This window comes from Burkholderia mycopellens (genome assembly GCF_964265025.1).
Classification (GTDB): domain Bacteria; phylum Pseudomonadota; class Gammaproteobacteria; order Burkholderiales; family Burkholderiaceae; genus Burkholderia.
The window spans coordinates 3,376,394-3,432,401 of sequence record NZ_OZ183803.1 but is presented as its reverse complement, the minus strand read 5'-3'; the positions used below and the strand labels follow the sequence as shown (position 1 = coordinate 3,432,401).

At 65.2% G+C, this 56,008-nt stretch carries 56 protein-coding genes and 1 pseudogene (2 of these 57 cut by a window edge); 32 read left to right on the top strand and 25 right to left on the bottom strand.

The genetic code is table 11. The features are described 5' to 3' along the window. Positions 1-476: the final stretch of a tetratricopeptide repeat protein gene (locus tag ACPTTC_RS33755; RefSeq protein WP_423395648.1), read on the top strand. Its footprint begins 1,459 nt before the window's first position; 476 of the gene's 1,935 nt are visible here — the last part of the coding sequence; its start codon lies beyond the left edge, outside the window; it ends in the stop codon at positions 474-476. Positions 477-1,073: 597 nt separating this feature from the next. On the opposite strand, the gene ACPTTC_RS33750 is transcribed toward ACPTTC_RS33755, so the two are convergent. Continuing rightward, positions 1,074-1,676, bottom strand: coding sequence for a hypothetical protein (locus tag ACPTTC_RS33750; protein WP_423395647.1), 603 nt, complete (start codon positions 1,674-1,676; stop codon positions 1,074-1,076). A 39-nt stretch (positions 1,677-1,715) separates the two neighbouring features. On the opposite strand from ACPTTC_RS33750, the gene ACPTTC_RS33745 reads away from it, so the two are divergent. The 11 genes from ACPTTC_RS33745 (at position 1,716) to ACPTTC_RS33695 (ending at position 11,247) form a co-directional block, all read left to right on the top strand. Beyond that, positions 1,716-2,231, top strand: coding sequence for a hypothetical protein (locus tag ACPTTC_RS33745; protein WP_423395646.1), 516 nt, complete (start codon positions 1,716-1,718; stop codon positions 2,229-2,231). 31 nt (positions 2,232-2,262) lie between these two features. Further along, positions 2,263-2,760, top strand: coding sequence for an Lrp/AsnC family transcriptional regulator (locus tag ACPTTC_RS33740; RefSeq protein WP_175671319.1), 498 nt, complete (start codon positions 2,263-2,265; stop codon positions 2,758-2,760). Between the two features lie 151 nt (positions 2,761-2,911). Then, on the top strand, positions 2,912-3,991 hold the full coding sequence (locus tag ACPTTC_RS33735; RefSeq protein ID WP_175671320.1) for a homoserine dehydrogenase: 1,080 nt from the start codon (positions 2,912-2,914) through the stop codon (positions 3,989-3,991). After that, the gene (locus ACPTTC_RS33730) at positions 3,988-5,418 is read left to right on the top strand and encodes an aldehyde dehydrogenase family protein (protein WP_423395645.1); all 1,431 of its coding nucleotides are present in this window, start codon (positions 3,988-3,990) and stop codon (positions 5,416-5,418) included. Before ACPTTC_RS33735 ends, ACPTTC_RS33730 begins: the two co-directional genes overlap by 4 nt. 80 nt (positions 5,419-5,498) lie before the next feature. Continuing rightward, entirely contained in the window at positions 5,499-6,296 is a 798-nt protein-coding gene (locus ACPTTC_RS33725) for an ABC transporter ATP-binding protein (protein ID WP_175671322.1), read from the top strand. A 31-nt stretch (positions 6,297-6,327) separates the two neighbouring features. Continuing rightward, the gene (locus ACPTTC_RS33720) at positions 6,328-7,107 is read left to right on the top strand and encodes a transporter substrate-binding domain-containing protein (RefSeq protein ID WP_423395644.1); all 780 of its coding nucleotides are present in this window, start codon (positions 6,328-6,330) and stop codon (positions 7,105-7,107) included. Positions 7,108-7,178: 71 nt separating this feature from the next. Continuing rightward, on the top strand, positions 7,179-7,856 hold the full coding sequence (locus ACPTTC_RS33715) for an ABC transporter permease (protein ID WP_423395643.1): 678 nt from the start codon (positions 7,179-7,181) through the stop codon (positions 7,854-7,856). 13 nt (positions 7,857-7,869) lie between these two features. Further along, positions 7,870-8,565: an ABC transporter permease gene (locus tag ACPTTC_RS33710; protein ID WP_226200318.1), complete on the top strand. Its 696-nt coding sequence runs from the start codon at positions 7,870-7,872 to the stop codon at positions 8,563-8,565. A 44-nt stretch (positions 8,566-8,609) separates the two neighbouring features. Further along, complete coding sequence (locus ACPTTC_RS33705; RefSeq protein ID WP_423395642.1) at positions 8,610-9,779, top strand: trans-sulfuration enzyme family protein; 1,170 nt, start codon at positions 8,610-8,612, stop codon at positions 9,777-9,779. A gap of 104 nt (positions 9,780-9,883) precedes the next feature. Then, a complete protein-coding gene (locus ACPTTC_RS33700) occupies positions 9,884-10,813 on the top strand; it encodes a homocysteine S-methyltransferase family protein (RefSeq protein WP_423395641.1) in 930 nt (309 codons plus the stop codon). Beyond that, positions 10,810-11,247: an Lrp/AsnC family transcriptional regulator gene (locus ACPTTC_RS33695; RefSeq protein WP_423395640.1), complete on the top strand. Its 438-nt coding sequence runs from the start codon at positions 10,810-10,812 to the stop codon at positions 11,245-11,247. Before ACPTTC_RS33700 ends, ACPTTC_RS33695 begins: the two co-directional genes overlap by 4 nt. 1,047 nt (positions 11,248-12,294) lie before the next feature. Here ACPTTC_RS33695 and ACPTTC_RS33690 read toward each other — a convergent pair. Continuing rightward, a complete protein-coding gene (locus ACPTTC_RS33690; RefSeq protein ID WP_423395639.1) occupies positions 12,295-12,495 on the bottom strand; it encodes a hypothetical protein in 201 nt (66 codons plus the stop codon). On the opposite strand from ACPTTC_RS33690, the gene ACPTTC_RS33685 reads away from it, so the two are divergent. The 4 genes and pseudogenes from ACPTTC_RS33685 to ACPTTC_RS33670 all read left to right on the top strand — a co-directional run bounded on the left by ACPTTC_RS33685 (position 12,494) and on the right by ACPTTC_RS33670 (position 19,635). Continuing rightward, positions 12,494-13,495, top strand: coding sequence for an FHA domain-containing protein (locus tag ACPTTC_RS33685; protein ID WP_423395638.1), 1,002 nt, complete (start codon positions 12,494-12,496; stop codon positions 13,493-13,495). The genes ACPTTC_RS33690 and ACPTTC_RS33685 overlap by 2 nt on opposite strands. Further along, positions 13,492-16,353: pseudogene (locus tag ACPTTC_RS33680) on the top strand (TOMM system kinase/cyclase fusion protein); the annotation flags it as partial. The gene ACPTTC_RS33685 and the pseudogene ACPTTC_RS33680, both read left to right, overlap by 4 nt. A 128-nt stretch (positions 16,354-16,481) precedes the next feature. Continuing rightward, positions 16,482-17,936: an aldehyde dehydrogenase family protein gene (locus tag ACPTTC_RS33675; RefSeq protein ID WP_423395637.1), complete on the top strand. Its 1,455-nt coding sequence runs from the start codon at positions 16,482-16,484 to the stop codon at positions 17,934-17,936. An 85-nt stretch (positions 17,937-18,021) separates the two neighbouring features. Continuing rightward, positions 18,022-19,635 carry a GMC family oxidoreductase gene (locus ACPTTC_RS33670; protein ID WP_423395636.1) on the top strand — a complete coding sequence of 538 codons (1,614 nt, stop codon included), beginning with the start codon at positions 18,022-18,024 and terminating at the stop codon, positions 19,633-19,635. A 67-nt stretch (positions 19,636-19,702) separates the two neighbouring features. Here ACPTTC_RS33670 and ACPTTC_RS33665 read toward each other — a convergent pair whose 3' ends face one another. After that, positions 19,703-20,590: a SphA family protein gene (locus ACPTTC_RS33665; RefSeq protein ID WP_423395635.1), complete on the bottom strand. Its 888-nt coding sequence runs from the start codon at positions 20,588-20,590 to the stop codon at positions 19,703-19,705. Positions 20,591-21,010: 420 nt separating this feature from the next. Between ACPTTC_RS33665 and ACPTTC_RS33660 the strand changes: the two genes are divergently transcribed. Then, positions 21,011-21,991 (top strand): helix-turn-helix domain-containing protein, encoded by a 981-nt coding sequence (locus tag ACPTTC_RS33660; protein WP_423395634.1) that lies wholly within the window; start codon positions 21,011-21,013, stop codon positions 21,989-21,991. A 149-nt stretch (positions 21,992-22,140) separates the two neighbouring features. Here the strand turns inward: ACPTTC_RS33660 and ACPTTC_RS33655 are convergent, their stop codons facing one another. The 5 genes from ACPTTC_RS33655 to ACPTTC_RS33635 form a co-directional block, all read right to left on the bottom strand. Then, the gene (locus ACPTTC_RS33655) at positions 22,141-23,232 is read right to left on the bottom strand and encodes a porin (RefSeq protein ID WP_423395633.1); all 1,092 of its coding nucleotides are present in this window, start codon (positions 23,230-23,232) and stop codon (positions 22,141-22,143) included. Positions 23,233-23,417: 185 nt separating this feature from the next. Further along, entirely contained in the window at positions 23,418-24,140 is a 723-nt protein-coding gene (locus ACPTTC_RS33650; RefSeq protein ID WP_423395632.1) for an SDR family NAD(P)-dependent oxidoreductase, read from the bottom strand. Then, positions 24,118-25,239 (bottom strand): 2,3-butanediol dehydrogenase, encoded by a 1,122-nt coding sequence (locus tag ACPTTC_RS33645; protein WP_423395631.1) that lies wholly within the window; start codon positions 25,237-25,239, stop codon positions 24,118-24,120. Before ACPTTC_RS33645 ends, ACPTTC_RS33650 begins: the two co-directional genes overlap by 23 nt. Position 25,240: 1 nt before the next feature. Beyond that, entirely contained in the window at positions 25,241-26,545 is a 1,305-nt protein-coding gene (locus ACPTTC_RS33640; RefSeq protein ID WP_423395630.1) for an MFS transporter, read from the bottom strand. 18 nt (positions 26,546-26,563) lie between these two features. Beyond that, positions 26,564-27,097: a 2,4'-dihydroxyacetophenone dioxygenase family protein gene (locus ACPTTC_RS33635; RefSeq protein WP_423395629.1), complete on the bottom strand. Its 534-nt coding sequence runs from the start codon at positions 27,095-27,097 to the stop codon at positions 26,564-26,566. A gap of 178 nt (positions 27,098-27,275) precedes the next feature. Here ACPTTC_RS33635 and ACPTTC_RS33630 point away from each other — a divergent pair, with 178 nt between their 5' ends. Then, a complete protein-coding gene (locus ACPTTC_RS33630; RefSeq protein ID WP_423395628.1) occupies positions 27,276-28,256 on the top strand; it encodes a helix-turn-helix domain-containing protein in 981 nt (326 codons plus the stop codon). 92 nt (positions 28,257-28,348) lie between these two features. Here ACPTTC_RS33630 and ACPTTC_RS33625 read toward each other — a convergent pair whose 3' ends face one another. The 5 genes from ACPTTC_RS33625 to ACPTTC_RS33605 all read right to left on the bottom strand — a co-directional run bounded on the left by ACPTTC_RS33625 (position 28,349) and on the right by ACPTTC_RS33605 (position 34,204). Next, positions 28,349-29,914 (bottom strand): GMC family oxidoreductase, encoded by a 1,566-nt coding sequence (locus tag ACPTTC_RS33625; protein WP_423395627.1) that lies wholly within the window; start codon positions 29,912-29,914, stop codon positions 28,349-28,351. Between the two features lie 156 nt (positions 29,915-30,070). Beyond that, a complete protein-coding gene (locus ACPTTC_RS33620; protein WP_423395626.1) occupies positions 30,071-31,045 on the bottom strand; it encodes a helix-turn-helix domain-containing protein in 975 nt (324 codons plus the stop codon). 203 nt (positions 31,046-31,248) lie between these two features. Further along, complete coding sequence (locus ACPTTC_RS33615; RefSeq protein WP_423395625.1) at positions 31,249-32,037, bottom strand: hypothetical protein; 789 nt, start codon at positions 32,035-32,037, stop codon at positions 31,249-31,251. 221 nt (positions 32,038-32,258) lie between these two features. Next, positions 32,259-33,206 (bottom strand): aldo/keto reductase, encoded by a 948-nt coding sequence (locus ACPTTC_RS33610; protein WP_423395624.1) that lies wholly within the window; start codon positions 33,204-33,206, stop codon positions 32,259-32,261. A 377-nt stretch (positions 33,207-33,583) separates the two neighbouring features. After that, positions 33,584-34,204, bottom strand: a complete 621-nt coding sequence (locus tag ACPTTC_RS33605; protein ID WP_423395623.1) for a LysE/ArgO family amino acid transporter — start codon at positions 34,202-34,204, stop codon at positions 33,584-33,586. A gap of 110 nt (positions 34,205-34,314) precedes the next feature. Here ACPTTC_RS33605 and ACPTTC_RS33600 point away from each other — a divergent pair, with 110 nt between their 5' ends. Beyond that, on the top strand, positions 34,315-35,208 hold the full coding sequence (locus ACPTTC_RS33600; RefSeq protein ID WP_175956994.1) for a LysR family transcriptional regulator ArgP: 894 nt from the start codon (positions 34,315-34,317) through the stop codon (positions 35,206-35,208). 53 nt (positions 35,209-35,261) lie between these two features. On the opposite strand, the gene fnr is transcribed toward ACPTTC_RS33600, so the two are convergent. The 3 genes from fnr to ACPTTC_RS33585 form a co-directional block, all read right to left on the bottom strand. Continuing rightward, positions 35,262-36,008 (bottom strand): fumarate/nitrate reduction transcriptional regulator Fnr, encoded by a 747-nt coding sequence (fnr, locus tag ACPTTC_RS33595; protein ID WP_175956992.1) that lies wholly within the window; start codon positions 36,006-36,008, stop codon positions 35,262-35,264. Between the two features lie 103 nt (positions 36,009-36,111). Then, positions 36,112-36,579 carry a universal stress protein gene (locus ACPTTC_RS33590; protein ID WP_175956991.1) on the bottom strand — a complete coding sequence of 156 codons (468 nt, stop codon included), beginning with the start codon at positions 36,577-36,579 and terminating at the stop codon, positions 36,112-36,114. A gap of 591 nt (positions 36,580-37,170) precedes the next feature. Then, positions 37,171-37,581, bottom strand: coding sequence for a DUF3005 domain-containing protein (locus ACPTTC_RS33585; protein ID WP_175965315.1), 411 nt, complete (start codon positions 37,579-37,581; stop codon positions 37,171-37,173). Between the two features lie 277 nt (positions 37,582-37,858). Here ACPTTC_RS33585 and ACPTTC_RS33580 point away from each other — a divergent pair, with 277 nt between their 5' ends. Further along, positions 37,859-38,092: a hypothetical protein gene (locus ACPTTC_RS33580; RefSeq protein WP_175965316.1), complete on the top strand. Its 234-nt coding sequence runs from the start codon at positions 37,859-37,861 to the stop codon at positions 38,090-38,092. Positions 38,093-38,229: 137 nt separating this feature from the next. Beyond that, the gene (gene epsC, locus ACPTTC_RS33575; RefSeq protein ID WP_175965317.1) at positions 38,230-39,150 is read left to right on the top strand and encodes a serine O-acetyltransferase EpsC; all 921 of its coding nucleotides are present in this window, start codon (positions 38,230-38,232) and stop codon (positions 39,148-39,150) included. 44 nt (positions 39,151-39,194) lie between these two features. On the opposite strand, the gene ACPTTC_RS33570 is transcribed toward epsC, so the two are convergent. The 3 genes from ACPTTC_RS33570 to ACPTTC_RS33560 form a co-directional block, all read right to left on the bottom strand. Next, on the bottom strand, positions 39,195-39,998 hold the full coding sequence (locus tag ACPTTC_RS33570) for an SDR family oxidoreductase (RefSeq protein WP_226200280.1): 804 nt from the start codon (positions 39,996-39,998) through the stop codon (positions 39,195-39,197). Further along, positions 39,998-40,630 carry a GTP cyclohydrolase I FolE gene (gene folE / locus ACPTTC_RS33565; RefSeq protein WP_175965319.1) on the bottom strand — a complete coding sequence of 211 codons (633 nt, stop codon included), beginning with the start codon at positions 40,628-40,630 and terminating at the stop codon, positions 39,998-40,000. Before folE ends, ACPTTC_RS33570 begins: the two co-directional genes overlap by 1 nt. A gap of 89 nt (positions 40,631-40,719) precedes the next feature. Continuing rightward, positions 40,720-41,646: a LysR family transcriptional regulator gene (locus ACPTTC_RS33560; RefSeq protein WP_069250399.1), complete on the bottom strand. Its 927-nt coding sequence runs from the start codon at positions 41,644-41,646 to the stop codon at positions 40,720-40,722. A 116-nt stretch (positions 41,647-41,762) separates the two neighbouring features. On the opposite strand from ACPTTC_RS33560, the gene pobA reads away from it, so the two are divergent. The 7 genes from pobA (at position 41,763) to ACPTTC_RS33525 (ending at position 48,712) form a co-directional block, all read left to right on the top strand. Then, on the top strand, positions 41,763-42,995 hold the full coding sequence (gene pobA / locus ACPTTC_RS33555; RefSeq protein ID WP_423395622.1) for a 4-hydroxybenzoate 3-monooxygenase: 1,233 nt from the start codon (positions 41,763-41,765) through the stop codon (positions 42,993-42,995). Between the two features lie 141 nt (positions 42,996-43,136). After that, positions 43,137-43,850 (top strand): 3-oxoacid CoA-transferase subunit A, encoded by a 714-nt coding sequence (locus ACPTTC_RS33550; RefSeq protein WP_085038225.1) that lies wholly within the window; start codon positions 43,137-43,139, stop codon positions 43,848-43,850. An 11-nt stretch (positions 43,851-43,861) separates the two neighbouring features. Continuing rightward, positions 43,862-44,518, top strand: coding sequence for a CoA transferase subunit B (locus tag ACPTTC_RS33545; protein ID WP_423395621.1), 657 nt, complete (start codon positions 43,862-43,864; stop codon positions 44,516-44,518). A gap of 88 nt (positions 44,519-44,606) precedes the next feature. Then, complete coding sequence (locus tag ACPTTC_RS33540; RefSeq protein WP_423395620.1) at positions 44,607-45,980, top strand: 3-carboxy-cis,cis-muconate cycloisomerase; 1,374 nt, start codon at positions 44,607-44,609, stop codon at positions 45,978-45,980. Beyond that, a complete protein-coding gene (gene pcaD / locus ACPTTC_RS33535) occupies positions 45,980-46,765 on the top strand; it encodes a 3-oxoadipate enol-lactonase (protein ID WP_423395619.1) in 786 nt (261 codons plus the stop codon). The genes ACPTTC_RS33540 and pcaD overlap by 1 nt, the downstream gene beginning before the upstream one ends. A gap of 10 nt (positions 46,766-46,775) precedes the next feature. Continuing rightward, positions 46,776-47,162, top strand: a complete 387-nt coding sequence (gene pcaC, locus ACPTTC_RS33530) for a 4-carboxymuconolactone decarboxylase (RefSeq protein WP_034206288.1) — start codon at positions 46,776-46,778, stop codon at positions 47,160-47,162. 191 nt (positions 47,163-47,353) lie between these two features. Beyond that, positions 47,354-48,712, top strand: a complete 1,359-nt coding sequence (locus tag ACPTTC_RS33525; protein ID WP_423395618.1) for an MFS transporter — start codon at positions 47,354-47,356, stop codon at positions 48,710-48,712. Positions 48,713-48,772: 60 nt separating this feature from the next. Here the strand turns inward: ACPTTC_RS33525 and ACPTTC_RS33520 are convergent, their stop codons facing one another. From ACPTTC_RS33520 to ACPTTC_RS33500, 5 genes are all read right to left on the bottom strand, one after another. Next, on the bottom strand, positions 48,773-49,021 hold the full coding sequence (locus tag ACPTTC_RS33520) for a hypothetical protein (RefSeq protein ID WP_175965326.1): 249 nt from the start codon (positions 49,019-49,021) through the stop codon (positions 48,773-48,775). A 110-nt stretch (positions 49,022-49,131) separates the two neighbouring features. Beyond that, positions 49,132-49,746 carry a LysE family translocator gene (locus tag ACPTTC_RS33515; RefSeq protein WP_175965327.1) on the bottom strand — a complete coding sequence of 205 codons (615 nt, stop codon included), beginning with the start codon at positions 49,744-49,746 and terminating at the stop codon, positions 49,132-49,134. A 674-nt stretch (positions 49,747-50,420) separates the two neighbouring features. Beyond that, entirely contained in the window at positions 50,421-52,163 is a 1,743-nt protein-coding gene (locus tag ACPTTC_RS33510) for a DUF2326 domain-containing protein (RefSeq protein ID WP_423395617.1), read from the bottom strand. A gap of 58 nt (positions 52,164-52,221) precedes the next feature. Next, positions 52,222-52,515 (bottom strand): hypothetical protein, encoded by a 294-nt coding sequence (locus ACPTTC_RS33505; protein WP_423395616.1) that lies wholly within the window; start codon positions 52,513-52,515, stop codon positions 52,222-52,224. Next, on the bottom strand, positions 52,496-53,398 hold the full coding sequence (locus tag ACPTTC_RS33500) for a hypothetical protein (protein ID WP_423395615.1): 903 nt from the start codon (positions 53,396-53,398) through the stop codon (positions 52,496-52,498). Before ACPTTC_RS33500 ends, ACPTTC_RS33505 begins: the two co-directional genes overlap by 20 nt. Before the next feature lie 101 nt (positions 53,399-53,499). Here ACPTTC_RS33500 and ACPTTC_RS33495 point away from each other — a divergent pair, with 101 nt between their 5' ends. After that, positions 53,500-53,826 carry a helix-turn-helix domain-containing protein gene (locus ACPTTC_RS33495; protein ID WP_423395614.1) on the top strand — a complete coding sequence of 109 codons (327 nt, stop codon included), beginning with the start codon at positions 53,500-53,502 and terminating at the stop codon, positions 53,824-53,826. 165 nt (positions 53,827-53,991) lie between these two features. After that, complete coding sequence (locus tag ACPTTC_RS33490; protein WP_423395613.1) at positions 53,992-54,273, top strand: hypothetical protein; 282 nt, start codon at positions 53,992-53,994, stop codon at positions 54,271-54,273. A gap of 104 nt (positions 54,274-54,377) precedes the next feature. Here ACPTTC_RS33490 and ACPTTC_RS33485 read toward each other — a convergent pair whose 3' ends face one another. Then, entirely contained in the window at positions 54,378-54,770 is a 393-nt protein-coding gene (locus ACPTTC_RS33485) for a hypothetical protein (protein ID WP_423395612.1), read from the bottom strand. A 115-nt stretch (positions 54,771-54,885) separates the two neighbouring features. Between ACPTTC_RS33485 and ACPTTC_RS33480 the strand changes: the two genes are divergently transcribed. Both ACPTTC_RS33480 and ACPTTC_RS33475 read left to right on the top strand, forming a co-directional pair. After that, complete coding sequence (locus tag ACPTTC_RS33480) at positions 54,886-55,179, top strand: helix-turn-helix domain-containing protein (protein WP_423395611.1); 294 nt, start codon at positions 54,886-54,888, stop codon at positions 55,177-55,179. 501 nt (positions 55,180-55,680) lie between these two features. Next, on the top strand, positions 55,681-56,008 hold the 5' portion of the coding sequence (locus ACPTTC_RS33475) for a helix-turn-helix domain-containing protein (protein WP_423395610.1). Its footprint extends 29 nt past the window's final position; the window shows 328 of its 357 coding nt (coding positions 1-328); its start codon is at positions 55,681-55,683; its stop codon lies off the right edge, out of view.

Sequence of the window (56,008 nt, the reverse complement as noted above, 5' to 3'; positions counted from 1 at the left end):
TCGACCGCCATATCGCTCACGTCATCGCGGATGGCGCCGCATTACCGTGGGATCGCCTAGGCCATTGGGCACAGGAGAACGGGGACTGGGTGGAGGCTGAACGCTGTTTTCGCAAGGCCTACGATCTCGAAGGCGGCCACTATGGCTATTGCCTTGGAACGGCGCTGAACTTTTTAGACCGCTTTGACGAAAGTGTACCGATCCTCTTGGAGCAGGCTAAAGCGCTCCAGCCAGACGCAATGAGTTGGTTTCAGGTCGGCGTGGCATACGCGCATCTTGGGCAGGCCGAACAGGCGATCGACGCCTTCCATCGGGCGGTCACCCTAGATCCTGAATATGCTGCGGCAATGTTCGAGCTCGGCGGAGTGCACTGGAACAGCGGCGACTATGCAAAGGCGAAGCAGGTTTGGTCAGTGGCCAGTGAGCGCTTTCCTGACCACGAGCTCGTCTCTCAAGTGAAAGCACTTTTGCAGTGAGCAAACTCTATCGCTCGCGAACAACTGGCGAAAAGCGACGTTTTTGATAACAGGATTCACAGCAGGATTTGGCGTTATGTAACGGAACACCGTGCCCCGGCGTGCGGACCGGTGTCAAAGCATCTGCATAGCGGTCGCTACATCGGATCGGCGTCGGGAACGCTCATCCCGGCAAGCGCGGGAGCAATACCCGCCGCCACTGTCACTGAGAAGTGGTCAAGGACTGTTGGGATCCGTCAATGTTGCTACCAGGTTATGTGGACGCCCCGGATTGCAAGCGGGTTTTGCAGTTGATCTACAGGTCAAGGCAGCACGCTTATATCCGGTCTGTTGATGCAGGCTGGTCGACCTGCTGGCCCATATGGAATCCGCGGACGAGGGTCTCAGCTAACATGCGAACTCGAGTCCATGGCTCTTATCAGAATTGCCTCGTCCCGGTCCACCTGAATAGCGCACGTGAATTCGCTCTCGGCCCACGCATCCCGAGCAAGCGGAGCATCGAAAGCACGTATGCGGTCTAGACGCAGACGTTTTGAGCCGCGGCGGCATTGCTTTTGCGGGTCTCAATCTACGTCTAAGCCTTTGATTCTTCATCGGTTATTGGGTGCTCTCGCGTCGGAGGTCATCTTTTCTGCGAATTTTGTAGGGAAGGGTCACCTTTTCTGCCACTCCGTCGCGAGGAAATTCGCAGAAAAGGTGACTAAGCCGTTGATTCGTATGGACCGGAGAGGTCGCGTTTTTTGCGAACCTACAATGCAGGGTCTCAATGGCCGATATCGGCGACCGGTGCGGCCTGTCCCCCTTCATGATTGCGGGCTCCCTCGACGTGTTGCCTTGCACCCCGGATGCCGTCATCGTCACGCCCACGCCTGTAACCGGACCTGCCGGGATTGCGACGGATGAAAATCGTCCGGTCAGCGGCGTTTTTCGACGCTTTGCGTCGAAATGGCCGGTTCTTGAGATTTTTTTGGTCGCACCGAGGCGATATGATTTCTTCAGCCCCAATATCGTCGGCCAATCCATGAAGCGCGCCAGCATCGCGGCGACGCGGCCCCGCAAGCACGAGAGAGTTGTATGCCGGACACGCCAATCGTCATCGTTGAACACGCCCACAGGCGAACTGCTCAAGTCCGGGCCGGCGACGTCCCCGCCGCCTTGCAGGATGGTCCCAAGTGGGTGTGCAGGATCGTCCCGGATCACGCACGGAGCTCCTGCGAAGGGCGTCGATCCGCTGCAAGCGTGGCTGAAACGCTCGGCCGACTGAAGCCTGCGAGCGTCGTGTTGACGGACCCTGTCCCGAGCGCCGGCGGCTGGCTGGCGCGCTCTTCGACCGATGGGGCCGGTCGGCACCGCGCCTATGCGCATCTCAGTGCGAACCGGATCCTCGAGATGGTCGGAATGCCGGGTGTCGGCCCGTGGCTCGACGAGCACGACACCTGGTGGCCCGGCGCGTACGAGTTGCCGCTGCTCGAACAGTTGTCCGCGAACGAGTCGCCTCTACGCGACTTGCTTGGTGCGACTGCACCCGCCCATTTGCTGATGAGCCTGACCGAAGTCGACGGCACCGCACTCGTGACCGAATCGGACGATGGCATCGAGCGTCCGTTCCGTATTCCTGCGGGTGTGGATACGATCCATTTCGCACCCTTATGCATCTTCGGTCCGGTCGCGCAGTGGCGCGAAACGCTCGTCACCGCGTTCGACCGTGTCCGGCATCTGGTCGGGCTCAGATCTGCCCGACCTTTCTATCTTTGACGCAAGTACCCGTTTTCCGGCAGGCCACGCCATGACCGACGCACTCGACTCCTTCGACCGCAAGATCCTGAATATCGTCCAGCGCGATTGCACCGCGACCGCGGACGCCATTGCCGAACGGATCGGTCTGTCCACGTCGGCCGTGCAGAAGCGGCTGAAGCGCATGCGCACCGAAAAGATCATTTCGGCGGAAATCGCCGTTGTCGATCGCGCGGCGGTCGGCAGGCCGATGACGTTCATTGCGGCGATCGAGATCGAACGCGAAAACTACGAGACGGTCGCCAGGTTCCGCGAGTGGTCGAAGGCGCACGACGAAATCCAGCAGATCTACTACGTGACCGGCTCCGTCGACCTGATCGCGATCATCACGGCACACGACGTCGAGGCGTACGACCGGTTGTCCGCGCGGATCATGCAGAGCAACCCGATGATTCGCCGGATCAACACGAACGTCGTGCTGAGCGCGGTGAAGGTCGGGCTGTTCGTGCCGGTCGACAAGGACGGCGACGACGAACCGACGCTCACCTGACGGAGTTGTTTCGCTCGGGAACTGGCGATTCGCCCGTCCCGCATGACAAACCGTAACGGGTGACTGCCTGAATCGGGCGAATCGACTAATTTGAAAATCGATTCGCATCACTAACCTGTGTCATGTGGTCAATGAACAGGAGATGATCAAGATGGAACTCAAACTGGCACTGGTCGGTTTCGGCGGAGTCAATCAGGGACTGGTCGAACTGCTCAAAAGGAAGCGCGCGATGCTGGCTGCGGCGGGACTCGACGTATCGGTGACGATGGTTGCCGACCTGCGGTTCGGGATCGCGACGAATCCTCGCGGCATCGCACTGGACGTGCTCGACGAAACCGCTCGGCGGGGCGTCGATGCCGAAGCGCTGCGCCGCGATCCCGGCACGCTGGTGTCGCCGGACGTCGGTCTCGCTGCGGTGCTGAAGGCCATCGCGTCGGACCACGTGGATGTCGTCGTCGAGGCGACCTTCACCGATCCGAACACCGGTGAGCCTGCGCTGTCGCATTGCCGTACCGCGCTCGAATGCGGCAAGCACGTGATTACGACCAACAAGGGGCCGATCGCGCTCGCGCAGCCGGCACTGGCGCGGATCGCCGCGCAATCGGGGGCTTGCGTGATGTACGAGGGCACGGTGATGAGCGGCACGCCGGTGCTGCGGCAGCTCGCGACGTCGCTGCGCGGCTGCGACATCAACGGCTTCGCCGGCATCCTGAACGGCACGTCGAATTACGTGCTCGGCGAGGTCGAGGCCGGCGCGAGCTTCGATGCGGCGATCCGGGATGCGCAGCAGCGCGGCTATGCGGAGGCGAACCCGGCGGCCGACGTCAACGGTTCGGACGTACAACTGAAAGTCGTCATTCTGGCGAACGCGCTGTGGAATGCCGGCCTCAAGCGTGGCGACGTGACGTGCCGCGGCATCGTCGAGCTGACCGAGCACGACGTACGCGCAGCGGCGGCGGAGCGCATGTCCTGGCGCCTGATTGGTTCTGCCGTCCGGCATCCGGACGGCACCGTGACCGCGAGCGTCGAACCGCGCAAACTGCCGGCCGGCCATCCGCTGCTTGCCGCGAACGGTGTGACGAACGCGATCACGTTCGACACCGACGTGCTCGGCGGGGTGACGATCAGCGGGCCCGGTGCGGGGCGCGAGGAAACGGCGTTTGCGATCCTCTCCGACCTGATCGAACTCGCGGACAGGATCGGCGCAACTGCGCACGAGGTGGCCGCATGAGCGCGCGCGATGCGGTGATGACCGACTGCACGGGAGCCGGCGTAGCCGATGTCCGGTCGCCGTATGACGGCTCGATCGTCGGCCAGGTTCGGCTGTCGCGTGCCGACGCGGCGCCGGCCTTCGTCGAGCGCGCGCTCGACGGCGCGCGTGCGGCCGCAACCATGCCGCGCAGCCAGCGGGCCGACATCCTGTTTCGTGCCGCTGCGAGCGTGGAGGCACAAGCGGAGACATTTGCACGCAGGATCGCGCTCGAAGCGGGCAAGCCGCTGCGGCAGGCACGCAAGGAGGTCGCGCGCTGCGTGAACACGCTGCGCCTGTCGGGCGAGGAAGCGAAACGACTCAGCGGCGAGACGATCCCGTTCGACGGCTATCCCGGCTCCGAGGATCGCAGCGGCTACTACACGCTGGAACCGCTGGGCGTGATTCTCGCGATCACGCCTTTCAACGACCCGCTGAACCTCGTTGCACACAAGCTCGGACCGGCGATCGGGACCGGCAACGCGGTAATCCTGAAGCCCTCGTTGCTCGCGCCGCTGTCCGCACAGGCGCTCGTCGAGGTGCTTTGGGAAGCCGGTGCGCCGCGCGACGCGCTGCAGATCGTGCACGGCGGCGCGGATATCGCATCCGCTCTGGTGCGCGACCGGCGGATCCGAATGGTGACCTTCACGGGCGGCCCGCAGACCGGCGAAGCCATCACGCGCGATGCGGGACTCAAGAAGGTCGCGATGGACCTGGGCGGAAATGCACCCGTGATCGTCATGGCCGACTGCGACCTGAAGGATGCCGCCGAATCCTGCGTGTCGGGTGCGTTCTGGGCGGCGGGCCAGAACTGCATCGGCACGCAGCGGATCTTCGTGGCCGAGGCCGCGTACGAGCCGTTCGTCCGGTATTTCGTCGAACTGACCGGCAGGATGGTCGTCGGCGATCCACTGGACGACGCAACCGACATGGGGCCGATGATCGGGGAGGAACAGGCGATGCGCATCGAACGCTGGGTCGACGAAGCCGTGTCGTGCGGTGCGACGGTGCTGACCGGCCATCGGCGGCGCGGGGCGCTGTATGAACCGACGGTGCTCGCGGATGTGCCGCACGACGCGCGTGTCTGGACCGACGAGGTGTTCGCGCCAGTCGTGACGATCGAGAAATTCGCCGACCTGCACCACGCGTTCGACGCGGCCAACGCGTCGGAGAGCTGCCTGCATGCAGGCGTGTTCACCAGCCGCCTGGAGGTGGCGCTCGACGCGGCCGAGCGCCTGCAGGCGGGCGGCGTGATGATTAACGATTCGTCCGATTACCGCTTCGACGGCATGCCGTTCGGTGGTTTCAAGCATGGGTCGCTGGGCCGCGAAGGCGTTCGGTTCGCGATGACGGAAATGACGCAGCCGAAGGTGGTCTGCTTCAGGCGCAACCGGCGGCTGTCGAGCTGATGCGCAAGCGCCGGCGCCTGGCGGGCCGGCGCCGCGCGAACCGGAGCGGTGTGAGCAACGTATCGAAGAAGGAGTCGAGGATGCCAGCAGCAATTCCTGCATGCAAGCCGGCGGCGGACGCGCTGGTGGTCGAGGATATTCACAAGTCGTTCGGCGGTGTCGAGGTGCTGAAGGGCATCTCGCTGACCGCGAGGAATCATGAGGTCGTGTCGATCCTCGGCAGTAGCGGGTCGGGCAAGAGTACGTTCCTCAGGTGCATCAACTTGCTGGAAATGCCCGATCGGGGCCGGATTTGCGTGAACGGCGAAACGCTTGCGTTGAAGCAGGCGGGCCGCGACGGCACGCTCGTCGCGGCCGACGCGCAGCAGGTGATGCGCGTGCGCCGCAAGCTCGCGATGGTGTTCCAGCAGTTCAACCTCTGGGCGCACATGACCGTGCTGCAGAACGTGATGTTCGTGCCGGTGCGCGTGCTTGGCGTGCCCAAGCGAGACGCTCGCGACAAGGCGATCGCGATGCTCGAACGGGTCGGGCTCGCCGGCAAGTGCGAACACTATCCGAACCAGTTGTCGGGCGGCCAGCAGCAGCGCGTCGCGATTGCACGTGCGCTCGCGACCGATCCCGACGTGATGCTGTTCGACGAGCCGACGTCCGCGCTCGATCCCGAGCTCGTCGGCGAAGTGTTGAAAGTGATGCGCTCGCTGGCCGACGAGGGACGCACGATGCTCGTCGTCACGCACGAGATGGGGTTTGCACGCGAAGTCGCGAACCGCGTCGTGTTCGTCCACCAGGGACGAATCGAGGAAGACGGCAGTCCCGATGAGGTGTTCGCGAGCCAGAAATCGCCGCGTTTCCAGAAGTTTCTGTCCAGCATCATCTGATGCGGATTCAATGTCAACCGGAGGGGAAACCATGAAGAAGCTGCTTCAGTCGCTGTGCGTGGGCGCGGTATTGCTCGGATCTCTCGCGCATGCCGAGCAGGTCGTGCGGATCGGCACACTCGCCGATTACGCGCCGTTCGAATACAAGGATGCATCCGGCAAGCTGCAGGGCATGGAGATCGACATCGGCAAGAAGATGTGCGACACGATGAAGGTCAAGTGCCAGTGGGTGACGATGGATTTCGACGCGCTGATTCCGGCACTCAAGGCGAAGCAGATCGATGCGGTGCTCGCGCAAATGTCGAAGACGCCGGAGCGTGAGCAGTCGGTGGACTTCACGCGCATTTTCACGACGGCACCCGTGCAGCTCGTCGCGAAGCAGGGTTCGGGCATCACGGACAGCCCCGCCACGCTGCGCGGCAAGACGATCGGCGTTCAGACGGCATCGACGCACGAATCCTATCTGCGCCGCCGCCTGCCGGCGAGCAAGTCGGGGATCGACGTGAAGGTCTATCAGACGCTCGACGAGGCATGGCTCGATCTCGAGGCCGGACGCGTCGATGCGGTGCTCGCCGACAACACGGTCGCGTACGACTGGCTGACGAAGGCCGGCAGGAAGGAAGGTTTCGACTTCGTCGGCAAGCCGATCGCCGATGCGGAGATCTTCGGCGACGGTACGGCGATCGCGGTACGCAAGGGTGACGCGCCGTTGAAGGCGCTGTTCGACAAGGGCATCGCGCAGGTGCAGGCGGATGGCACGTTCGCCGCAGCCAACAAGCGCTATTTCCCGTTCACCATCGCGCCGCAATAACCGCGCATCGGGACTGCGCGGCCGCCGGACGGCGGCCGGCGCGATCCGGGCTCACAAGGAGCGATATCACGATGGACATCTTGGTGAACTACGGCGCGCAGATCGCGGCTGGCGCGCTGGTCACGCTGGAGCTCGCGGTCAGCGCGCTATGCGTCGGCATGCTGCTCGGCATCGCCGGCGCATCGGCAAAACTGTCGAGCCTGGGCTGGCTCAGGCATGCGACCTATGCGCTGACCAATTTCCTGCGTGGCATTCCAGAGTTCCTGATCCTGCTGATCTGCTACTTCGGGCTGTCGCGTCTGCTCAACGCGCAATTCGATGGCGCCGTGGTGATCAGCCCGTTCTCCGCCGGCGTGATCGCGCTCGCCGTGGTGTTCGGCGCCTATTCGTCGGAGATGTTCCGCGGCGCATTCATCGCGGTGCCGCCCGGGCAGATCGAGGCCGCGCGCGCGTACGGGATGACACGCCTGCAGACGCTGTGGTACGTGCGTCTGCCGCAGACGTGGCGCATCTGCCTGCCGAGCCTGAACAACATGTGGCAGAACTTGCTGAAGGACACGTCCCTGGTATCCATCGTCGGGCTCGAGGACATGTTGCGCAAGGCCAACATCGCCGCGCAGTTCACCAAGCAGCCATTCGTCTTCTACGTGACGGTCGGAATCGTCTATTTCGGCTTTCTCGCCGCATCCAACCCCGTGTTCGCTTGGCTCGAGCGCATCGCGGGCCGCGGTTACGCAAAACCCATCTGAGGAACGCCAGGCGATGAACGACTTTCTCTCCCTCATCGTGCAGTCCGGCCCCGACGTCGCGCGCGGCATATGGATCACGCTCGAGCTGCTGGTGCTGTCATGCACGCTTGCGTTCGTGCTCGCGGTGCCGCTGGCTGTCGCGCGCACGTCGGCGTGCCGGTGGCTGTCGACACCGAGCCGCCTGTTCATGTCGGTGTTTCGCGGCACGCCGCTGCTGGTGCAGATTTTCGTGCTGTATTACGGGCTCGCGCAGTTCTCGGTCGTGCGTGCGTCGCCTCTGTGGCTGCTGGTCGGCGGATCGTTCTCGTGTGCATTGTGCGCGCTGACGCTCAATCTCGCGGCCTACATGGCGGAGGACATCCGGGGCGGGATCGCCGGCGTCCCCGCCGGCGAGAAGGAGGCCGCGCTCGCGTTCGGGATGAGCCGCTTCATGCTCACCTGGTTCGTGATCGTGCCGCGCGCGATCGGCATCGTCGCACCGACGCTCGGCAACGAGATCGTGCTGCAGCTGAAGTCGACCGCGCTGGCCAGCACGATCACCGTGCTCGACCTGACCGGTGTCGCGCGGCGCATCTCCATCGAAACCTATACGACCGACGCGCTGATGCTGGCCGGCATCGTGTACGTCGGTATCACGGCGGTGCTTTCGACCGTGCTCAAACGCGTCGAGGGCCTGCTGAATCGCCATCTGGGCAGCGCGCGTGCCTGACGGGCGCCGCATGAACGCGACACAACGAACGATCCGAGGACGACATGGGATACAAGCTTGAAACGCTGGCTCTCGCTGCGGACCGCGACGTGACCGACGAGAAGTCGGTCGCGCCGGCGATCCACTATTCGGCGGTGTTCAAGGCAGCCGGAAGCGAGGAATTCGCGGAGATGTCGAGCGTGCCCCAGCATCCGCGCAACTACACGCGCTACGGCAATCCGGTTCACGAGCGCGTGAAGGCGATCATGGCGGAGCTCGAGGGCACCGAGACCGCGCTCGTCACGGCATCCGGAATGGGCGCGATCGCGACCGCGATCCTCAGTGTCGTGAAGGCCGGCGATCACGTCGTGGGCCAGACGCGTCATTACATGAGCACGACGAAGTTGCTCGACGACATGCTGCGCCGGTTCGGCGTCGAGGTGACGTTCGTCGACCAGGCCGACGTGGCCGCGTTCGATCGCGCGATCCGGCCGAACACACGGCTGATCGTGCTCGAGTCGCCGGTCAATCCGCTGCTGCTCGTGACCGACATCGCGGCGGTGACTGAAATCGCGAGAGCCCGCGGCATCCTGACGCTCGCGGACAACACGTTCGCGTCGCCGGTCAACCAGCAGCCGCACCGGCTAGGTGTCGACATCGTCGTGCACAGCGCGACCAAGTATCTCGGCGGCCATCACGACCTGACCGGCGGCGTGATCTGCACGAGCCGCGTGCTCGCCGAGCAGATCTGGCATACGCACATCACGCTCGGCTCGGTGCTGTCGCCGATGGACGCGTGGTTGCTGCTGCGCGGGCTGCGCACGCTGCCGATGCGCGTCGAGCGGATCAACGCGAACGCCCAGGCGCTCGCCGAATTCCTCGAGGCGCACGCGAAGATCGAGCGCGTGTTCTATCCGGGCCTGCGCAGCCATCCGCAGCATGGGCTCGCATGCCGGCAGATGCGCGGCTTCGGCGGCGTGGTCGCGTTCGGCGTGCGGGGAAGCTACGGCGAAGCGCAGCGCTTTGTCGAGGCGCTGCGCTTGCCGCTGAATGCAGGCAATCTCGGCGGCGTCGATTCGCTCGCGATCCATACGGCATCCATGTGGGCCGGCACGATGTCGGCGGAGCAAATGCGCGCTGCCGACATCCCGCTCAATTTCATCCGCTATTCAGTTGGCATCGAGCACATCGACGATCTGAAAAGCGATATCGAGCAAGCATTGGAGCAGATCTGAAACGGGCCGGCGCGCACGCTCGATCGACGTCTCGCGTGCGTCGCGCGGGCCCTTGAATCGATTCGGGCACGAGATGCGCGGATTGCAACCACGGAGCACGGACTATGCATGACATCACAGTACTCGACGGCGGCATGGGGCGCGAACTGGCGCGGATCGGGGCGCCGTTCAGACAGCCGGAATGGTCGGCGCTCGCGCTGATGGAAGCGCCGCATTACGTCAGTCTCGCGCACGACGCGTTCGTCGCGGCGGGCGCCGACGTGATCACCGCGAACAGCTATGCGGTCGTGCCGTTCCATATCGGCGAGGAGCGGTTCCGTCGCGACGGTGTCGCGCTCGCGGCGCTTGCCGGGCAGCTCGCGCGGCAAGCGGCGGACCGCGCGGGGCGGCCCGTGCGCGTCGCGGGATCGCTTCCGCCGACGGGCGGTTCCTACCGCCCCGACCTGTTCGACGCGGCGCGCGCGGATGCGATCCTGGCGACGCTCGTCGATGGGCTCGATCCCTATGTCGACCTGTGGCTGGCCGAGACGCAGAGCCTGACCGACGAAATCGGCGCGGTCCGGCGTGCGCTGGGCGGGAATCCGAAGCCGCTGTGGGTCTCGTTTACGCTGCGCGACGACGTCGACGCACGCGCCACACCGGTACTGCGGTCGGGGCAGTCGCTCGACGAAGCGATCGAAGCGGCCGTGTCCGCGCACGCGAGCGCGCTGCTGTTCAACTGCAGCCAGCCGGAAGCGATGGGGGCGGCGATCGACGCGGTGCATCGCACGCTCGCGCGCACGGGCACGTCGCTCGCGATCGGCGCCTATGCGAACGCGTTTGCGCCGCAGCGTGCCGATGCGCGTGCGAACGAGGAACTCGACAGCTTGCGCGGCGACATCGATCCGCCCGGTTACGCAAAATGGGCGCGGCAATGGCTCGCGCTGGGCGCGCGGATCGTCGGCGGCTGTTGCGGAATCGGCCCCGACCACATCGCGGCGGTGCGCGACGCGGTGGACGCCCGCGGCGCCGCGCATCCAGGGTCCGGCCAATGAAGATCGACGGCCTCGACCGGAAGATCATCGACGCATTGTGTGCCGATGCGCGGATCCCGCTTGCAGTGCTGGCCGACAGGATCGGTTTGTCCAGGCAGGCGGTCCGCAACCGGATCGACCGGCTCGAAGCGCTGAACGTCATCGCCGGGTACACGGTGCGTCTCGCATTGCCCGACGATATCGTGCCGGTGCGCGCCGTGATGCTCGTCTACCGCAAGGACCGGATGCGCGGTGCGGACGTGCTTGCCGCACTCGAACGGATCGCCGAGGTTCGCGATTGCGCGGTCCTCAGCGGCGAGGTCGATCTGCTCGTACAGATAGAGGCCGCCACACACGAGCGCATCAGCGATATCTGGGCGACGATCAGTGCGATGGACGGCGTGCAGAACATGACGACCAGCTTCGTGCTCGATTCGGTTGTCCGCAAGCGTTGACCAAACCGGCGCGATGGGGAGAGGGCGGGCGGGGCTGGATGGTGCGGTGCCTTCCACAGGTTGCCGATCAGCCGGAACTCGCCGATTCCGATCGAGACTCATTCTGATTCAGGGTCGCTTCCGGCCAAATCCTGTCATTCGCCTGTACTTTGACTGGGGCATTTGAATGTCGGCTCCACCCAGGTATCGGCTTCTCGCCTTATCGTGCCGACAATCAAAAAGAAAGGGGCACTTCAGCGACACGCGAAGATGAGCCGGCGAGGTGAAGCGGGCTTCTGAATAGGTGGGGCGGAGACCATACTGCGGAAGGACGTCCAGACCAGTCAGCCCTTCCCCTGTTTTTTGTCGCTGAACGCTGCTTCACCGCAACCCGTCTGCCACCGATCCCTGAAAGACGTGTCCGGATGATCTCGCCCTATTAGCAGTGGCAAGGTAACCGTACCGAGTACGGAGTTCTTTTAAGCAGGGTATGTTCACATTCACGAGAAATTTGCAGGTTGCGATACGGAATCATGAGATTTCCGACAGAGGAAATTCTCAAGAACGTGCCTGACTTGTTGATTTGTATAGGGGGCGGTTCGCTGAGGCCCTGCAACGTGCGGCGGAGATGGGCGTCGATTTCTCCCACCGAGTTCGTTGGCGAGCCGGTCGCGACGACCGGACGGTCGGCGCCTTGCCGACGTCTGCAGCCTTTGCCAGCCATTGGCCGCGACGCCCCTGAACTTCGCAGTAATTCATGTAATGCAATCTGCTAAAACACCGGCGACCATTATTTAAATCGATTGAACTATTTAATTTATTTTCTTTTGATCAAACAAAATTTCCGTGCCGGCAAAGGTATTTAAATTCACCCCGTCATCCAATGGGTTGTTTCTGCTTGATGCAGGCCTATCAAGGCTCGCGGGGCAGTGAAGATTTTCGACCCTTTATATTTCGAATTGAAGCGTTGCCGAAAATGTAAAGCATTGCAATATCAAAGCGGAATTTGAGTATTTCGATTGCGATGCATGATTTTGTTTGGCAGGATTTTCATCAGGTTGCTCGAATTTAAAACAACAAAGCAGCCGGCCATTCAATCAGCCGAAATAACGCGCGCCGGATGAGCAACGATTCGAAAAGAAGCTGACGAAAAAACTGGTAACGAGGCGGCGAACGGTCGACATCGTTCGCGATCATTGAATCAATCGCTTTCCCGGGCGTCGATGCGTCACTCGAGCGATCCGGGCGAATCCGATACGGGGCAGCCATGGCGATACTCAAGAACGATTCTTCCGGGGAAGCGTGCCTGCTCCGCGCGTATCACGTGTTCGGCCGCGATACCGCGCGCTGCGATACGGTCATCCGCGACGCGTCGGTGTCCCGTGTCCACGCCCATATTCGCTGGGTCGGCGGGCTATGGGAGCTCCACGATCACAGCAGCAACGGCACGTCGGTATCGGGCGTGACGCTGCGCGACGGCGAGCACGCGGTGCTGCAGCGAGGCGACGTCATCCGGTTCGGCAGGGCCGGTGTCGCTCCCTGGCGCGTCGATGCGCTCGACGATCCGGCCGATACGCTGTGGCCGGTGCGGGGCGCCGCGCATCCGATCGTGCTCACGCCGCGCCAGATCCTGGCGGCCCACGCCGCGCAGCCGGTCACGATCGTCCGGACGCCGGCCGGCGAATGGCTGTGCGACGACACGTTGCCGCCGCGCGCGCTCCATGACGGCGACGAAGTGTCGACGGGCGACTTCACGTGGCGCGTGGGGCTCGTGCGCCACGGCTCGACGATGACGCTGCGCGCGCCGGCCGATCCGGCCGCGCCGGCCCGATTGCTCGAATTCTTCGTCAGCCGGGACGAAGAGCACGCGCGTGCGCTGCTGCATGTTCGCGGCGGCGTGGTCGACCTCGGCGAGCGGGCGCATCACTACAGCCTCGTCACGCTCGCCCGCGCACGTTCGGCCGACATGCAGGCCGGCTACGACGCCGCCACGCAAGGCTGGATCGAACTCGACCGGCTGGCGCGCATGCTTGGTATCGATACGTCCCATCTCAACGTGCAGATTCATCGCGCCCGGAGCCAGTTCGCGGCGCTACCGGGGCTGGATGCGAGTCAGCTTGTCGAGCGGCGGCGCGGCAGTGTCCGCTTCGGCGATTTCCCGTTCCGCGTCATGCGCGGCGAGCGCCTTGAATGCCAGTCGGTGCCGGGCGTCGAGCCGCGCATCGGCATGCATCGTCCGGCGCCGGCTCCGGTCGTCCACTGCTCGTGAACGCGGAACGACAGTCCGGGTTGCCGACGGCGACACGCGCACCCGTCGTCCCACGCGCGCGTGAATCGCAGCAGCCAGCCGGGCCTTTCGCGACGTTGGCCGGCAAGCGGCATTACCGGCTCGGTGCGTTGCTCGGCGAAGGTGGCAGCGGTGTGGTGTTCCGCGCGACATGCGACGAGACGGGGCAAGACGTCGCGATCAAGCTGATGCGGGACGATGTCGCGCGGACGGCAGCCGAGCGCGCGCGCCAGCGCATGCGCTTTCGGCGCGAGACAGGCCTGTGCGAGGCGCTGCGGCACCCGAACATCGTGGCGCTGCTGGACCAGGGGGAAGCACCCGACGGGCGCCTGTTCGCCGTGTTCGAACGCGTGCAGGGCCGGACCCTGCGCGACCGGCTGGCGATGGAGGGGCCGCTGTCGGCCGTCGACACCGGACGGCTGATGACGGAGGTGCTCGATGCGCTCGCGGCGGCGCATCGCCGCGGCATCGTACACCGGGATCTGAAGCCGCAGAACATCGTGATCGCGATGGCCGACGACGGGCCGCACGCGAAGCTTCTCGATTTCGGGATCGGTGCGCTGATGCCCGGCGCGACAGATATCGCGCCTCAGGCCGCGACGCTCGCGGTCGAGGTGCTCGGCTCGCCGTCATATTGCGCGCCCGAGCAATTGCGCAACGAACCGCCGACGCCCGGAAGCGACCTGTATGCGTGGGGCCTGGTCGTGCTCGAATGCCTGACGGGCGAAGTCGTGATGCAGGGCGCAAGCGTCGCCGAGATTCTTTATCAGCAGCTCAGCCCGGTGGATATCGCGCTTCCGCCGTCGATCGCATCGCATCCGCTCGGCTCGGTGCTGCGGCAGGCGTTGAGCAAGAATCCGGCGCAGCGTGCCGCCTCGGCCAACGAACTCGTGGCGCCGTTTCGCGCGCTCAATTTCGCCGCGCTGGTCGGCCCGTTCGATGCCGGCCGCGCAAGCCGGCGCACGCGGCCGCACCCGTTCACGCCGCGCAGCGAGGCGGCCGCGACGGCTGGCGAATACCGGCAGGTCACCACGCTGTGCTGTTGCGTGACGATCGCCGGAGACGGCCGGCAACGCCACGCGGGAGCCGATCACGGCGCCCTGCTCGACCGCTGCGAGGCGCAATGGCTGACGAAGTGCGCGGATATCGCCGTCGGCTATGGCGCGCAGGTCGACGCGCGGCTCGGCGACACGCTGCTGTTCCATTTCGGCCTGCAAGGCGATATCGACCGGCCCGCGCGCCGCGCGGCGCGTGCGGCGCTCGACATGGTGCGGGTGGCCGGGCGCGCGCGGCTGCCGGTGCCGGCCGATCTCCACGATGCCGTCGGCGGCACAGGCTGGCACGTCGAAGTGGCGGCTGCGATTCACGTCGGGCAGGTGCTCGCGCATGCGTCGCAGATGGCGGGCGGATCGACGCCGGCCGCCGCGTCGCGGCTGTTGCGGCTTGCCGGGCCCGGGCAGATCCTGATCAGCGACGATGCGCGGCTCGCGCTCGAACCGCATGCCGACTTCCGGCCGACCGTGTTGCGGCTGGCGCGGGCGGGCCTCGCGCCGCAGCCGGTGCATGAGCTGCTCGGCGAGTGTCGGGCCGATACGCCGTTCGATTCGCTCGACGACGGCGTGAGGGCGCCGATGATCGGCCGCACGCGCGAACTCGATGCGCTGCTGCGCGCGTGGCAGGCGACGCTCGCTCGCCATCGTCGTGCGATGCGTGGCGTGCCGCGGCTCGTCGTCGGCGAGGCAGGAATCGGCAAGTCGCGCCTCGTGCACGCGCTGTGCGAGGCCGTGCGCGCACAGGGCCACGCGTTCGCGCATTGCGGGTGCCTGCCCGAGCGGGAGAATCATGCGCTGTTTCCGATCCTGCGGTTCATCGGCGCGCATTGGCAACTCGACGCCGACAGCCCGCCCGGCACCACGCGCGCGGCGATCGACGCGATGCTCGCCCTGCTCGAATGCGATCGGGTGGCGGCCCGTGTCGCGCTCGCGACCTGGCTGGGGCTGCCCTGCGATGCGAGGGAGGCGCGGTGGTCGAGCGCATGCGAACCGCACGCGTTGTTCGACGTCCTCGAGCAATTGATCGTGTCGCTCGGCAACGGCGCGCCGGTGTTGCTCGTCGTCGAGGATGTGCAGTGGATCGACCGCTCGACCGAGGCGTTTCTTGCGTACCTGCAGCGCTCGCCGCGCGCGGCGGCGCTCTGCGTCGTGCTCACGTCGCGACCCGCCAGGCTCGCGCGCTGGCGCGGCGCGACCGAACGCCTGATACTGCGCCGCTTGCCGCGCGACGATGCGCGGCGCCTGATGTCGGCGTACCTGGGCCAGGGCGCGCTCGATCCGGCCTGGCTCGACCCGCTCGTCGAGCGTACGGCGGGCATTCCGCTGTTCATCGAGGCCGTCGCGCGCGAGCTGGCGACGAGCGATGCGGACGGCCCGCTCGCGGGGCTGCGAACGACCGATCCGTGCCCGCTTCCGCTCAGTCTCGGCGGGATACTCGGGCGCGCGTTCGACCGGATCGACGACGCGCGCGACACCGCGCAGCTCGCCGCGACGATCGGGCTCGAGGTCGATGCGCACCTGCTGGCCGCGGCATCGCCGCATGATCGCGCGACGCTCGACGCGCACCTGCAACTGCTGCTTGAAGAGCGGATCATGTTTGCGCGGCATCGGCGCGATCGCGTGTTCTATTCGTTCCGCCACGCGTTGATTCGCGACGCGGCGTACGAATCGATGCCACCGGCCGTGCGGCGCGCCAACCATGCGCGAGTCAGCCGCGTGCTGGCCGCGCAAGCCGATCGTGGCGACGCCACACCCGCATTCGGCGTCGACGGGCACTTCGTGCGCGCGTGCATGTGAATCCGGCATTCGGTGCACGGATGTCCCAGCGTCGCCAGAACCCGCGCTCTACAGTGGGCCAGACAGGCCGATCCGGCTTTCAGCGCCGGATCGGCCCTCAATAGTTTGGAGACAACCACATGACAGCCGAGTACACCCTTCAACACCGTATCGCAGGCGAGGCGTGCGATGCCGCGCAGGGCGAATGGTTCGAGAAATTCGAACCCTGCACCGGACACCTGCTTGCGCGCGTGGCGGCCGGCACCGGCGCCGACGTCGACCGGGCCGTGCGTGCGGCCAGCGCGCAATTCGACGGCGGGCACTGGAGCCGGTTGCCCGGCGCGGCACGGGCGAAGCTGCTGCATCGGCTGGCCGACCTGCTCGAGCAGGACGCGGAACGCTTCGTCGAACTGCTGGCGCGCGAACAGGGTCGCCCCGTCATGGAAGTGCGCATGATGGACCTGCCGATGTCGATCGACACGCTGCGCTACTTCGCCGGGTGGGCGGACAAGCTCGAAGGCCGCCAGATTCCGACCGGCGGCTTCATGGGGCGTCCGACCGTCAACTACACGGTGCGCGAAGCGGTCGGCGTCGCCGGCCTGATCGTGCCGTGGAATGCGCCGCTGATGATCGCGTGCTGGAAGCTGGCGCCCGCGCTCGCGGCCGGCTGCACGGTCGTGCTTAAGCCGTCGGAGGACGCGCCGCTCGCGGTCGGCGCGCTGGCGGACCTGGCGGCGCAGGCGGGCTTTCCGCCGGGTGTCGTGAATCTCGTGCACGGCATCGGCGCGGCGGTCGGGGCCGCGCTGGTCAATCACCCGGGCGTCGACAAGATCAGTTTCACCGGCAGCACCGAGGTCGGCCGCACGATCGCGCGCGAAGCCGGCGCACAGTTCAAGCGGCTGACGCTGGAACTCGGCGGCAAGGCGCCGCAAATCATCTTCGACGACGCGAATCTCGAGCAGGCGATCGCCGGCGTTGCGATGGGGCTGTTCGTCAACCAGGGGCAAACGTGCGCGGCCGGCACGCGCGTGCTGGTGCAGCGCCGTCACTACGACGACGTCGTCGGCGCGCTCGCGCATGCGGCACGGTCGGTCAGGGTCGGCATGCCGTTCGACCCGGCGACGCAGATGGGCGCACTGATCAGCGCCCGCCACGCCGATCGTGTGAAGACGCATATCGCCGCGGCGCTTCGCGACGGCGCGACGATGGTCGCGGGCGACGAGCCGGTGCCGTCGCAAGGCTTCTTCGTGCGGCCGACGGTATTTGCGAACGTTGACCCGGCGATGCGCATCGCGCGTGACGAAGTGTTCGGGCCGGTCGGCACGATCATTCCGTTCGAGACGGAAGACGAGGCCGTCGCGCTGGCGAACGACACCGTCTACGCGTTGTCCGCGTCGCTGTGGACCCGCGATCTCGCGACCGCGCATCGCACTGCCGCCCGTCTGCGGGTTGGCGCAGTGGCGGTGAACGCGTGGAGCCCGCTCGACGCGCGGTTGCCGTGGGGCGGCTTCAAGGAGAGCGGCGTCGGGCGCGACCTGTCGCAAAGCGGGCTCGATGCGTACCTGGAGGAGAAGGTCGTCACGATCGCGATGTAGCCGCGCACGTGCCGGCACGGAGACACCACGACAACAAGATCGCGGGCGTTGCGTTGCGCGCCCGCCCATTCCTATCGACAGACACATGACTACTCAAGACCTGACCTTCGATTACGTCGTCATCGGCGCGGGTTCCGCCGGATGCGTCGTGGCCGCGCGGCTGATCCAGCAGAATGCCGGTTCGGTGCTGTTGCTGGAGGCCGGCACACGCGACGACAATCCGTTTCACCGGATTCCGGGCGGCGTGATGCAGGTGTTCCAGAAGAAATCGTGGCCTTACATGACCGAACCGCAGCCGAACGCGAACGGCCGCAGCATGATCATCGCGCAGGGCAAGGTGCTGGGCGGCGGCAGTTCGGTCAACGGGATGATCTACATCCGCGGGCAGCGCGAGGACTACGACGACTGGGCGACGCAGTGGGGGTGCACGGACTGGCGCTACGACGACGTGCTGCCGTATTTCATGAAGGCGGAAGCGAACGAGAGCCTCGGGCCCGCATATCACGGCCAGACGGGCCCGCTGCCGGTCAGCGAGAACCGCTATCGCCATCCGCTGACGGCTGCGTTCATCCGGGCCGGGCAGGAGATGGGGCTGCGCTACGTCAACGATTTCAACGGCGAAGTGCAGCAGGGCATCGGCTATTACCAGACGACGACGCGCAACGGCGAACGCGCAAGCACTGCGCAAACCTATCTGGCGTCGGTGCGCAACGACGCGAAGCTGAAGGTGGTGACCGGCGCGCTCGTGCACCGGATCCGGGCCGATGCGGGGCGTGCGGTCGCGGTCGAATTCAGCGAGGGCGGCAATGCGCCCGTGTCGGTGCGCGTGCGCAACGAGGTCGTCGTGAGCGCGGGAGCGATCGGGAGTCCGAAGGTACTGATGCTGTCCGGCATCGGGCCGGCGGAGCATCTTGCGGCGCTCGGGATCGACACGGTTGCAGCGTTGCCGGTCGGCAGGAACTTTCACGATCATCTGCACATGTCGGTGCAGGCGTCGATTCGCACGCCGGCGAGCCTCTACGGCGAGAATACGGGGCTCCGGGCGATGCGCCATTTCCTGCAATGGAAGTGCTTCCGGAGCGGGCTGCTGACCAGCAACATCCTCGAAGGCGGCGCATTCATCGACACGATGGGCACCGGGCGGCCGGACGTTCAGTTCCATTTTCTGCCGCTGCTCGACAACTTCGACAATACGCCGGGAGAGAAGCCGCCGGCGAGCGAGCACGGCATGTCGGTCAAGGTCGGCCATCTGCAACCGAAATCGCGCGGCCAGGTGGGGTTGCGCAGCAAGGATCCGTCGGACCGTCCGAGGATCGATGCGAATTTCCTGAGCGACCCGGCCGACCTCGACGGCCAGATCCGGGCCGTTCAGGCCGGGCTCAGGATCCTGTCGGCGAAGGCGCTGCAGGCGCACGTGAAAGAAATCGTCGCGCCGGCCCGGATCGATCCGGACGACCTGACGGCGATCGAGGCGTTCGTGCGGCAGGACATCAAGACCGTCTATCACCCGGCCGGCACCTGCCGGATGGGCGCGGACCCGCGGACGTCGGTGGTGGACCAGAAGACGTTGCGCGTGCACGGCTTCTCCAATCTGCGCGTGATCGATTGCTCGATCTGCCCGCAGGTGCCGAGCGGCAATACCAATGCGCCGGCGATCATGATCGGCGAACGCGGCGCCGATCTGCTGCACGGTCGATGAAACGGGCGGCGCAGGGATGACCTGCGCCGCCTTCGCGTCGGGCGATGCCGACGCGATTGCGTTCGAATCAGAGCGGAAACACGGCCTTGAGCCAGAATGCCGCGCCTTCCGGGCGGTTTCGTACGTCGGTTTCCATCTGGTATTTGGCGGTCACGAACCAGCCTTTCCCGCTGTCGTACTTGATCGACGGGCCGATCGCGAACGCACGGCCACGATTGCCGGCGATGGTTTGCCCGGCCTGCGAGTCGTCCGTCATCTGCCGGTAGACATAGCCGCCCGCGCCGACCGTCAGCCCGTTGCCGAAACCCCAACCCGCCGAATAGTCGACGATGAATTCCTGGCCGGACCGATAGTCCGTCGCATGGTTGCGCTGATTGAAGGTCCACATCAGCTTCGCATCGAATACCGGCCCGGTGCGGCCGCCGTACGAGATGCCCGCGATCGGCTGGATCGCCCAGTAGTTCCGGCCGATGTTGGCCAGGTCGCTCTTGTCGTACTGGCCGGTCGGTGCGAAGAAATCGACGGCGAGCAGCGTGTGGAGCGTCGGCGTGACGTGCCAGCCGAGCGCCGGCCCGAACGTCATGTCGCCGACGCCGGTCTTCCGTTGCGACTGCTCGCCCGCGTGCACGTCGAGCATGACGAGCGGAAGCAGCGCATGCATCGCCAGCGATGCGCCGGCAAACGTGTAAGGCGTCACCCACACGATCCGCGGCGTCACCGAATAGGCGGTGATGTCGAAGTCCGGCGGCGCAACGTTGCGGCCGTCGTTGTCGCGCAGTTCGCCGGCGTGGTAGCGCTCCGCATAGATCAGCGCATAGAGCCCCGGCGGCGGCAGTGCGCAGCAGAGGTAGCCTTCCGCCCCGGTCGGGTAGACGGAGCCGCCGCCTTCGGTGGCGTGAGCGCCGTGCGCGATGACGAGCGCGGACAGCATCACGGAAAGGGATCGTCGTTTCATCGGTTGTCTCCTCCTGCGGCGCGTGAGCGGCCGCCGATTGTCTTTGGGCGGCGTGCGTGACCGCATGGGCCACGCACGTGAAACCCGGCCGGACGCCGTTTTCCGCCCGTCAGCAGGGTGCCGCGCCCGTTTTTCGCTCGCATGTGTTTGCGTGCAGAGCCGTCAGGAGTGCGGTGCATCTAGGGGAAATCTTTACTGCGTCAGGTAGCGTTCCGGCCGCGCATGGGAGTTGTGCGAATATTCTTTTGCGTCGTCGCGCCGTACGCTCTGACTCGATCCCCTCTCATCGATGCCGGCCGGGCGCGTGTTGCCGCACACGGCGGAAGTCGGGCGAGTCGATCGTCGCGTCCGCTGCCTGTGTATGCAGGCGGCCAGGCAATGGACGTCCTTGAAGGCCGGATATTTCTGGAGGCGAACGTCATGATCGATTCGGGATCTCACCTGCCCCGGCAGGCGGGCGGCATCGCGTGCTGGTCGGAGCAGATCCGGCATCGGTTCTTTCCGCTGGAGTTGAACGCCGGCGCATCCGGCGAATTCGACGCGAACGTCGACGTGTTCGACCATGCGCGCTGCCGCGTGGCGCGCATTGCGGCGAGCGCGCACAGCGCCTCCATCGGGCGCGATGCGTGCAAGACGCTGAAGCACCGCTACGTCAAGGTGATCTGGCAACTGAGCGGCGTGGCGAGACTCGAGCAGGGGGCGTGTGAAGTGATCGTGCCGCCTGGGCATTTCACGCTGTACGAGGCGAGCAGCCCGTACTGGATTCAAAGCGACGCACACGGTGAGTTCGTCACGATGCTGTGCGAGGTGGCCGATCATGACGCGCTGCTGGCGTTGGCCCGGCACGCGATCGGCCGCACGATGCCGACGGCGGGCGGCGCGGCCGTGGCGCTCGCCAGCCTGCAGGCGATGATCGCCGAGGGCCGGCGCATGAATCCGCGCAGCCGCTTCGGCGTGCTGGAGCTGGTGGCGACGCTGCTCGCCGAGACCATCGATTTCACGGACGGCACGGCGCCCGCGTCGCGGCGCAAGATCCGCGAGGCGTTGTTGCGGGACGCGCTGCAGTACATCCATCGGCATCTGGACGACGGTGAACTGTCGCCCGATCGCATCGCCGCGGCATTGAAGGTATGCCGCCGCACGCTCTACCAGGCGTTCGAATCGATCGGCGAGCGGCCGCAGGCGATGATCCAGCGCCTGCGGCTCGAGAAGTGCCACGAAGTGCTGTCGCAGACCGGTGCCGACGGGGCGAGCATCACGCGTCTCGCGCTGCAGTCGGGGTTTTCCGATCCAGCGTATTTCGCGCGCCTGTTTCGCCGGCGCTTCGGGGTTACGCCGTCGCAGTGTCGGGATGCCGCGATGCAGGACGGGGGCGGGACGGAATCGTCGCGTTCGTCATGATTGCGCGAACGCGCGCCGCTCCGAAGAGCGGGCGGCACGCGTGCGACGTCGAAGGCGGCGGGCCGGGCCGAAGCTAAGTCCGCGCCTGCTCCCGCGCCGCCGGGCGATCCGGACGCGGGATCGCCGACACGATTCACCCGCGGTGGAACCTAGAACCGCGTGCTGAACCCGATTCGCGCGATCGACTGCAACGCGCCGCTCGACGCGCCGTTCGCGTCCATCACGCCGTTGATCTGCGCGCTGCTGCCGTGGCTCGCGCGCTGATGCACACCTGCGACGTACACCATCGTGCGTTTCGACAGCCAGTACTGGACGGCGGCCAGGAACTGGTGCGCATGCGCGTCGTCGAGCGTGTCGTTGCCTTTCATGTACGTGTAGCTCGCGCCGATCACCCACGCCGGCGACGGCCGCCACGCGGCGCCGGCCTCCGCCGACCACGCGCCCGCACCGTTCTGCGCGTTGTGCACGGTCGTGAAGAGCGCCTTCGCGGTGACCGTGCCGAGCGTATAGTGCACGCCCGTGCCCCAGTTGCGCACGCTGGTCGGCGGCAGCCCGTCCGACGCGCCGTACTTCTGGTTCGTATAGGCCGCGCCCGCGCCGAACGGCCCGTTGTCGTAGCTCGCGCCGACGCTGACCGTGTTGTTCGCACCGATCGACCCCGCGACGTTCCCGAAGCCGTACAGCGCGCCGAACGTCAGGCCCGACAGCGACGGGCTCGTGTACTTGACCGAATTCGCGACGCGATTGCTGCCCGCGACGCGATCCCAGTCGAATGCGCCGGTCGGATTGTTCGGCAGCGCGAGCTTGTCGAACGGGCCGTTGCGAAAGCCGTACAGGCCGACGAGATCCTGCGCGATCTCGTTGCCGCTCGCGGCCAGCGCGTCGACCATGAACTCGTACTGGTTGCCGAGCGTCAGCGTGCCGTACCGGTCGTTCTGCAGGCCGACATAGGCGGTGCGCGCGAACAGCCCGCCGCCGATGATCGAACCGTTGCCGAGCGAATACTGGTTGACGAGCCTGAAGATCGCGCGCGTGCCCGCGCCGAGATCTTCCTTGCCTTCGAAACCGAGCAGGTTCGGAAAGAAGATGTTGTCGTCGAATTTCGCGGCGCCGTGGCCGCCCTGATTGCTGACGTAGCTGATGCCGGCATCCATCAGCCCGAACATCGTCACGCTGCTCTGCGCGAACGACGCGGCGGGCATGGCGCATGCCGCGAGCGCCAGAAGGGTCTTTTTCGTCATCTCCAATGTGCTCCTCACATGTTTCCGATCGGATCGGATATTTTTGATTGGACTACTGATTGATATGAACAAAGTGGAATCGGGTGATTCCCGATTCAATGACTACCTGAGGGAACAGGTGCGTGACGGGCATCGGCAGAAATCGCGCGCGTGCCGATGCCCGCCGATACCCGTCGGGCAGCGCGCTAGACCGTCGAATACCCGCCATCGACCGGCACGACCGCGCCGGTTACGAACGATGCGCCGGGCGAGCACAGGAACAGGATCACGTCCGCGACTTCGTCGGCGGTGCCCCAGCGCCCGAGCGGCGTGCGTTCGAGGATGCGCCGCGACGCCTGCGTGTCGGCCATCAGGTCGCTGCTGAGCGGCGTGTCGATCCAGCCGGGCGCGACCGCGTTCACGCGAATGCCGCGATCGGCCCACGCCTGCGCGAGCGAGCGCGTGAGCTGCGCGATGCCGCCCTTGCTCGCGCTGTACGCGGGCCGGTCCTTGCTACCGAAGTACGTATACATCGACGCGACGTTGACGATGCTGCCGCCGTGCGCCGAGAGCGCCGGCAACGCGGCGTCGGATGCGCGCATCACCGAGGTCAGGTTCACGTTCAGCACGAGCTCGAACTGGTCCATCCGGTATTCGTCCGCGTGTCGGCTGATGCCGACGCCGTTGACGAGCACGTCGAGCCGCGGCAGGGCCGCGATCGTGCGCGTCAGTGCATCGCTGTCGGTCACGTCGAGTTCCACGCACCGGATGCCCGCATGCACGGGCGCATGCGGGCCGGCCGCGTCGAGCCCGAGCGCGACGACCGACGCGCCGGCTTGCGCGAACCGCATCGCCGTGCCCGCACCGATGCCCGACGTGCCGCCCGTCACGACGACGGACTGGCCTTCAAACGCCCACTGACGATTCATGCTCGACGCTCCCGATGGTGTGTGCGCGACGGGCCGGCCGTTGCGCGGGTGAAACGAGGATCTTGATCTGCGCGCGGTCGGCGAGCAGTGCATCGAAGCCGTCGGCGACGGCATCTTCGAGCGACACCGTGCGCGTGACGATCGACGTGAGATCGAGCGCGCCCGACGCGACGATGCGCAGCAGGTCTTCGTACGCATGCCGGTAGCCGACGCTCGCCGTGAAGGTCAGCTCGTCGTTGACTGCGCGGAAGGCGTCGAAGCCGGCATGCGGCATCAGGCCGACCATCACGACGCGGCCGCCCTTGCGCAGCGCCTGCATTGCCGATTCGAACGTGACGGGCAGCCCGGCCGCTTCGAAACTGGCGTCGACGCCAAGCCCGCCCGTGGCCGAGCGGATCGCGTCCTGCAGCGCGGGCGCACCGAGTGCGCGCGCGTCGAACGTATGCGTCGCGCCGAAGCGCGTGGCCGCCGCGAGCCGTTCGGGCGACACGTCGACGGCGACGATCGTCGTCGCGCCCTGCAGCTTCGCGAGCATGATCAGCAGCAGGCCGATCGGCCCGAGCCCGAACACCGCGCAGGTCTCGCCGAGCCGCAGTTCGGCGCGCCGCAGCGCATGCAGCGCAACGGCGGCCGGCTCCATCACCGCGGCCTGTTCGAGGCTCACGCCGTCGGGCAGCCGATGCAGCATGTAGGCCGGCACGACCGCGAAGTCGGCCATGCCGCCGTCGCCCATCAGCCCGGCGAAACCCATCGACACGCACAGGTTGTACGACCCCGAGCGGCAATACGCGCACTGGCTGCAGCGATACTCGGGCTCGACCGCGACGCGATCGCCCGCGCGCAGCGCCGTCACGCCGTCGCCGACTTCGACGACGGTGCCGCAGAACTCGTGGCCGAGCGTCAGCGGCGCGGTGCGGCGCGACAGCGGATGCGGCGTGTCGACCGGGATCGCGTGCGGGCCGTCCGCGTATTCGTGCAGGTCGCTGCCGCAGATGCCGCAATACGCGACCGCGATGCGCACCTCGCCAGGTCCGACGCGCGGCGGGTCGATTTCCACGAGACGGACGTCGCGCGGGCCATGCCATTGAAGTGCCCGCATGTCAGCGTCCTCCGAGGTTTTGCGTATCGAGACGGCTCGCGGCGGCGCCGGCGAGCGCGCGCTTGCGCAGCACGGCGGGCGCGGTTTCGACGAGGCCGAACGACAGCACGCACGCGAGGATCGCGCCGGCGGCCGACGTCCACATCGCGAACGGCAGGCCGTACTTGTCGGCCGCGAAGCCGGCGACGGTCGGTGCAACGAAGCCGCCGATCAGCTCGCCCGCCCCCATGATCAGGCCGAGCGCGCTGGCGATCGCGCGCGGCGGCACCGTTTCGGCCGGGATCGTCGCCATGAACAGCGTGAAGCAGCCGAGGCCCGTGTACGTGGCGAACACGAGCGCGCCGAGCGCCCGGAGCGAGCCGGCATGGATCATCACGATCGGGCACACGGCCGCGACCAGCGCGAACGCGATCATCGTCGGCTTGCGGCCGATCCGGTCGGAGATCGCCGGCACCGCGAAGCCCCAGAACACCCACGCGGCGCCGAGGCAGGTCATGACGACGCCCATGCCGGACGGCGACAGGTGGCGGCTTTCCACGAGGAACACCGGCGCGAACGAGATGATCACGATGAACCACGTGAGGAAGCAGCAGCTGATCAGCATGCAGAGCAGGATGTTGCGTTCCTTCAGCAACGCCCAGCGGCTGACTGCCGCGCCGCTCGCGGCCGGCCCGCTGGCGGTATCGGCCTGCGCGTGCCGCACGCCGCCGGGCGGCGTTTCGCGCACCCAGCGCCAGATGCAGAACGCGATCAGGAAGCCCGGCACGCACGACACGTAGAACGCTTCGCGCCAGCCGTACGCGGTCGCGATGCCGATGACCACCGGCGGGCCGATCATCGCGCCGAGCAGGCCGGCGGCGGAGCCTTGCAGCAGGCCCATGTTCAGCCCGCGGCGGCTCGGCGTCGAGCTCTCGACCATCAGCGATTGCGACAGCGGCAGCACGGGGCCTTCGGCGATGCCCATCAGCGCGCGGAACGCGATCAGGCTCGCGAAGCCGCCGACCAGCCCCGACAGCGCGGAACACACGGAAAAGCCGAGCACGGCCGCGATCAGCAGCGGCTTGCGCGTGCCCCGCGCATCGGACCACGCGCCCGTCGCGGCACCGGACAATGCCCACGTGAGCGCGAGCGCGGACGACACCATGCCGAGCTGCGTGTTCGTCAGGTGCAGCTCGGCCGACATGAACGGGAACAGGAACGACAGCGCGAGGCGGTCGAAGAACACGAAGCCGAACGTCATGAACAGGATCAGCAGCAGCCTGTTCTCATACGTCCAGGCGGACCTGGAGGAGGAAGCGGATGTCATGGTGAGCCTCGCCGCGCGTCAGCGGAACAGCTTCTCGATCGCTTGCGCGCCGAGGCCGACCTTCTCGTAGTGCGCCTTGCACATCGCGATGTACGAATGCACGTCGAAGTAGCCGTCGGGGTTGCCTGCTTCGTCGAGCCAGATCAGCGGGCCCTTGACGATGAAGAACGCGCGCATCGGCTCCGGGTGATCGAACGCGACGAGCGTGTGGCCTTCGCCCGGCGTCTCGTACACGAAATCGCCGCGCGTCGCGGTCCATTCGTGTTCCAGATAACCCCACTTGCCCGACAGCGTGTAAGCGAACACCTCGTGCGGGTGATAGTGCCGGTTCACGAGCCCGGCTTCCCTGGCCATCAGGATGTCGCACCATTTGTTCTGCGACGGTGAAATCCACAGCGGCCGCGACGAAACCGTTTCGGTGAACGGAACGTAATAGCGCTCGTCGTCGGTGGCCGCGTTCGCGATGTACGCTTCGGGCAGCGCATCGGGCTTGAACGGATTGGCAATCGGCGCAATGTTTTGCCAGAATTCGGCTACGGCTTTGTCGACCACGGTGTGTCTCCTGGTGTATGAGTTGTCGTGGGCTCGACTTTAGCCAGCCGGTGCGCGCCGCTCTTGACTGGGCTGGACGAATTGCTTGACCGCGCCGGACATGGCATCGCACCTGAATCCAGACGAACCATCCCCCAATTCGTGCTGCGCCGCACGACAGGCGCCAGCAGGAGGCGACGTGACGAATTCGACCGTTTTTTCCCGCACGCGAGGCTCGACGGCCGACGTGCCGGCGCGCGACAGGATGGCGTACTGGGACGCATTCAATGCGGCGACGCTGGTCGGGCTGCGTTGTTCGTCGCTGTCGCCGGCCGGGCTCGAGGTCGAGAAGACCGACATCGCGCTGCCGGGCCTCGGCATCGCGGACATCCGCGGCCAGGATCACGTGATCGAGCGCAGCCCCGCGCTGGTGCGCCAGTTGCCGAAGGAGTCGCTGTTTGCGTGCCAGATCCTGAGCGGGCGCGCGTATTTCATTCAGCGCGACTGCTGCCTGCTCGCGGACGCCGGCGATGTCGTCGTCTACGACACGCGCGTGCCCTATCTGTTCGGATTCCTGACGCCGATGCGGCAGCTGCTGATCGATATTCCGATGACGACCTTCGACGACCGGCTCGATGCGGAACTGGCGGCGCTGCCGCTGCGGATCGCGCCGAAGCCTGGCGCGGGCGCGATGCTCGGCGCGACGTTGCGCGCGAGCGTCGAGCGCTTCATGAAGGATCCGGTCGAGCGTGACGCCGCACGGTTCGCCGAGCACACGCGCACGCTGATCGCGGAACTCATCGATGCAGAGGTGAACGGTGCGGGCGCGTCGCGTGCGTCGCTGTCGTATCTGCTGACCGCGAAGCAGTACATCGCGACGCATCTCGGCGACCCGGAACTCGGGCCGCAAGCCGTCGCCGACGCGGTCGGGCTGTCGCTGCGGCATCTGAGCCGGATCTTTGCGGCCGAAGGCGAGTCGATCACGCAGCACATCTGGTCGGAGCGGCTGTCGCATGCGTATCGCGAGCTGACCGATGCGCGGCTGCGCAAGACGAGCGTCGGCGAAATCGCGTTCCGCTGGGGCTTCTCGAGCCAGGCGCATTTCAGTCGTGCGATTCGCGAGCGCTACGGTGCGTCGCCGATGGCGCTGCGCGAGGCGGCGCGCGTGACCGGGCGCTGATTGCGGTAGCGGAGGTGGCGGCGCGTGTCTCACGCGCCGTGCTTCGGTTCAGTGCAGTGAACGGCGGCGCACGCGTGCCGCGCCGCGTTTCGTCACTCCGCCAGCATGAACGCCGCGCAGCGCTCCGCGATCATGATCGTCGGCGCGTTCGTGTTGCCGGACACGATGCGCGGCATCACCGACGCATCGCAGATCCGCAAACCGTCGACGCCCTGCACCGCGAGGCGCGGCGTGACGACCGCATGCTCGTCGTGGCCCATGCGACAGGTGCCGGCCGGGTGATAGACGGTTTTCGCGCGGCGCCGCACGTAGTCGGCGAGTGCCGTGTCGGTCAGCGTCTCGGCTTCGCGCACGATGCGTGCGAGCGACGGCGCGCGGATGATCTGCCGCGCGAGCGCGACGCCGCGCACGAGGCCGTCGACATCGGCCGGATCGGACAGCGCGCCGCTGTCGAACAGGATCGGCGCGGCCGGATCGTTGCCGCGCAATCGAACGGAGCCGCGCGAGCGTGGCCGGAGCAGGCACGGGTTGATCGACAGGCCGTGGCCGGGCAGCGGCTCGCGGTCGACGTCGCCGACGAGCGTCGGCAGCACGTGAAGCTGGATGTCCGGGCGGCCGCTGCCGCTGGTATCGACGAACGCGCCGGATTCGACGACGTTCGACGTCAGCAGGCCGGTGCGGTACAGCATCCACTGCAGCCCGTGCCGCAATGCCTTCAGCCCGCGATCCTCGCCCAGCAGGCTCACCGGCGCGTGGCTGCGGCCGTAGATCGAGACTTCGAGGTGATCCTGGTAGTTCGCGCCGACGTCGCGGCTGTCGTGCAGCACGTCGATGCCGTGCGCGTGCAGGTGCGCGCCGGGCCCGATGCCCGACAGCATCAGCAGCTTCGGCGTGCTCAGCGCGCCCGCCGCGAGCACGACGTCGGCGTGCGCGGCGGCCGAACCCGTCGCGCCGTTTTCCGTCCGCCAGTCGACGCCGGTCGCCCGCCGGCCGTCGAACCGGATGCGCGTGACGCGGCACCCGGTCAGCACGCGCAGGTTCGGGTGGCCGATCGCGTCGGCGAGATAGGTGGCCGCGGTACTGCCGCGCTGCCCGTCGAAGATCGTCGTGTGGTAGAAGCCGACGCCCTGTTGCGCGGCGCCGTTGAAATCGTCGTTGTACGCGATGCCGGTTTCCTGCGCGGCCTTCACGAACGCGAGGCTCAGCGGGTGCCGGAAGCGCGTGTCGCCGACCCTCAGCGGCCCGTCGGTGCCGTGAAACGGCTCGGAGAGCCGCAGGTGCGATTCGGCGCGCTTGAACACCGGCAGCACGTCGTCCCAGCCCCAGCCCGTGCAGCCGAGCGCGGCCCAGTCGTCGTAGTCGTCGCGCGTGCCGCGCACGTACAGCATCGCATTGACCGAACTGCCGCCGCCGAGCGTGCGGCCCTGCGGCACGTAGGTCCTGCGTCCTGCCGCACCGGCTTGCGGCTCGCTTTCGAACGTGACCGTGCGCCGCGTGCCGAGCACGCGGATGAACGTCGCCGGAATCCGGATGAACAGGCTGTCGTCTTTCGGGCCGTCCTCGAGCAGCAGCACGCGCCTGCCGGCCTTCACCAGCCGGTGCGCAACCGTGCAGCCGGCCGAACCGCCGCCGACGACGATATGGTCGTACGTCTCCATCCCGCATCTTCTCCTTGCTGTCGGGCGGCGAAACGAGTGCCGCCGCGCAGGAAGCCAGCTTAGCGACCGCTATGCGGCCCCATTTGACCGGGACGGACGCCGTGCTTGCCTCGCAGGGACACGGCGGCGGGTGGTGAGTGGCGGGCGGTGGACGAACTAGCGTGCGTCGGCCGGCGCCGGTGCGCGGGTATCGCTCGGCGTCTCGCCGAAGCGCGCGCGATAGCTGCGGCTGAAGTGCGCGCTGTTGTTGAAGCCCCAGCGGAACGCGATCTCGCTGACCGTCAGGTGCTTCAGCGACCGGTCGCGCAGGTCGGCGCGACAGCGTTCGAGCCGCCGCGCCAGGATGTAACGCGTGAGCGGCATCCCTTCGATTTCGAAGATGCGCGCGAGCTGGCGCGGCGACAGGTGGATCGCGCGGCTCACCGACCGGCTGTCGAGATCGTCGTCGGCGAGATGGCTGTCGATGAACGCCTTTGCGCGCGACAGCGTGTGGACGGTCGACTTGGTCGGCGACGCGTCGCCGTCGCGCAACCGCAGCATCGACTGCACGAGATCGAGGATCGCGGCGGCGCGCCGTTCGCGCGCATCGGGCGTGGCTTCCTGCGGCGCGGCGAGCAGCGCATAGACCTGCCGCACGGCCCACGACGCGATGCCGTCGTCACGGTCGATCTTGACGAGGCTGCGGTAGCGCCACGGGCCGACGCGCGCCTCGAACACGTCGCGCGGCACGTCGAGCACGGTCATCGCCATGTCGGCGGGAAAGCCGTGACCGTACGGCATCGACGTGTCGTACAGGACGAGGTCGCCGGGCCCGTGCTGCATGCAGTCGACGTCCTGGAACGTATAGCCTTGCCCTGCGTGCATCAGGCAGATGAACACGGCGTCGCGCCGGTCCGCATGGATGTTGTGCGGGGTGCGCACGACCGCGTGCCGGTTCGCGACGATGTCGCAGGCGCCGAACAGCCCGAGATCGCGCCTGCGCAGCGACGCGTCGATGCCTTCGGACGACTTGCCGCTGCATTCGATCCGCACGAGCGTGCGAGCGACATGGTCGACCCAGAAGTCGACGCGTTCGTGGCCGCGTACGGCGCGCGTCGAGATCGTGGCGATCTCCGTGCTGGTGTCCGGCATGACGTTCTCCCAATGACCGCTCGAGCGGCGCAGTCTCGGGCAGGTCGAATGGCGCGGTCAATCGGTGAAAGACCCGGGACAGGCCTGTGACGCGCTTGCAGCGGGGTGTTGCGGGGGCAGGCGCGATCGATGTCCGGCCGAGTCAAAGGAAGCGGCCGCGTGAGTCAAGACACGTGTGCGATTTCGGGTTAGGTCATGCCGGCTTACTTCGATGCAGTCGATTGCAGACCGAGCGACACGTCCTGCTCGTAACCCATCTTGCCGCCGCGGAATTCGACGCTGACGTAGCCGGCCCGCCGCGCGTCGGCGACGTTCGCATAGATCGACGTCATCACCATGCCCGCGTCGCAGTCGAGCGGGATCGTGCGGTCGATGCGGCCCGTCGCGATGTTCACGGCGCGCAGCGACTGCATCGCAATGCCGCACTGGTCCGACAGCGCATAGACGCCGACCAGCATGTGCGTCTTCGTGCGATACCACATCGGGATATCGACGGTGCCGTCGAGCTGGAGGTGGTCCTGATCGTTGTCGTTCAGTCTCCCGACTTCGTGCAGCGTGATCGGGAATGCCTTGCGACCGTCGTCCCAGGTGCCGGTTGCCGTTTGACCGGCGACGTTCAGCGCGATCGGGCAGGGCTTCGGCCGCGATGGCGATGCGGCGGGCACGACTGGCGATTCGGCACTCGATGCGGGCGGCGATGCTTCGCACAGTGTCATGCGCCCATCGGGCTCGCGGCGGCCCCGCAACGGGATCGGCTTGCGATGCGCGTCGTAGTAGTAGCTGCCGTCGACGCGCCAGCGGCCCGCGTCGTTGCGGTCGATGGCGTCGTAGGTCTGCAGCGATACGTGGACGGGCGCATTGCCGATCGTGCCGGTGTAGTTGACGACTTCGTACCAGCCTGCGCAAGACGTGGCCGGCGCGCACGCGCACAGCACGGCGAGCATGGCGGCGAACGGGGAGACGTAGCGGGCGCGACGGGTGTGGCGGGGCATGGGCGGTCTTTGTGCGTGGCGTTGGTTCGGGCATCACGGGTATCGACCCGGCCGCGTCGCGTTGCGCGGCCGCTCGCCGGGATGCACGCCATTGTATTCATCCGCCAGTCCCGGATCGCCTGCATCCGCGAATGCGGCGACACGGGAATGCTCATGACACGGGCCGGTCGCGGAACCGCGCAGACTGCGCGATCCGGTCGACCGACCCGCTACCGACGACTTCAGGCCGCGCTGGCTTCGTCGATCTGCCGAATGTCGTCCTGATCGAGCGTGACGCGGATCGCTTCGCCGAGCGATGCCAGCTGCGCCAGCGACGTCGCGCTCGCGATCGGCGCGGTGATAGTCGGCCGCGCGATCTGCCATGCGAGCGCGATCGCGGCCGGCTGCGTGCCGTGCTTCGCCGCCACCGCATCGAGCGCCGCGAGGATGCGCAGCCCGCGTTCATTGAGATACCCGGCGACGCGATCGCCGCGCACGCTCTTCTTCAGGTCGGCCTCGCTGCGGTACTTGCCCGACAGGAAGCCGCTTGCGAGCGCGTAGTAATTGACGACACCGAGCTTCAGGTCGCGCACGACCGGTTCGAGATCGCGTTCGTAGTCGGCACGATCGAACAGGTTGTATTCGGGCTGGATGACCTGGTACGCGGGCAGGCCGTCGCGCGTGCTGATGTCGGCCGCTTCGCGCAGGCGTGCGCCGCTGTAGTTCGATGCGCCGATGATTCGCACCTTGCCCGCGTCGATCAGCGTTTGATAGGCGCCGAGCGTCTCTTCGAGCGGGGCCGTATCGGCGAGATCGCTGTGCGAGAAATACAGGTCGATGTAGTCGGTCTGCAGACGGCGCAGCGAATCGTCGGCGGCTTTCAGGATGTTGTCCCGGGTCAGCCCCGCGCGCGCGGCCAGCAGGCCGACCTTGGTCGAGATCACGACCTGCTCGCGCTTGCCGGAACGCTTGAGCCACTTGCCGATGATCGTTTCCGATTCGCCGCCGCTGTTGCCGGGGGCCCAGGCCGAATAGACGTCGGCCGTGTCGATGAAGTTGATGCCGGTGTCGGCGAGCGCGTCGAGCAACGCAAACGACGTGTGCTCGTCGACGGTCCAGCCGAAGACGTTGCCGCCGAACGCGAGCGGCGAAACCTGGATGTTCGACGTGCCGAGAGTGCGTAGTGCCATGTTCTGCTCCGATATCTGCTGAGTGACGGAATTGAACTGCGGGATGGGCCGGGACGAGCGCGGCGAGACGACGGGTACATGGTGCGGTCACGCCGATGTCGCGGGACGCCGGACATTCTCGCCGATCGCTGCGATTCGTGCAGGCGGCGCGCGGTCGCGATGGCGGACGGCTTGACGCAGATGACGGACGCCTCGTCCGTTGCGTGAGCGCTTCGCGCGGCTGCGTTCGATCGGGAACCGATTTTTGTCGAGGCTGGCGCGACGGGGCACGGAACGGCGTGTGGGCGGAAGTGGGCGGGAAGGTGGATGCGCCGGTGTTGCGCCGGAACGGGCGGGACGACGGGCGGCAGGCAACCGCCCGTGTATGGGCGAGCCGGTCAGCGCAACTGCACGGCGGCGAGAAACAGCACCATGCTGCCGATCGCGCCGTCCAGCACGCGCCACGCCATCGCCTTGCGGAACCACGGCGCCAGCAGTCGCGCCCCGTAGCCGAGCCCGAGGAACCACACGATGCTGACCGACATCGCGCCGATCGCGAACGCGAGCCGCGCGCCTTCCGGCTCGCGTGCGCCGGCCGTGCCGATCAGCAGGAAGGTGTCGAGATACACATGCGGGTTGAGCCACGTGAACGCGAGCGTCATCAGCACGATCGCGAGGCCGCTCTGCGGCGGCGGCGCGATTGCGTCGCCGCGCACGTCGAGCGTTTCGTGGCCCGGCTTGAACGCGCGGCGCAGCGCGTTGATGCCGAACCACGCGAGATACGCGAGGCCGACGTACAGCACCGCGTGGACGAAGGTCGGATAGCGTTCGACGAGCGCGGATGCGCCGCCGACGCCCGCGCCGATCAGGATCATGTCGGACAGCGCGCACAGCAACACGATCTTGCCGACGTGCGAGCGCATGATGCCTTGCCGCAGCACGAAGGCGTTCTGCGCGCCGATGGTGACGATGAGCGATCCGCAGAGTGCGGCGCCGTGGGAAAAAGCGAGCCAGTTCATGTTGGGTGACAGCAGTGGAAGCAGTAGACGGATGAATCGGGTAGCGCTAGTCTGCGGTCAGCATGAAAATAAGAGAAGCTAAATCACCTAATGCAGATTAAGGAAATCTAATGCTCGACTACGCGTTGCTCGATGCCCTCGCGGCCGTGATCCGGCACGGTTCGTTCGAGCGGGCGGCCAAGGAGCTGAACGTCACGCCGTCGGCCGTGTCGCAGCGCGTGAAACTGCTGGAGGAGCGGGTCGGCAGCGTGCTCGTCAAGCGCGGGCAGCCGTGCGTCGCGACGACGTCGGGTGCATTGCTGTGCCGGCATACCGAACGCGTGCAGCTGCTCGAGGCCGAGCTGGGTGGCAGGATGCCGGCGCTGCCGGGCCAGATCGCGAGCGCGTGGCCGACGTTGCGCGTGGCCGTCAACGACGACAGCGTCGCGACGTGGTTCATCGACGCGGTCGGGCCGTTCTGCACGGAACGCGAGACGTTGCTCGACCTCGTGATCGACGACCAGGATTACACGGCCTCGCGCATTCGCGACGGCAGCGTGCAGGGCGCCGTGACCGCGCAGGCCGAGCCGATCCAGGGGTGCCGGTCGGAGCGGCTCGGGCGCATCCGCTATCGCGCGGTGTGCGCGCCGGCGTTTTACGAACGCTACTTCGGCGCGGGCATCACGCGCGATGCGCTGCGCCGTGCGCCGTGCGTGATGTTCAATCCGAAGGACGGGCTGCAGGCGCGTTTCATCCGGCGCGTGACGCGCGCGGATCTCGATCCGCCGCAGCACTGGATACCGCACGTCGCAGGCTACCTGCGTGCATGCGAAACGGGATTGGGATGGGGGATGTGCCCGGACCGGATGGTCGACCGCCAGCTGGCGGCGGGTGAGCTGGTCGACATGTCGCGCGGGCGAACGATCGACATCGACCTTTACTGGCAGAGCTGGCGTTTGTCGATCGGCTGGCTCGACGATTTCAGCGCGGCGCTGAAGGCGCGCGCCGCGCTGTTTCTCGATTGATCGATCGCGTGACGCAGGCGGCGCGCGCGAGGTGCGCGCCGTGCGGCATCACATCAGACGTGATGCAAACCGTCGAAATCGACGATCTGGACGTGGCGGCCCTGCATTTCGATCAGGCCGCGCTTCTGGAATTTCGACAGCGTGCGGCTGACCGTTTCGAGCGTCATGCCGAGGTAGCTGCCGATGTCTTCGCGCGTCATCCGCAGGTTGAATTCCGACGGCGAGTAACCGCGCTTCAGGTAGCGTGACGACACGTCGAGCAGGAACGCGGCGACGCGCTCTTCGGCATTCAGCGAACCGAGCAGCATCGTTTGCGACGTTTCGCGCACGATCTGTTCGCTCATCAGCTTGTGCATGCGCAACTGCATCGAACCGGCTTCGGAGCACAGTGCCTTGAGCGCGCTGTACGGAATTACGCAGACGGAGCTGTCTTCCAGCGCGACCGCCGTGCGCGGATGCGTGTCGTCGCAGATGCCGTCGAGGCCGAGCGCTTCGCCGGCGAGATGCAGCCCGGTGACCTGCTCGCGGCCGTCGTGGCGCGTCGCGACGGTTTTCAGCGAACCCGAGCGTACCGCGTACAGGTTGTCGAATGCGTCGCCTTCACGGAACAGCGCTTCGCCGCGCTTGACGGGGCGTGCCGCGCAGATGACCGACTCGAGACGACTGAGCGCTTCGGGCGCCAGGCCCTGCGGCATGCACAGGTGCCGCATTGCGCACGACGAGCAGTGCGCGGCCTGGCGAGGAGCCCAGCTGCCGGCATGAGGCGTGGCGGCGGGACGTGTGGCGACGGGCGTCAGCATGATCGTTTACTCCGGCGTTGAATCGACTGAATCATTGTCCCACCGCAACTTGCCGCTGTCGGGTGACAAAACGTCGCGACCGGCCGCGCGTGCCGGATGCGGCTCATGCGGCCGGTGTGTCGACGTTGGCGGCCGCCGGAATCAGCAGCACGGGCAGGCTCGCGTGGCGCACGCATTGCTCGGCGATGCTGCCGAGCACGAGACGGCGGAACCCGCGGCGGCCGTGCGTGCCGAGCACGAGCAGATCGGCATCGAACGCTTTTGCGCCGTCGAGGATCAGCGACGACACGTCGTTGAGTGACGTCGCTTCGCTCAGCTTCGTCTCGCCCTTCACGCCCGCTGCCTGCATCAGCGCAGTGAAATCCTTCGCGAGTGCGTTGCCCTGCTCGACGAGCTGGTCGCGCAGCACGGACGGATCGTAGCCGGGTACGTTGTAGTAGATCGCGGCGTTCTCGACGACGTAGAACGGTTGCAGCTCGGCGCCGTGCGATTTCGCGAGCGCCAACGCGGCATCGAACGCGTGGCGGGACGTGTCGCTGCCGTCGACGGCAACCAGAATACGCTTGTACATAGTGTCTCCGAGTGGCGGGTTGAAACGTAGTCGGCCGGATGGCCGATCGGGCTGGGCAATGCGCAATGCTGCGAGGCAGAGTAAACCAATGGCCGGGACTTTGCAGTGCGGCGCCGATCGTGCCGTGCGACAGCGCCGCTTCCGTTTCTGCGGCGTACTGACATGCACGTGGCGCATGATGCGCCGCGCGCCGCGTGTCGTAGGGGGCGCTGTCGTCTGCATCGTCGGCGGGATGGCCTGCGTGCGCATCGATGTCGCGTGTGGCAAACGCACACGCATACGCACACGCATCGCCGCGCACGCCGATCGCATCGACACGACGCGACACGACGGTCACGCGGAGGCCCCGGCTGCATCGCCATTCAATCGCAATCACAGCGATTCGACATGACCTCGATCAATGCAAGTGCGTCGATGCGATTCACGGCATGCATGACACCGCCAGTGTCGCCGCGCGGAATCGTTCGCTTTTGCATCGCGCAGTGACTGGCACGTGGTCGGCGCGCAGCAATGGCGTACGTCGATCCCCAGCCATCGGCTGTCGGCCGATACCGGTTCGCAAACGAACGATCGATTCAAACGCCGCGCCGGCTATCTCGGCACGGCCGTCAGCTCGAAAACGCGCTCCGGCCGCCGCTGGTGGCCGGGCCAGTACGCGCTGCCGTACATCCGGTGGACGGGGCCGAACAGCGCGTCGCTCATGGGCGGCGGCGCGTCGAAGCCTTTCTCGATCACCATGTAGCCGGCACGCAGCGCGAACGCCGGATGATTGCCGCCGGGGCGGCTGTCGAAACCGGCGAAGCCGTCGCCAGCTTCCGGCATCGCATTGACGAGCGACGCGTTGCTGCGCGTGATCTGGTCGGGCGAAATCGGCCCGCCGCCGGCGAGGCGTGCCGCCTCGCGGTTCTTGCCGTCGGTGTCGACCGTGCTGTCGTGCGTGTCGTCGTTGTCGAGCTCGATGCTGCGGGGATGCGAACGTTCGGTTTGACCGGATGATTCCATCGCGGCTCTCCTCGCGGCGAAGCGTTCCGGATCGAAGCAAATCCCGTTCCGGGCGTGACGGGAAAAGGCGCGCGGGCGATCGCCGCGGTCGCGCGACGCGCACTGATTTGTCGTGATTTATTTCAGCTAGAAGACGCGTTTTCTACAGAGTATGATTCTTTTCCTGCGAAGCGGCGACAGGGGATTCGGCCGCGCCGCCTCTGCCCGCGCCGGGGCGCCGCAGCACCCTTAAGACGGGTAGTGAACAACAAGGCAAGGGACTAGAGGTGGCGGATTCATGCAAGCGACTACTGCCTTCACGCACCGCGGTTATCTGTTGAATTGCGCGCCCGCGCGCGCCAGCGACGGTTCGTTCAAACCCTACGTCGTGATCTCCCGATCGAGCGACGGGGAACTCGTTGCGAACCGCTTTTTTCCGATCGAGCTCCAGTTCAACGACGAAGGCGACGCAATCGCGCACGCGCGCGATTGGGCCGTGCGTTGGATCGACGCGAGCAGCGTCACGATCTGACGCCGCCGCGATTCGGCGCAATCGGCCGTCCGGCCGATTGCCGGCGTGCCGCTCCCGGACAAAAAACGCGGTAATCTTGCGGAACCCGTCACTTTATTAGCGGCCGTGCGACCGAGCGCGGCCGCCTGCATTGGCATATGTCGACATCACCCGCCCGTCAGTGGGGCCTTGAAGAAATCGTGGCCGGCTTGCGCGAGTCGCGCGAGGAACTCCATCGCACGCGCCATCCGCGCGGCATCCGCGAACTGCCGTCGCGCGATGCGATCTGCAAGATTGTGACCGGCCTGCGCGCGTCGATGTTTCCGACGCACTACGGCGCACCGGATCTGACCGACGAAAGCGTCGACTTCTACGTCGGCCACACGCTCGAAAGCACGCTGCGCATTCTGTCCGAACAGATCCGCCGTGCGCTGCCGTTCCTGCCCGAGCATGCCGATACGCCGTTCGCCGAGCTCGACGAACGCGCGTTCGAGATCGCGCGCGAATTCGGCCGGCAGTTGCCGGCGGTCCGCGCGCTGCTCGTCAGCGATATCCAGGCCGCGTATGCCGGCGATCCGGCCGCGCAGCACATCACCGAGATCCTGCTGTGCTACCCCGGCGTGCTGGCGATGATGCATCACCGGCTCGCGCACGCGCTGCACCAGCTTGGCGTGCCGCTGCTGGCGCGGTTCATCAATGAAATCGCCCACTCGGCCACCGGCATCGACATCCACCCGGGCGCGCAGATCGGCCCGAGTTTCTTCATCGACCACGGTACGGGCGTCGTGATCGGCGAGACGGCGATTATCGGCGAGCGCGTGCGCGTGTACCAGGCCGTCACGCTGGGCGCGAAGAGCTTCCCGGCCGATGGCGAAGGGGCATTGGTCAAGGGCAATGCGCGGCACCCGATCGTCGAGGACGACGTGGTGATCTACGCGGGCGCGACGATTCTCGGTCGCGTGACGATCGGGCGCGGCTCGGTGATCGGCGGTAACGTGTGGCTCACGCACAGCGTGCCGCCCGGCACGAGTGTCGCGCAGGGCAAGGTTCGCGAAGGCGGGAGCGGCGAGAAGCCGTAACGCGGGGCGCGCGGCCGTCGGCGGCCGGCCGCCGCGCGCGTCGGTCAGTGCTTGCCGTCGGGCGCGCGGTGCTTGTACAGCACATCCTGGTCGACGCGGATCAGGTTCTGCCCCGCATCGACGACGAAATCCACCCCGTTGTACGCGTTGCCCGTCAGCATCAGGATCGCGCTCGCGACGTCGTCGGGGCCGGCGATGCGTGCGAGCGGCGTCGATGCGCGGCTCGCGTGTTCGAAGTCGGCCTGCGTCTGGTCGTCGCTCGGCAGCATCAGCCCGGGGAATACCGCGTTCACGCGCAGCACCGGCGCGGACGACAGCGCGAGCATCTGCGTGAGGTTGCCGAGCGCGGCCTTCGCGACCGTATAGCTGAAATGGTCGCGGTGAAAGTTTTCCTTGATCTTCTGGTCGACCACATTCACGACGACACCCTGCGTGCCGGCCGCGCGGGCCCGTTCGTAGAACGCGCGCGTGAGCAGGATCGGCGCGCGGCAGTTGACCGCCCACGCCTGGTCGAACGCCGCGAGGTCGAAGCTCGGGAAATGGTCCTGCCAGAACACCGATGCGTTGTTGACGAGCACGTCGAGGCGCCCGAAGCGCGCATACACCTGGTCGATCAGTGCGGTGATCCGGGCGGCATCCGACAGGTCGGCCTGCAGCGCTACCGAATCGTGCCCGCCCTCGGCGATCGCACGGGCCGCTGCCTGGGCGGCATCGGCCGAACGGTCGTAATGCACCGCGGTGCGATAGCCGTGCGCGGCGAAATACTCGGCGAACGCGCGCCCGGCCCGGCGCGCGGCGCCGGTCACGAGCACGACGGGCGCGTGCGCCGTTTGCTTCGTCTGCTCCATTACGTATTCGTCAGGTTGACTGAAGAAGGATTGGCGACGATCGACAGGAATTCGCGCCGCGTCGACGGATCGGTGCGGAACGTGCCGAGCATGCGCGACGTGACCATCTCGACGCCCGGCTTGTGCACGCCGCGCGTCGAAATGCACTGGTGCGCGGCTTCGAGGATCACGCCGACGCCCTTCGGCTGCAGCACGTCGAACAGCGTGTCGGCGATCTGCACGGTCATCTTTTCCTGGATCTGCAGGCGCTTCGCGAACGCGTCGACGAGGCGTGCAAGCTTCGAGATGCCGACCACGCGATGATTCGGCAGATACGCGACGTGCGCGCGGCCGATGATCGGCACCATGTGGTGCTCGCAGTAGCTCTCGAAGCGGATGTCCTTCAGCACGATCATTTCGTCGTAGCCGTCGACTTCGCTGAACGTGCGCGCGAGGATGTCGCGCGGCTCCAGCGCATAGCCGGCGAAGAACTGCTCATAGGCGCGCACGACACGGGCGGGCGTGTCGATCAGGCCTTCGCGCGCGGGATCGTCACCGGCCCAGCGCAACAGCACGCGAACCGCGGCTTCTGCTTCTTCACGGCTCGGGCGGGATGCGGCCGTTTCGGCCGGTGCGGACTTCTTTTTACCCATCTATCTGCTCCATCGAATGCCGCCGCCGGGGCGGCGCGGAATCCGGGCATTGTTTCATGCTTTCGCGGGGCGTGCGCGAGGCCTGGCGCTCACTTCGGCCATTCGTCCTGCTCGTCGTTGAACAGCGACGCGACCACGCCGCGCAGCCACGCGGTACGCGGATCGTTGTGGTACTTGCGATGCCAGTGCTGCTTCAGGTCGAAGCGCGGCAGGGCGAGCGGTGGCTCGACGGGCACGATGAACGCATGCTCGGCCGCATACGCGTAGCCGATCGCATGCGGGACCGTCGCGATCAGGTCGGTGCGGCTCAGGATGAACGGCAGGCTCATGAAGTGCGGCGTCTCGAGCACCGCGCGGCGCTGCATGCGCTGCTTCGCGAGATATTTCTCGAGCACCTCCTGGCTGCGGCCTTCGGCGCGTACGACCGCATGTCCGCACGTGAGGAACTGCTCGACCGTGAACGGCGGCGCCTGCTCGAACGGATGGCCGCGCCGCATCAGGCAGACGAACCGGTGCGTGAACAACCGCTGCTGGAAGAAGTTGTTGCCGTCGAGATCCGGGAAGTAGCCCACTGCGAGATCGATCGACCCGGCTTCGAGGCCGCGCCCGACTTCGTCGTGCGCGAGCGAGACCGAACGCAGGTTCGCGTGCGGCGCGCGTGTCGCGAACGCCTGCAGCAGCTTCGGCAGGAACACGATCTCGCCGACGTCCGACAGCGCGATCGAGAACGTATGCGTGCTCGCGGCCGGATCGAAGTCGTGCGGCGCGACGAGGCCGCGCTCGATCTGCGCGAGCGCGTCGCGGGCGGCCGGCAGCAGCGCGAGCGCGCGCGGCGTCGGCTCCATCCCGCGCGACGTGCGCACGAACAGTGGATCGCCGAAGTACTCGCGCAGGCGGCCGAGCGCCGTGCTCACGCGCGGCTGGCTGACGCCGAGCAGGTCGCCCGCTCGGCTCACGTTGCGCGTGTCGTCGAGCGCGACGAGGTAGGGAATGAGGTTCAGATCGAGCGCATCCATCGCGAGGCCAGTATCTTCAAAACGTATACAACATATCTCCTGAATCGCGTTGCCGCATAGTCGGGAAAGCGCTCAAATGTGTTCCACCATTCGAATTAATGTTCTGGAGACGAACAATGCGCACCCAGGTCGCCATCATCGGCGCCGGTCCGTCCGGCCTTCTGCTTTCCCATCTGCTGCGCCTGCAAGGCGTCGATTCGATCCTCGTCGAAGCGCGTTCACGCGAATACTGCGAGAACCGCATCCGCGCCGGCGTGCTGGAGCAGGGCACGGTCGATACGCTGAACGAAGCCGGCCTCGGCGACCGGATGCGCCGCGAAGGGCTAGAACACCACGGCATCGAACTGCTGTTCTCCGGGCAGCGCCATCGCATCGACCTGTCCGAACTGACCGGCGGGCGGGCGATCACCGTGTACAGCCAGCACGAAGTGGTGCGCGACCTGATCGCGGCCGGCGTCGAGCATGGCCACGCGATGCACTTCGAAGTGAGCGACGTCGCGTTGCACGACGTCGAAGGCGAACACCCGTTCGTCACGTTCAAGCATGCCGACGGCCGCGAAGACCGCATCGACTGCGACTACATCGCCGGCTGCGACGGCTTCCACGGCATCGCGCGCCAGACGATTCCGGCCGAGCGGCTGAACACGTTCGAGCGCGTCTACCCGTTCGCGTGGCTCGGCATCCTCGCCGACGCGGCGCCGTCGCTCGACGAGCTCGTCTACGCGCATCACGACAACGGTTTCGCGCTGTTCTCGATGCGCTCGCCGACGGTCACGCGCCTGTACCTGCAGTGCAAGCCTGACGAAGATCTCACCGAATGGTCCGACGCGCGAATCTGGGACGAACTGCACACGCGCTTCTCGAACGACACCGGCTGGACCCCGACCGAGGGCCGGATCACGCAGAAAAGCGTGACGCCGATGCGCAGCTTCGTGTCCGAGACGATGCAGCACGGACGCCTGTTCCTCGCCGGCGACGCCGCGCACATCGTGCCGCCGACCGGCGCGAAGGGGATGAACCTGGCGGTGGCCGACGTCCGCGCGCTGTCCCGCGCGCTCGGTGCGCGCTACCGGACGGGCGACGCGACGCCGCTCGACCGGTATTCGGCGACCTGCCTCGAACGCGTGTGGCGCGCCGAGCACTTCTCGTACTTCATGACGAACATGCTGCATTCGTCGCCGGAGGATTCGCCGTTCGTCAATCGCCTGAAGTTTGCCGAGCTGAAATACGTGACGCGCTCGCGGGCCGCCGCGCAGGCGCTCGCCGAAAACTACGTCGGACTGCCGTTCGACGACGCGACGCCCCCCGAGGCAACCCGCCTTGACAACGCGCTGTGCGCGACTCTATGATCGGCCATCGTTCGCTAATCGAATCTAGGTTCGAATAGCGAACAAAACCGGGATCGATATCGGCCCCGGCGCGGCACGCGGCACGCGCGTGTCCCCTCGACAGGCCGCGCATCGAGCCGCGGGTTCGTATCAGGAAGAGACATGGTCAACAAGATTTTCGAATCGCTTCAGTCGGCGGTGGCCGACATCCACGACGGCGCGACAATCATGATCGGCGGCTTCGGCACGGCAGGCATGCCGTCCGAGCTGATCGACGCGCTGATCGAACAGGGCGCGCGCGACCTGACGATCGTCAACAACAACGCGGGCAACGGCGAGACGGGCCTGGCGGCGCTGCTGAAGGCGAAGCAGGTGCGCAAGATCATCTGTTCGTTCCCGCGCCAGAGCGACTCGCAGGTGTTCGACGGGCTGTACCGCGCCGGCGAGATCGAGCTGGAACTCGTGCCGCAGGGCAACCTCGCGGAGCGCATCCGTGCGGCGGGCGCCGGTATCGGCGGCTTCTTCACGCCGACCGGCTACGGCACCAAGCTCGCGGAAGGCAAGGAAACGCGCGTGATCGACGGCAAGCCGTATGTGTTCGAGACGCCGATCCACGCCGATTTCGCGCTCGTGAAGGCGTACAAGGGCGATCGCTGGGGCAATCTCGTGTATCGCAAGACCGCGCGCAATTTCGGGCCGATCATGGCCAGCGCCGCGAAGGTCGCGATCGTGCAAGTGTCGGAAGTCGTGCCGCTCGGTGCGCTGAACCCGGAACACATCGTGACGCCGGGCATTTTCGTCCAGCGCGTCGTCGAAGTGCCGCAGGCCGCGCACGCGGCCGAGCTGGCCGCCGAACACGCATCGCAAGCCGCCTGAGGAGACCCGAAATGAAACGACTGACCCGCGATGAAATGGCCCAGCGCGTCGCCCAGGACATCCCCGAAGGCGCGTACGTGAACCTCGGCATCGGCGTGCCGACGCTGGTGGCGAACCACCTCGATCGATCCAAGGAAATCTTCCTGCACAGCGAGAACGGCCTGCTCGGCATGGGCCCCGCGCCCGCGCCCGGCGAAGAGGACGACGAACTGATCAACGCCGGCAAGCAGCACGTGACGCTGCTCACCGGCGGCGCGTATTTCCACCACGCGGATTCGTTCGCGATGATGCGCGGCGGTCATCTCGACTACTGCGTGCTTGGCGCGTTCCAGGTATCCGCGACCGGCGACCTCGCGAACTGGCATACGGGTGCGCCCGATGCGATTCCGGCGGTCGGCGGCGCAATGGATCTCGCGATCGGCGCGAAGCAGGTGTTCGTGATGATGGAGCACCTGACGAAGCAGGGCGAGAGCAAGATCGTCGCGCAGTGCTCGTATCCGGTCACCGGCGTGCAGTGCGTAAGCCGCATCTATACGGATCTCGCCGTGCTCGACGTGACGGCCGATGGTCTTGCCGTGAGCGAGATCTTCACCGACCTGTCGTTCGACGAACTGCAGAAGCTGACCGGCGTGCCGCTGATCGACGCGACGCAAAAGGCCGCTGCCTGAACCGCAGGCGTGCCGGCGTGTGCGCCTGCGCGCATGCCGGCACGCTTGGGTGGACAATAGGCGCACGCCGTTTCCCCAATCTGATGCCATGCTCGAAGACAGCGCCAGCCTGACCTCCCTCATCTGCGGCACCGAGCCGCTCAACCGGATCTGGTCGCCTCGCGCAACGATCCAGCGGATGCTCGACGTCGAGGCCGCGCTCGCGCGTGCGCTTGCCGCGCAGCAGGTGATTCCCGCCGCCGCGGTCGCGCCGATCGAACGCGCGTGCGATGCCGGCCGGCTCGACGCCGACGCGCTCGCGCACGGCGCGGCGCTTGGCGGCAATCTCGCGATTCCGCTCGTCAAGCAGCTCACCGCGCAGGTGAAGGCCGACGACCCGGAGGCCGCGAAGTTCGTGCACTGGGGCGCGACGAGCCAGGACATCATCGATACCGCCACCGTGCTGCAGTTGCTCGACACGCTCGACGTGCTCGAGCCGATGCTCGACGAAGCGTGCGCATCGCTCGCGACGCTCGCGCGCACGCATCGCGCGACGCCGATGATCGGCCGCACGTGGCTGCAGCAGGCGCTGCCGATCACGCTCGGCCTGAAATTCGCGCAATGGCTCGATGCGCTGCTGCGCCATCGCACGCGCTTTGCCGAATTGCGCGAGCGCGTGCTGGTGCTGCAGTTCGGCGGCGCGGCGGGCACGCTCGCGAGCCTGCGCGAGCACGCGCGAGGCGTCACGGCGGCGCTGGCGGCCGACCTGAAGCTTGCCGTGCCGGCCGTGCCGTGGCATACGCAGCGCGATCGCATCGCGGAAGCCGCATCCTGCTTCGGGATGCTGACCGGTACGCTCGGCAAGATCGCGCGCGACGTGTCGCTGCAGATGCAGACTGAAGTCGGCGAGCTTGGCGAGCCGGCCGCCGCCGGCAAGGGCGGCTCGTCGACGATGCCGCACAAGCGCAACCCGGTCGGCTGCGCAGCCGTGCTGACGGCTGCCGTGCGCGCACCGAACCTCGTCGCGACGGTGTTCGCGGGCATGGTCCAGGAGCACGAGCGCGCACTCGGCGGCTGGCAGGCCGAATGGGATGCATTGCCCGACCTCGCGCGCCTGACCGGCGGCGCGCTCGCGCAGATCGCGCAGATCGTCGCGGGCCTCGACGTGAACACCGAACGCCTGGCCGCGAACCTCGACCTGACGCGCGGGCTGATTCTCGGCGAAGCGGTGATGCTCGCGCTCGGCGACAAGATCGGCCGGCTCGACGCGCATCACGTCGTCGAACATGCGTCGAAGGAAGCCGTACGCACGGGCGCGACGCTGTTCGACGTGCTCGCCGCCGATGCGACCGTGTCGGCCCACCTGTCGCGCGACGCGCTCGCGCGGCTGCTCGATCCCGCTCATTACGTCGGCGAGGCGCAGGCCTACGTCGACGCCGTGCTCGCGCTGCACGCGGGCGCGCAATCACCAGGAGAACATTGATGCCCTTCGCCACTGTCAACGGCGTGAAACTGCATTACCGGATCGACCGTGCCGCGCGCGACGACGCGCCGTGGCTCGTCTTCTCGAACTCGCTCGGCGCCGACCTGCAGATGTGGGCGCCGCAGATCCGCCCGCTCACGCAGCACTTCAACATCCTGCGCTACGACACGCGCGGCCACGGCCATTCCGATGCGCCGGCCGGTTCGTACACGATCGACCAGCTTGCCGGCGACGTGATCGGCCTGCTCGACCACGTCGGCATCGCCCGCGCGCATTTCTGCGGGATCTCGATGGGCGGGCTGACGGGGGCTGCGCTGGCTGCGCGTTTCCCGTCGCGCATCGTTCGCGCCGTGCTGTCGAATACCGCCGCGAAGATCGGATCGCCGGAAGTGTGGGCGCCGCGTGCGCAGAAGGCGCGTGCCGAAGGAATGGCGGCGCTCGCCGACGCGGTGCTGCCGCGCTGGTTCACGGACGCATTCGTCGAACGCGAGCCGCGTTTGTTCGATGCGATCCGCGACACCTTCGTGCATACCGACAAGGACGGCTATGCGGCGAACTGCGACGCGCTGAACGCAGCCGACCTGCGCGAGGAAGTGAAAGGCATCGCATTGCCGGTGCTCGTCGTGACCGGCGCGAAGGACATGTCGACGCCGCCCGACCAGGGCCGCGCGCTTGCAGCCGCGATTCCGGGTGCGCAGCACGTCGAATTCGACGCCGCGCATATTTCGAACATCGAGTGCACCGACGGCTTCAACCGCGCGCTGCTCGATTTCCTGACCGCGTGAGGCACCGGCGATGGACGACCAGGAACGTTACGAAGCAGGGATGAAGGTGCGTCGCGCGGTGCTCGGCGACGCGCACGTCGACCGTTCGCTCGAGAACCGCACCGAGGTGACCGACGAATTCCAGAACCTGATCACGCGCTATGCATGGGGCGAGATCTGGACGCGCGACGGCCTGCCGCGCCATACGCGCAGCCTGCTGACCATCGCGATGATGGTGGCGCTGAATCGCGGCGAGGAACTCGCGCTGCACCTGCGCGCCGCGCGCAACAACGGCGTGACGCGCGACGAGATCAAGGAAGTGCTGCTGCAGACCGCGATCTACTGCGGCGTACCGGCCGCGAACTCCGCGTTCCATCTCGCGGACAAGATCTTCAAGGAACAGGATGCGGCTGGTTAAGCGCCGGGCGTAGACCGATCCTGATTCGAGGCCCGCTGACGGTTGGCGGGCCGTCGACATTGAATGATCGCGCCGGCAGCGCATCGGCGCGTGAACAGAAGAATGGCGCGGCTGGGAGGCCGCGCTTCTTGCATCTATATCGGTGTTGCATGGGACTGGCGTAACAACGCCGGCCGACAAGGAGACTAGCGATGAATCGCACACCCGTGGTCGATGTCCAGACCTTCATCAACGAGCAGCCGTTCGGCGGTTTTCAATGGCTCGTATTCCTCATGTGTTTCGTGATCGTGCTGCTCGACGGCTTCGATACGGCTGCGATCGGCTTCATCGCGCCGTCGCTGCTCGGTGAATGGAACCTCACGAAACCGGATCTTGCACCGGTGCTGAGCGCCGCGCTGTTCGGCCTCGCGTGCGGTGCGCTCGTGTCGGGCCCGCTGTCCGACAAACTCGGGCGCCGCTCGCTGCTGCTCGGTTCGGTATTCCTGTTCGGCGTCGCATGCCTGACGTCCGCGTTCTCGACAACGATCGGGCACCTGACGATCCTTCGTTTCATCACCGGCGTCGGGCTGGGCGCGGCGATGCCGAACGCGGTCACGATGATGGGCGAGTTCTGCCCGGACAAGCGCCGCGCAACCGTGATCAACCTGATGTTCTGCGGCTTCCCGCTCGGCGCCGCGTTCGGCGGTTTCCTGGCTGCCTGGATGATTCCGCATTTCGGCTGGCGCAGCGTGCTGATCCTCGGCGGCGTGACGCCGTTGCTGCTCGGTGTGCTGTTGCTGTTGAAGATGCCGGAATCGGTGCGCTTCATGGTCGCCAACAATCACGCTGTCGACAAGATCCGCGCGACGCTCGCGCGCATTTCGCGCGATGCGCTGAACGCCGGCTCGTTCGCGATGACCGAAGCCGCGCCGCAGACGGGCAGCAAGGGCCTCGGCGTCGTGCTGTCGCGCTCGTACATCGTCGGCTCGGTGATGCTGTGGCTCGCGTACTTCATGGGGCTCGTGATCTTCTACGCGTCGATCAACTGGATGCCGATCCTGCTGAAGGATGCAGGCCTGACGCCGAAGAGCGCGACGCTGATCTCCGCGTTGTTCCCGCTTGGCGGCGTGGGTGCGGTGCTGTGCGGCGTGCTGATGGACCGCTTCAACGCGAACCGCGTGATCGCCGTGTGCTACGCGCTGACGGCGGTGAGCGTCTATGCGATCGGGCAGGCGGCCGGTAACGTCGGGCTGCTCGTGCTGGTTGTGTTCGTGGCCGGCGTGCTGATGAATACCGCGCAATCGTCGATGCCGGCGCTCGCCGCCGCGTTCTATCCGACCGAAGGGCGCGGCACGGGTGTCGCGTGGATGCTCGGCGTCGGCCGCTTCGGCGGGATCGCAGGATCGTTCCTCGTCGCCGAACTGACGCGCCGGCATGTCTCGTTCGCGGGCGTGTTCGCGACGATCGCCGTCGCGGGCCTGCTCGCGTGTGTCGCGCTGCTGATCAAGCAGATGGCACGGCCGCATGGCGTGACGCAGCCGGCAGGCAAGATCGAGTCGCTCGGGCATTGAGCGAAGCGCGGGCCGGTGCGATGCGCCGGCCCGCGGATGTGGCGGCCATCGGGCCGCCGGCTATTCTTCCGCGTCGTGTTCCTTCACGAAGTTGCGCAGATACGCGCGCAGCGCGGCCTCCCGGCCGCGATGATCGGCGAGGTTCGCGGCGCCCATGTCTTCCTCTTCGCCGAACATCGTCGGGGGCGCGCAGTAGATGCCGATCTCGATGTTTTCGCGCAGCACGCGAATCTCGTGCGTGAGCGGATGATATTCGGCGATCCAGTGCATCCCCTCGATGTGTTCGCCCGCCCTCAGCAGTGGCTTCATCGGCACTCTCCCGGCAGCGGCGGCGCAACCAGCGAAACGGTTGCGCGCGCCCGTCACAAAAGGGTACGCCTGCATCGGGCGAATCTCAACGGGCGCACGACGAGCGCCCACTACGCCAGCAGGTGTGCGACCAGCGGATACAGCGACAGGATCAGCAGCACGGCCATCGTCACGTTGAAGATGCGCAGCGCGCGGGGGTTCGACAGGAAGCGGCGCAGGCCGAGCCCGAAAGCGGCCCACAGGCTGATGCACGGGAAGCCGATCAGGATGAACACGACGGCCATCCATGCGGCGTTCATTCCGTAGTCGGCGGACAGGCGGATCGTCGTCGCGGCGGTCAGCACCATCATCCATGCCTTCGGATTGATCCACTGGAACGCAGCGGCCTCGATGAACGTCATCGGCCGCGGCTTGCCGCCGTGCGCCTTCACTTCGCCCGACGTGCCGATGCGCCACGCGAGGTACAGCAGGTACGCGACGCTCGCGGCTTCGAGGATCGTGTACAGCAGCGGCATGCGCTTGAACGCTTCGCCTAGGCCGAAGCCGACGCAGAGCATCAGGATCGCGACGCCGGTGCTGATGCCGAACAGGTGCGGCATGGTGCGGCGGAAACCGAAGTTGACGCCGGATGCGAGCAGCATCGTGTTGTTCGGGCCGGGCGTGATCGACGTGACGAGCGCGAACAGCATGCCGGCTGGCAACGCGCTCAGGGTGAGGAATTCCATCGCGGATTCTCCGTTCGGTTCTGGACTGGGATGGAGGTCAGTTTAGCGACGGTTTTCTGTACAGTACCGGTACAGTTTGATTGACGATTGCCGGTACGGGGCGAGGTGGGTGGGCTTGTGTTGCGAGTGTTCTTGTTGTCTCTCAGAAAAGATGTCCGCAGTCTCAATAAGTTGTCTTTGAATAAAAGACGACATATCGGCGGATGTCAGATCAATATATGTCCGCCTGAGCGGATGCGGGATCAATCTTTGCAATCAGACAGCTTTTGCACAATTTTCGATCGATAGCATCGTGCCGTTGATCTCTCATTTGAGCGCAGCAGTTTCGCCCCGGCGTCTGTCCAAGGCCGCGGGGCTGCCTTCACTGTAGGTGCCCGTGCAGTCGGGAGGAAATTTTGGGGCAGGAAACTCCCCGTCGAAGCGCACCGCATGACTGGGTAGAAACGCTAATCGACTGTCGGCATGCCGCAGGAACTGGAATGGGAACGGTACTGTTCGGCTAGGGGGCAGTACTGTTGAATCAGATACGCCCGCTCGATACGCGCCCGAGTGAAGCGACAGGCCGCGTCCGCGCGAATCGATGCTTCGAGGTGTGCGCGTCGCCCGAGGGAGAGAGGTCCCTGCTCGCCGGCTCGGTCTAGCTGCGCACTTGGTGGTGTCTATGACTCCATCTCTTAGAATCGCCGCTTGAAAAACATCTCTTCTGGGGTATCCCCTACCCTAACAATTGTTACATCTCCAATATCGAAATCATACGATCCATCGCGTTGCAATTCGTCATGATTGAGGGTGAGTTCGTCTTCATTGAATGTAGCGATGTATTGGAACGGAACACCTTTAGCCAAAGCAGCTTGGCCCTTGTTGTACATAAAGTTCAATGCCTTTACCACGGTGCGACGGGCGATCGAATGAAAAGCACCATCGTGGACAAGAAAGCGCGGTCGGGACAACCTGCTTTCTATCTGGTGCAGAAACATTGTGAAATCATACGCAACCAGCCGCAGGCGTGTTTGTCCTAAGGCATCCGCGCGTGGAAGTGAAGCGGAGATTTTGACTGGCAATTTTCTCGCTGCGGCTCCTGTTTGGAATCTGATATCAAGGAACGCGTCTTCAAGCTCGGCGGATGACGTTACGATCGCCTCCTGAACAATTTCAAGGAATCGTTCGCGAAGCGCTTGCACATCCTCGGCTGCGTCCTTAAGTGACACGATTGCGGCGTACTCGTACTCCTGCATCCTGAGCGCCAGCGTCGATAACTGCGTCCCGTACTGATCGAGTTGGTCGAGCATAAGGCGTTCTCGCTGCCAGGCTCCTCGTTCGACAATCACCCGCTGCACAGCATCCTGCACCGACTCTTCAAATTGCGTTGTGTTCACAAGCTGCATCAAAGCCGAACGTTTCTGTTCGATGTTTGCTAGCGCCTCGATTGCATCAGCGTGAAGCGTTTCAAGTTCTCCGATACGTTTTTCGTGGAAACGTAGACGCTGGTGGGTGAGTGATTCGCGGAACGCGAAGACTTCATCTAGTGTCTTCCGGACGGCGCTGCCCAGGGCGTCAGAAATTTGCCGATACTGATACGTCACATCGTTGCGGTCGATTTCTGGCGTGATTTCGACAAACCGTCGAATCTTGGCCAGTTGTCTATTGGACTGCTCGATGGCCTTTCTTTGCTGAGAGGCTTGCCCCTCAAGCTGGCTTAAGGTTTCCGATACCTGCTTGAAATTTTCGAAGAGATTGAATGCGCTCAACGCGTTGCCGAGATCGTCAGCGCGCTTATCAGCGCGTGCCATTTCGGATCTCAAGGCCGCCAGCGACTTCCCGGTCTCGGTCTCGACACGCTTGCGCAACGATTGTTCGAGTTTGGCGGTATCGGTGTGCAGAGTCCGTTGTTCCTCCAATCGGAACAGTGCTTCGTTTGGTAAGCCCACAAGATACAAGGTAAGTACGGTCATAGTTCGCTCGTTCGCACCGGCATGAGCGAGAAACTTAACCGGATCTACTCGATCATGTGCCTGCAGATCATCTTTGATGTAGAAAGGAAGCAAGGACCGCATCCTCCCGTCCATTCCGGCCATTCCGACTGATGGAGGAAAAAGCAATGGGCCGAGGACGCTTCGCGCCTCCTTTTCATCGAGTTGAACTTCGGGTTGACCGTCAATGGCAAGACCGACAACTCCTGCGAATTTCCCGAATGTACGACGAATAACAACTTCGTGATCACCTGCGCGGAGTTCCAAGACAGCAGAATGATCTAATTCTGCAAGGAACTCGTATCTTTTTTGACCAGTGAATCGCTTTCGTTGCTGATCGGACAGAAGCAGATAGTCCAGTAAGCGAACGACCGACGACTTACCGATGCCGTTTATTCCGGCCGGACCGTCGAAGATGCGGGGCTTGGAGTATCGACCGATGATCAAGTTCAATCCTTCACGGAACTCGATCGCCTCGAACAGATGTGTCGGTGACCAAAGACGCCTAAGCATTGTCGCCCTCGAACAGATCTAGATTGACGCCCGTCGAAAAAATTACCGACTGGTTCGTGATGCGTCGGATGCGGTAGCCGGACACGTCGACGGCCTCGACGGCAAAAAGGAGGTCGAGAGCATTGAAGAAGTTCTGCGGCGTTCTGCGCTTGTCAAACGCCAGGAACAGCTCTAGCGCGCGATCGACAAAGAGGGGCGCACGCTGATGAGCTAGCAGACGAAGTATGTCTGCTCCGTGAACGACGGGGCTCAACGACAGATCGGCATCAGGATGTAGCAGCGACATCACTATTCCCCGGCGGCTTTCCAATTAGACATTGCGAAAAGACATGGAAAAGCAATGCATGGATGTACGTCTGTAACTCGTCGTCGCCGTCCGCGTTGTATTTGTGTCCATAGTTCGTGGCAAGAGTAAGAAGTCGATCACCGTCGGTCGGGCCGTCTAAGGCAGCGTAGTCCGACACGATTCGGACTTTCAGATGATTTATACCGTCAGAATCGAAACCGGCTAGAACCTCTGCGACATCCATCTGTTGATTGAGGGTCATCCGCATCAGTCGAACGGCTTCAGCGACTCTATCAGCACGAAAGTTCGCTCGAATCTTCTCAGTCGGATCAGGAGCTTGATTTGCATAGTGAACATCAGCATCGCCGCTTTTACGTGCGATCAGATCGTCCAAGAGCGTACTTATGAAGTGCCGAGCATATGCGTCCGTTGGGACGCGAAGTTTCTTGTATATCTGTGTTCGTTTCCCAAAAGCCAGCTCGTTGATGAGTGCGTGGATTCGGCTCAATCCCCACGTGACTCCGCTGTCGCCGTGAAGTTGTTTGACCAATTCAAGATGATTTGGCCCCGGCTCATGATTGATGAAGAAGCGCCAGTCTGGAAACTCGTGCGCCCAGCGATTTTTGTAGAGCGCATAGTCGCTGGAGACCTTTTTCTTCCATTTGGAAAACGTTTCGGCTCCAGGGGCATAACAAGCAATGGCGGCACCTTCAGACGTTATCAGCCCATCACAGCCGCCGTCTCGCACGGGGCGCAAGTTCGTGAAGCTCTTGGCGCCGTGAATGACGAACAGCATGTCGGTCACGAAATCTTGAAAATCGAATCCCTGGAGGTTTTCGATCTGGGTACGCAGCGTATTGTCGAGATAGGACCGGGGCAACATGCGTTCACTCCGCGGATGTCCATCGAACAGGAGGGGGCCTCATAGGTTGAGGCAGCCAATGTGTTATTGTACAACATTATTATGCATTTATGCGATGAGACATGCATATGTTTAAACCTACAACGACTCTCGTTGAAGAGCTTAAGCGTTCACGTGCGATTCAGGGAAAATCTCAGGCGGAACTCTCGGCTGCCACTGGAGTGCCGCAGTATCAGATTTCGAGAATCCTCGGCGGAAGGGTAAAGCGACACACGCCCGCGCTCCTGTGTCTGTGCAAGCACGCACGTGTCAAATTGGAAGGGGTGCGCAGAGAAGATCCCGCGGGGCGTCGATTGATCGAGCTGGCATTGATCGGATCATGGGATGGTAGTCTCGAGAAAGCGAAGAAAATCGCCCACCTGTTGAACTTGACGGCCAGCATGAACTAGCAGGCCGTTGAAAAACTTCGATCCGTCCTGCACGATGTAGGCTCCCGAGATCGAGGAAAGGCAGGCAGATGTGAGGCGCGGAGCCTGCTGCCGTTTCCACTCGACGCATATGCCTGGTCGTTCGAGGTCGGCTACACAAAACCAGAACCACCATTTTACCGGTGCGTGATCGACCAACTGGGCGGCAATGCAGTGACCGGCATCCACAATAATGTACTGTGGATGAGCAATAGTCTGTCCAACGATTATCGCGGCCTGATCGAGTACGGCTTGCGCGCGATCTTGATCGAGCGCGAGCCGACTGGCACGCCACCCCTTCATAGCCGAGCACTCATGGTGCTGCCGGAGTTGCCGAATCCCCGGCTGATTGAGGGGAGGCGTGATGAGCCTCTATCAACCATTTCATGGTTCCGGCCCTGTGGTCTGATTGCGTCCGAGTTCCTTTGATGGCGGATGTCGCTACATGGTCGCTCGAAGCCGGCGTTCATCGTCACCGCGCTTTTGCGAGAGCGGAAACAGATCGCTCGGGACGGTGTTGCCGAGGCTGGGCGTTACCATCCAAGGATATCGGGACGATTGGTTCCGCGTCCGGTAAATCGATTGTTTGTGAGCGTGTTGCGGATCAGGGCGGCTTCGGTGAACTCGATGCCTAAATCACATTTGAGATCGTTATTGCTTATTGTCGAACTCTGTCCGCTGGTTTGAATGCATACCGGTGCCTCGATGACGGAGTTGGTCACTACGACCGACCATCCGCGGATCCCGACAGAGTCCGAGATGATGTGAACATTGTTGAAATACACACCGCTGACCGGGCCCCTGATTATTTCGCGCCCCATCTCGTCCCGCTGCTTTCCATCTGATTGTTTCTGATACTGCTGCGCTACGGCCAAAGAGTGTGCGCTTAACGAGGCGGACATCACGATCAGAAGTATGAAGCGCATGTAGCCATCCTGCGAATGATCTAACTGCACGAGGTCCCCTCGGTCCCGTAAGTCGCATCGATACATGATGTAAAGACCGTGGATGCGAACGCATCATATCGGAACCATAGGGGCCATGCCAGCCCCACTCAAAGGTCCAGATCCGAATCAACGACTTGCGTCGTTGCGGGATGTGCTTGCCTTTAACGTGCGGATGGTTCGAGTCAGAAACATGCTCAGCCAAGAGCAACTCGGATTCGCGGCCGACCTGGACCGAACGTTCATTAGCCAGGTGGAGCGGGCGCGAATTAATGTGTCCCTGGATAATATTGAACGAATAGCGCGCGCATTGGGCGTAGCTGCTCACATCTTGCTTCAGCGTCCAGATGAGACACCGGCCCTGGCCGCAGAAACCCCGCTGAAGCAGTAGCCGCCTCATCCGAAGGCCGGCCCAGAGGTGCGATTGGAGCGCGCGAGACACACGCGTTCTGGCTCACGCTGAAGCGATTCCTCATCGCACGGGCATCAGGTCGACTCCGCACGTCATTTTCAATCCAGCTCAACTTGCACTAAAAGTGTAACTTTCGCGCAACGGACGTGTGTCGGCCGGCGGGCGCCGTTCATCTATCGCCGGATATTTGTGCGTGGTTTGAACACCTATAGATTAATTTTTCGCGATTTCCCCATCGGTTACGCCCAGAAATTTGACGAATGAATTGACCCTATTCGGAAAACGTACGAGCTGGCACTTGTACAAAAAGGGAAATTAATTTCTTCTTCTTTTCGGCGTTTCCGTAACTCGGCAGTCTATTTTTTGACTCTCGCGAGGTTTCTTCTGCCGCTCATGTCTGGCAGGAGAAGAAAAAATTTACTTGTCCGCCGGCTGGGTCACCGCATACATTGAGAGGTAGACACGTTCAGGTGAAAAGCGATGACGCCGTTCTCAAATGCCTTGGTGTACTACCGAAAGCGAGCAGGTCTTAGCCAGACGAACGTGGCCAAGCAACTTGGGGTCGCGATTCAATATATATGGAAGCTCGAGCGCGCGATTAAGCCGCCGCCATCGATCGAGCAAATCGAGCGGATTGCCGCAGTACTCGGCATGACCGAGGCCGACATTGCTTCACTGCTCGGAGCCGCACTCGACTCGCAGAGGAAGCTGCGGCTACCTGACGACCTGCATTCCGATACGTTGCGTCTGATCAATCGCCTGGTGCGAGCGTCGACACGTCTGAACGGTGACGAAGTCACCATGCTTG

Coding starts and splice junctions, on each gene's coding strand:
- ACPTTC_RS33740 (WP_175671319.1), top strand. CDS start 2,263: ATGACCGACGCACTCGACTCCTTCGACCGCAAGATCCTGAATATCGTC.
- ACPTTC_RS33735 (WP_175671320.1), top strand. CDS start 2,912: ATGGAACTCAAACTGGCACTGGTCGGTTTCGGCGGAGTCAATCAGGGA.
- ACPTTC_RS33730 (WP_423395645.1), top strand. CDS start 3,988: ATGAGCGCGCGCGATGCGGTGATGACCGACTGCACGGGAGCCGGCGTA.
- ACPTTC_RS33725 (WP_175671322.1), top strand. CDS start 5,499: ATGCCAGCAGCAATTCCTGCATGCAAGCCGGCGGCGGACGCGCTGGTG.
- ACPTTC_RS33720 (WP_423395644.1), top strand. CDS start 6,328: ATGAAGAAGCTGCTTCAGTCGCTGTGCGTGGGCGCGGTATTGCTCGGA.
- ACPTTC_RS33715 (WP_423395643.1), top strand. CDS start 7,179: ATGGACATCTTGGTGAACTACGGCGCGCAGATCGCGGCTGGCGCGCTG.
- ACPTTC_RS33710 (WP_226200318.1), top strand. CDS start 7,870: ATGAACGACTTTCTCTCCCTCATCGTGCAGTCCGGCCCCGACGTCGCG.
- ACPTTC_RS33705 (WP_423395642.1), top strand. CDS start 8,610: ATGGGATACAAGCTTGAAACGCTGGCTCTCGCTGCGGACCGCGACGTG.
- ACPTTC_RS33700 (WP_423395641.1), top strand. CDS start 9,884: ATGCATGACATCACAGTACTCGACGGCGGCATGGGGCGCGAACTGGCG.
- ACPTTC_RS33695 (WP_423395640.1), top strand. CDS start 10,810: ATGAAGATCGACGGCCTCGACCGGAAGATCATCGACGCATTGTGTGCC.
- ACPTTC_RS33685 (WP_423395638.1), top strand. CDS start 12,494: ATGGCGATACTCAAGAACGATTCTTCCGGGGAAGCGTGCCTGCTCCGC.
- ACPTTC_RS33690 (WP_423395639.1), bottom strand. CDS start 12,495: ATGGCTGCCCCGTATCGGATTCGCCCGGATCGCTCGAGTGACGCATCG.
- ACPTTC_RS33675 (WP_423395637.1), top strand. CDS start 16,482: ATGACAGCCGAGTACACCCTTCAACACCGTATCGCAGGCGAGGCGTGC.
- ACPTTC_RS33670 (WP_423395636.1), top strand. CDS start 18,022: ATGACTACTCAAGACCTGACCTTCGATTACGTCGTCATCGGCGCGGGT.
- ACPTTC_RS33665 (WP_423395635.1), bottom strand. CDS start 20,590: ATGAAACGACGATCCCTTTCCGTGATGCTGTCCGCGCTCGTCATCGCG.
- ACPTTC_RS33660 (WP_423395634.1), top strand. CDS start 21,011: ATGATCGATTCGGGATCTCACCTGCCCCGGCAGGCGGGCGGCATCGCG.
- ACPTTC_RS33655 (WP_423395633.1), bottom strand. CDS start 23,232: ATGACGAAAAAGACCCTTCTGGCGCTCGCGGCATGCGCCATGCCCGCC.
- ACPTTC_RS33650 (WP_423395632.1), bottom strand. CDS start 24,140: ATGAATCGTCAGTGGGCGTTTGAAGGCCAGTCCGTCGTCGTGACGGGC.
- ACPTTC_RS33645 (WP_423395631.1), bottom strand. CDS start 25,239: ATGCGGGCACTTCAATGGCATGGCCCGCGCGACGTCCGTCTCGTGGAA.
- ACPTTC_RS33640 (WP_423395630.1), bottom strand. CDS start 26,545: ATGACATCCGCTTCCTCCTCCAGGTCCGCCTGGACGTATGAGAACAGG.
- ACPTTC_RS33625 (WP_423395627.1), bottom strand. CDS start 29,914: ATGGAGACGTACGACCATATCGTCGTCGGCGGCGGTTCGGCCGGCTGC.
- ACPTTC_RS33620 (WP_423395626.1), bottom strand. CDS start 31,045: ATGCCGGACACCAGCACGGAGATCGCCACGATCTCGACGCGCGCCGTA.
- ACPTTC_RS33615 (WP_423395625.1), bottom strand. CDS start 32,037: ATGCCCCGCCACACCCGTCGCGCCCGCTACGTCTCCCCGTTCGCCGCC.
- ACPTTC_RS33610 (WP_423395624.1), bottom strand. CDS start 33,206: ATGGCACTACGCACTCTCGGCACGTCGAACATCCAGGTTTCGCCGCTC.
- ACPTTC_RS33605 (WP_423395623.1), bottom strand. CDS start 34,204: ATGAACTGGCTCGCTTTTTCCCACGGCGCCGCACTCTGCGGATCGCTC.
- ACPTTC_RS33600 (WP_175956994.1), top strand. CDS start 34,315: ATGCTCGACTACGCGTTGCTCGATGCCCTCGCGGCCGTGATCCGGCAC.
- fnr (WP_175956992.1), bottom strand. CDS start 36,008: ATGCTGACGCCCGTCGCCACACGTCCCGCCGCCACGCCTCATGCCGGC.
- ACPTTC_RS33590 (WP_175956991.1), bottom strand. CDS start 36,579: ATGTACAAGCGTATTCTGGTTGCCGTCGACGGCAGCGACACGTCCCGC.
- ACPTTC_RS33585 (WP_175965315.1), bottom strand. CDS start 37,581: ATGGAATCATCCGGTCAAACCGAACGTTCGCATCCCCGCAGCATCGAG.
- ACPTTC_RS33580 (WP_175965316.1), top strand. CDS start 37,859: ATGCAAGCGACTACTGCCTTCACGCACCGCGGTTATCTGTTGAATTGC.
- epsC (WP_175965317.1), top strand. CDS start 38,230: ATGTCGACATCACCCGCCCGTCAGTGGGGCCTTGAAGAAATCGTGGCC.
- ACPTTC_RS33570 (WP_226200280.1), bottom strand. CDS start 39,998: ATGGAGCAGACGAAGCAAACGGCGCACGCGCCCGTCGTGCTCGTGACC.
- folE (WP_175965319.1), bottom strand. CDS start 40,630: ATGGGTAAAAAGAAGTCCGCACCGGCCGAAACGGCCGCATCCCGCCCG.
- ACPTTC_RS33560 (WP_069250399.1), bottom strand. CDS start 41,646: ATGGATGCGCTCGATCTGAACCTCATTCCCTACCTCGTCGCGCTCGAC.
- pobA (WP_423395622.1), top strand. CDS start 41,763: ATGCGCACCCAGGTCGCCATCATCGGCGCCGGTCCGTCCGGCCTTCTG.
- ACPTTC_RS33550 (WP_085038225.1), top strand. CDS start 43,137: ATGGTCAACAAGATTTTCGAATCGCTTCAGTCGGCGGTGGCCGACATC.
- ACPTTC_RS33545 (WP_423395621.1), top strand. CDS start 43,862: ATGAAACGACTGACCCGCGATGAAATGGCCCAGCGCGTCGCCCAGGAC.
- ACPTTC_RS33540 (WP_423395620.1), top strand. CDS start 44,607: ATGCTCGAAGACAGCGCCAGCCTGACCTCCCTCATCTGCGGCACCGAG.
- pcaD (WP_423395619.1), top strand. CDS start 45,980: ATGCCCTTCGCCACTGTCAACGGCGTGAAACTGCATTACCGGATCGAC.
- pcaC (WP_034206288.1), top strand. CDS start 46,776: ATGGACGACCAGGAACGTTACGAAGCAGGGATGAAGGTGCGTCGCGCG.
- ACPTTC_RS33525 (WP_423395618.1), top strand. CDS start 47,354: ATGAATCGCACACCCGTGGTCGATGTCCAGACCTTCATCAACGAGCAG.
- ACPTTC_RS33520 (WP_175965326.1), bottom strand. CDS start 49,021: ATGAAGCCACTGCTGAGGGCGGGCGAACACATCGAGGGGATGCACTGG.
- ACPTTC_RS33515 (WP_175965327.1), bottom strand. CDS start 49,746: ATGGAATTCCTCACCCTGAGCGCGTTGCCAGCCGGCATGCTGTTCGCG.
- ACPTTC_RS33505 (WP_423395616.1), bottom strand. CDS start 52,515: ATGTCGCTGCTACATCCTGATGCCGATCTGTCGTTGAGCCCCGTCGTT.
- ACPTTC_RS33500 (WP_423395615.1), bottom strand. CDS start 53,398: ATGTTGCCCCGGTCCTATCTCGACAATACGCTGCGTACCCAGATCGAA.
- ACPTTC_RS33495 (WP_423395614.1), top strand. CDS start 53,500: ATGCATATGTTTAAACCTACAACGACTCTCGTTGAAGAGCTTAAGCGT.
- ACPTTC_RS33485 (WP_423395612.1), bottom strand. CDS start 54,770: ATGCGCTTCATACTTCTGATCGTGATGTCCGCCTCGTTAAGCGCACAC.
- ACPTTC_RS33480 (WP_423395611.1), top strand. CDS start 54,886: ATGCCAGCCCCACTCAAAGGTCCAGATCCGAATCAACGACTTGCGTCG.